Source organism: Streptomyces sp. NBC_00005, from assembly GCF_045160215.1.
In the GTDB taxonomy this organism is placed as follows: Bacteria; Actinomycetota; Actinomycetes; order Streptomycetales; family Streptomycetaceae; genus Streptomyces.
Window position 1 is genome coordinate 10,616,547 of the sequence record NZ_CP108316.1, and the last position, 56,537, is coordinate 10,673,083.

Annotated in this window: 52 protein-coding genes and 4 pseudogenes (1 of these 56 only partly in view); 40 read left to right on the forward strand and 16 right to left on the reverse strand. The window is 71.3% G+C overall.

Going from position 1 to position 56,537, the window contains the following annotated elements:
• A protein-coding gene (locus tag OG303_RS48535; RefSeq protein ID WP_405876445.1) for a sensor histidine kinase crosses the window boundary here: on the reverse strand, positions 1–690 show its 5' portion. The gene continues 477 nt to the left of window position 1, outside the view; only the first 690 of its 1,167 coding nucleotides appear in the window; it begins with the start codon at positions 688–690; its stop codon lies beyond the left edge, outside the window.
• Between the two features lie 251 nt (positions 691–941).
• Between OG303_RS48535 and OG303_RS48540 the strand changes: the two genes are divergently transcribed.
• From OG303_RS48540 to OG303_RS48580, 9 genes are all read left to right on the forward strand, one after another.
• On the forward strand, positions 942–1,139 hold the full coding sequence (locus OG303_RS48540; RefSeq protein ID WP_405876446.1) for a hypothetical protein: 198 nt from the start codon (positions 942–944) through the stop codon (positions 1,137–1,139).
• Between the two features lie 130 nt (positions 1,140–1,269).
• Complete coding sequence (locus OG303_RS48545; RefSeq protein ID WP_405876447.1) at positions 1,270–1,659, forward strand: hypothetical protein; 390 nt, start codon at positions 1,270–1,272, stop codon at positions 1,657–1,659.
• Positions 1,660–2,293: 634 nt separating this feature from the next.
• Positions 2,294–3,736 carry a peptidoglycan-binding protein gene (locus OG303_RS48550; protein ID WP_405876448.1) on the forward strand — a complete coding sequence of 481 codons (1,443 nt, stop codon included), beginning with the start codon at positions 2,294–2,296 and terminating at the stop codon, positions 3,734–3,736.
• A 621-nt stretch (positions 3,737–4,357) separates the two neighbouring features.
• Positions 4,358–5,566 carry a transposase gene (locus OG303_RS48555; protein WP_405876449.1) on the forward strand — a complete coding sequence of 403 codons (1,209 nt, stop codon included), beginning with the start codon at positions 4,358–4,360 and terminating at the stop codon, positions 5,564–5,566.
• A 56-nt stretch (positions 5,567–5,622) separates the two neighbouring features.
• Positions 5,623–5,979 (forward strand): hypothetical protein, encoded by a 357-nt coding sequence (locus tag OG303_RS48560; protein ID WP_405876450.1) that lies wholly within the window; start codon positions 5,623–5,625, stop codon positions 5,977–5,979.
• A 43-nt stretch (positions 5,980–6,022) separates the two neighbouring features.
• Positions 6,023–6,604 carry a V-type ATP synthase subunit D gene (locus OG303_RS48565; protein WP_405876451.1) on the forward strand — a complete coding sequence of 194 codons (582 nt, stop codon included), beginning with the start codon at positions 6,023–6,025 and terminating at the stop codon, positions 6,602–6,604.
• A 174-nt stretch (positions 6,605–6,778) separates the two neighbouring features.
• Positions 6,779–7,654 (forward strand): universal stress protein, encoded by an 876-nt coding sequence (locus tag OG303_RS48570; protein ID WP_405876452.1) that lies wholly within the window; start codon positions 6,779–6,781, stop codon positions 7,652–7,654.
• A 392-nt stretch (positions 7,655–8,046) separates the two neighbouring features.
• Complete coding sequence (locus OG303_RS48575) at positions 8,047–8,547, forward strand: universal stress protein (protein ID WP_405876453.1); 501 nt, start codon at positions 8,047–8,049, stop codon at positions 8,545–8,547.
• Positions 8,544–8,717 carry a CBS domain-containing protein gene (locus OG303_RS48580; protein WP_405876454.1) on the forward strand — a complete coding sequence of 58 codons (174 nt, stop codon included), beginning with the start codon at positions 8,544–8,546 and terminating at the stop codon, positions 8,715–8,717. The genes OG303_RS48575 and OG303_RS48580 overlap by 4 nt, the downstream gene beginning before the upstream one ends.
• Before the next feature lie 39 nt (positions 8,718–8,756).
• Here the strand turns inward: OG303_RS48580 and OG303_RS48585 are convergent, their stop codons facing one another.
• Both OG303_RS48585 and OG303_RS48590 read right to left on the reverse strand, forming a co-directional pair.
• Complete coding sequence (locus OG303_RS48585; RefSeq protein ID WP_405876455.1) at positions 8,757–9,389, reverse strand: hypothetical protein; 633 nt, start codon at positions 9,387–9,389, stop codon at positions 8,757–8,759.
• Between the two features lie 401 nt (positions 9,390–9,790).
• Entirely contained in the window at positions 9,791–10,159 is a 369-nt protein-coding gene (locus OG303_RS48590) for a universal stress protein (protein ID WP_405876456.1), read from the reverse strand.
• Here OG303_RS48590 and OG303_RS48595 point away from each other — a divergent pair.
• Positions 10,071–10,274, forward strand: coding sequence for a TrkA C-terminal domain-containing protein (locus tag OG303_RS48595; protein ID WP_405876457.1), 204 nt, complete (start codon positions 10,071–10,073; stop codon positions 10,272–10,274). The two genes, OG303_RS48590 and OG303_RS48595, sit on opposite strands and share 89 nt — an antisense overlap.
• Before the next feature lie 115 nt (positions 10,275–10,389).
• Here the strand turns inward: OG303_RS48595 and OG303_RS48600 are convergent, their stop codons facing one another.
• Together OG303_RS48600 and OG303_RS48605 are read right to left on the reverse strand one after the other, a co-directional pair.
• A complete protein-coding gene (locus tag OG303_RS48600; protein ID WP_405877853.1) occupies positions 10,390–11,286 on the reverse strand; it encodes a pyridoxamine 5'-phosphate oxidase family protein in 897 nt (298 codons plus the stop codon).
• Between the two features lie 139 nt (positions 11,287–11,425).
• A complete protein-coding gene (locus tag OG303_RS48605) occupies positions 11,426–11,995 on the reverse strand; it encodes a hypothetical protein (protein ID WP_405876458.1) in 570 nt (189 codons plus the stop codon).
• Between the two features lie 321 nt (positions 11,996–12,316).
• Between OG303_RS48605 and OG303_RS48610 the strand changes: the two genes are divergently transcribed.
• Positions 12,317–13,318, forward strand: coding sequence for an Acg family FMN-binding oxidoreductase (locus OG303_RS48610; RefSeq protein ID WP_405876459.1), 1,002 nt, complete (start codon positions 12,317–12,319; stop codon positions 13,316–13,318).
• 18 nt (positions 13,319–13,336) lie between these two features.
• On the opposite strand, the gene OG303_RS48615 is transcribed toward OG303_RS48610, so the two are convergent.
• The gene (locus OG303_RS48615) at positions 13,337–13,726 is read right to left on the reverse strand and encodes an STAS domain-containing protein (RefSeq protein WP_405876460.1); all 390 of its coding nucleotides are present in this window, start codon (positions 13,724–13,726) and stop codon (positions 13,337–13,339) included.
• Positions 13,727–13,962: 236 nt separating this feature from the next.
• Between OG303_RS48615 and OG303_RS48620 the strand changes: the two genes are divergently transcribed.
• From OG303_RS48620 to OG303_RS48635, 4 genes are all read left to right on the forward strand, one after another.
• Complete coding sequence (locus OG303_RS48620; RefSeq protein ID WP_405876461.1) at positions 13,963–14,793, forward strand: universal stress protein; 831 nt, start codon at positions 13,963–13,965, stop codon at positions 14,791–14,793.
• 153 nt (positions 14,794–14,946) lie between these two features.
• Entirely contained in the window at positions 14,947–15,573 is a 627-nt protein-coding gene (locus OG303_RS48625) for a hypothetical protein (protein WP_405876462.1), read from the forward strand.
• Positions 15,574–15,804: 231 nt separating this feature from the next.
• On the forward strand, positions 15,805–16,479 hold the full coding sequence (locus OG303_RS48630) for a helix-turn-helix domain-containing protein (RefSeq protein WP_405876463.1): 675 nt from the start codon (positions 15,805–15,807) through the stop codon (positions 16,477–16,479).
• A gap of 112 nt (positions 16,480–16,591) precedes the next feature.
• Complete coding sequence (locus tag OG303_RS48635) at positions 16,592–17,032, forward strand: pyridoxamine 5'-phosphate oxidase family protein (protein ID WP_405876464.1); 441 nt, start codon at positions 16,592–16,594, stop codon at positions 17,030–17,032.
• Between the two features lie 220 nt (positions 17,033–17,252).
• Here the strand turns inward: OG303_RS48635 and OG303_RS48640 are convergent, their stop codons facing one another.
• The 3 genes from OG303_RS48640 to OG303_RS48650 all read right to left on the reverse strand — a co-directional run bounded on the left by OG303_RS48640 (position 17,253) and on the right by OG303_RS48650 (position 20,633).
• Positions 17,253–18,872, reverse strand: coding sequence for an oleate hydratase (locus tag OG303_RS48640; RefSeq protein WP_405876465.1), 1,620 nt, complete (start codon positions 18,870–18,872; stop codon positions 17,253–17,255).
• Between the two features lie 136 nt (positions 18,873–19,008).
• Positions 19,009–19,386, reverse strand: coding sequence for a hypothetical protein (locus OG303_RS48645; RefSeq protein WP_405876466.1), 378 nt, complete (start codon positions 19,384–19,386; stop codon positions 19,009–19,011).
• A 32-nt stretch (positions 19,387–19,418) separates the two neighbouring features.
• A complete protein-coding gene (locus OG303_RS48650) occupies positions 19,419–20,633 on the reverse strand; it encodes a globin domain-containing protein (protein WP_405876467.1) in 1,215 nt (404 codons plus the stop codon).
• A 538-nt stretch (positions 20,634–21,171) separates the two neighbouring features.
• Between OG303_RS48650 and OG303_RS48655 the strand changes: the two genes are divergently transcribed.
• Entirely contained in the window at positions 21,172–22,167 is a 996-nt protein-coding gene (locus OG303_RS48655) for an Acg family FMN-binding oxidoreductase (protein WP_405876468.1), read from the forward strand.
• Positions 22,168–22,214: 47 nt separating this feature from the next.
• Here the strand turns inward: OG303_RS48655 and OG303_RS48660 are convergent, their stop codons facing one another.
• On the reverse strand, positions 22,215–22,502 hold the full coding sequence (locus OG303_RS48660; RefSeq protein ID WP_405877855.1) for an SHOCT domain-containing protein: 288 nt from the start codon (positions 22,500–22,502) through the stop codon (positions 22,215–22,217).
• 426 nt (positions 22,503–22,928) lie between these two features.
• On the opposite strand from OG303_RS48660, the pseudogene OG303_RS48665 reads away from it, so the two are divergent.
• The 13 genes and pseudogenes from OG303_RS48665 to OG303_RS48725 form a co-directional block, all read left to right on the forward strand.
• Positions 22,929–23,480: pseudogene (locus OG303_RS48665) on the forward strand (carbamate kinase); the annotation flags it as partial.
• 167 nt (positions 23,481–23,647) lie between these two features.
• On the forward strand, positions 23,648–25,906 hold the full coding sequence (gene pflB, locus OG303_RS48670; RefSeq protein WP_405876469.1) for a formate C-acetyltransferase: 2,259 nt from the start codon (positions 23,648–23,650) through the stop codon (positions 25,904–25,906).
• A gap of 5 nt (positions 25,907–25,911) precedes the next feature.
• The gene (pflA, locus tag OG303_RS48675) at positions 25,912–26,643 is read left to right on the forward strand and encodes a pyruvate formate-lyase-activating protein (RefSeq protein ID WP_405876470.1); all 732 of its coding nucleotides are present in this window, start codon (positions 25,912–25,914) and stop codon (positions 26,641–26,643) included.
• 214 nt (positions 26,644–26,857) lie between these two features.
• Positions 26,858–27,769, forward strand: a complete 912-nt coding sequence (locus tag OG303_RS48680; RefSeq protein ID WP_405876471.1) for a universal stress protein — start codon at positions 26,858–26,860, stop codon at positions 27,767–27,769.
• A gap of 391 nt (positions 27,770–28,160) precedes the next feature.
• Positions 28,161–28,709, forward strand: a pseudogene (locus tag OG303_RS48685) (LuxR C-terminal-related transcriptional regulator); the annotation flags it as partial.
• A 123-nt stretch (positions 28,710–28,832) separates the two neighbouring features.
• Complete coding sequence (gene gap, locus OG303_RS48690; protein ID WP_405876472.1) at positions 28,833–29,861, forward strand: type I glyceraldehyde-3-phosphate dehydrogenase; 1,029 nt, start codon at positions 28,833–28,835, stop codon at positions 29,859–29,861.
• 122 nt (positions 29,862–29,983) lie between these two features.
• Positions 29,984–31,711 carry a GAF domain-containing protein gene (locus OG303_RS48695; RefSeq protein ID WP_405876473.1) on the forward strand — a complete coding sequence of 576 codons (1,728 nt, stop codon included), beginning with the start codon at positions 29,984–29,986 and terminating at the stop codon, positions 31,709–31,711.
• A 280-nt stretch (positions 31,712–31,991) separates the two neighbouring features.
• Complete coding sequence (locus tag OG303_RS48700) at positions 31,992–32,183, forward strand: hypothetical protein (protein WP_405876474.1); 192 nt, start codon at positions 31,992–31,994, stop codon at positions 32,181–32,183.
• A 258-nt stretch (positions 32,184–32,441) separates the two neighbouring features.
• Complete coding sequence (locus tag OG303_RS48705; RefSeq protein ID WP_405876475.1) at positions 32,442–33,512, forward strand: zinc-dependent alcohol dehydrogenase family protein; 1,071 nt, start codon at positions 32,442–32,444, stop codon at positions 33,510–33,512.
• Positions 33,513–33,759: 247 nt separating this feature from the next.
• Positions 33,760–34,635, forward strand: coding sequence for a universal stress protein (locus OG303_RS48710; protein WP_405876476.1), 876 nt, complete (start codon positions 33,760–33,762; stop codon positions 34,633–34,635).
• Positions 34,636–34,637: 2 nt separating this feature from the next.
• Positions 34,638–35,411 carry an HAD family hydrolase gene (locus tag OG303_RS48715; RefSeq protein ID WP_405876477.1) on the forward strand — a complete coding sequence of 258 codons (774 nt, stop codon included), beginning with the start codon at positions 34,638–34,640 and terminating at the stop codon, positions 35,409–35,411.
• Entirely contained in the window at positions 35,408–37,777 is a 2,370-nt protein-coding gene (locus OG303_RS48720) for a glycoside hydrolase family 65 protein (protein WP_405876478.1), read from the forward strand. Before OG303_RS48715 ends, OG303_RS48720 begins: the two co-directional genes overlap by 4 nt.
• 128 nt (positions 37,778–37,905) lie before the next feature.
• Positions 37,906–38,706, forward strand: a complete 801-nt coding sequence (locus tag OG303_RS48725; protein ID WP_405876479.1) for a universal stress protein — start codon at positions 37,906–37,908, stop codon at positions 38,704–38,706.
• Positions 38,707–38,781: 75 nt separating this feature from the next.
• On the opposite strand, the gene OG303_RS48730 is transcribed toward OG303_RS48725, so the two are convergent.
• The 3 genes from OG303_RS48730 to OG303_RS48740 form a co-directional block, all read right to left on the reverse strand.
• Positions 38,782–39,483: a response regulator gene (locus OG303_RS48730; RefSeq protein ID WP_405876480.1), complete on the reverse strand. Its 702-nt coding sequence runs from the start codon at positions 39,481–39,483 to the stop codon at positions 38,782–38,784.
• Between the two features lie 411 nt (positions 39,484–39,894).
• A complete protein-coding gene (locus OG303_RS48735) occupies positions 39,895–40,554 on the reverse strand; it encodes a CBS domain-containing protein (protein ID WP_405876481.1) in 660 nt (219 codons plus the stop codon).
• Positions 40,551–41,015, reverse strand: a complete 465-nt coding sequence (locus tag OG303_RS48740) for a cyclic nucleotide-binding domain-containing protein (RefSeq protein WP_405876482.1) — start codon at positions 41,013–41,015, stop codon at positions 40,551–40,553. The genes OG303_RS48735 and OG303_RS48740 overlap by 4 nt, the downstream gene beginning before the upstream one ends.
• 223 nt (positions 41,016–41,238) lie before the next feature.
• Here OG303_RS48740 and OG303_RS48745 point away from each other — a divergent pair, with 223 nt between their 5' ends.
• The gene (locus OG303_RS48745) at positions 41,239–41,460 is read left to right on the forward strand and encodes a hypothetical protein (protein ID WP_405876483.1); all 222 of its coding nucleotides are present in this window, start codon (positions 41,239–41,241) and stop codon (positions 41,458–41,460) included.
• Positions 41,461–41,472: 12 nt separating this feature from the next.
• Here OG303_RS48745 and OG303_RS48750 read toward each other — a convergent pair.
• A pseudogene (locus tag OG303_RS48750) lies at positions 41,473–41,739 on the reverse strand (STAS domain-containing protein); the annotation flags it as partial.
• A gap of 123 nt (positions 41,740–41,862) precedes the next feature.
• On the opposite strand from OG303_RS48750, the gene OG303_RS48755 reads away from it, so the two are divergent.
• The 3 genes from OG303_RS48755 to OG303_RS48765 are packed head-to-tail and all read left to right on the forward strand — an operon-like array spanning position 41,863 to position 44,704.
• The gene (locus OG303_RS48755; RefSeq protein ID WP_405876484.1) at positions 41,863–42,768 is read left to right on the forward strand and encodes a universal stress protein; all 906 of its coding nucleotides are present in this window, start codon (positions 41,863–41,865) and stop codon (positions 42,766–42,768) included.
• 26 nt (positions 42,769–42,794) lie between these two features.
• A complete protein-coding gene (adhP, locus tag OG303_RS48760; RefSeq protein WP_405876485.1) occupies positions 42,795–43,817 on the forward strand; it encodes an alcohol dehydrogenase AdhP in 1,023 nt (340 codons plus the stop codon).
• A gap of 5 nt (positions 43,818–43,822) precedes the next feature.
• Positions 43,823–44,704 (forward strand): universal stress protein, encoded by an 882-nt coding sequence (locus tag OG303_RS48765; protein WP_405876486.1) that lies wholly within the window; start codon positions 43,823–43,825, stop codon positions 44,702–44,704.
• An 80-nt stretch (positions 44,705–44,784) separates the two neighbouring features.
• Here OG303_RS48765 and OG303_RS48770 read toward each other — a convergent pair.
• Positions 44,785–44,952, reverse strand: a pseudogene (locus OG303_RS48770) (polyphosphate kinase 2); the annotation flags it as partial.
• Positions 44,953–45,001: 49 nt separating this feature from the next.
• On the opposite strand from OG303_RS48770, the gene OG303_RS48775 reads away from it, so the two are divergent.
• The 5 genes from OG303_RS48775 to OG303_RS48795 all read left to right on the forward strand — a co-directional run bounded on the left by OG303_RS48775 (position 45,002) and on the right by OG303_RS48795 (position 51,885).
• Positions 45,002–47,383 carry a phosphoketolase gene (locus OG303_RS48775; RefSeq protein WP_405876487.1) on the forward strand — a complete coding sequence of 794 codons (2,382 nt, stop codon included), beginning with the start codon at positions 45,002–45,004 and terminating at the stop codon, positions 47,381–47,383.
• Positions 47,384–47,631: 248 nt separating this feature from the next.
• The gene (locus tag OG303_RS48780; RefSeq protein ID WP_405876488.1) at positions 47,632–50,322 is read left to right on the forward strand and encodes a GNAT family N-acetyltransferase; all 2,691 of its coding nucleotides are present in this window, start codon (positions 47,632–47,634) and stop codon (positions 50,320–50,322) included.
• Positions 50,323–50,335: 13 nt separating this feature from the next.
• A complete protein-coding gene (locus OG303_RS48785) occupies positions 50,336–51,067 on the forward strand; it encodes a CBS domain-containing protein (RefSeq protein WP_405876489.1) in 732 nt (243 codons plus the stop codon).
• Between the two features lie 21 nt (positions 51,068–51,088).
• A complete protein-coding gene (locus OG303_RS48790) occupies positions 51,089–51,604 on the forward strand; it encodes a flavodoxin domain-containing protein (RefSeq protein WP_405876490.1) in 516 nt (171 codons plus the stop codon).
• On the forward strand, positions 51,601–51,885 hold the full coding sequence (locus OG303_RS48795) for a hypothetical protein (protein WP_405876491.1): 285 nt from the start codon (positions 51,601–51,603) through the stop codon (positions 51,883–51,885). The genes OG303_RS48790 and OG303_RS48795 overlap by 4 nt, the downstream gene beginning before the upstream one ends.
• On the opposite strand, the gene OG303_RS48800 is transcribed toward OG303_RS48795, so the two are convergent.
• Positions 51,882–52,712 (reverse strand): universal stress protein, encoded by an 831-nt coding sequence (locus OG303_RS48800; protein WP_405876492.1) that lies wholly within the window; start codon positions 52,710–52,712, stop codon positions 51,882–51,884. The two genes, OG303_RS48795 and OG303_RS48800, sit on opposite strands and share 4 nt — an antisense overlap.
• Before the next feature lie 164 nt (positions 52,713–52,876).
• Here OG303_RS48800 and OG303_RS48805 point away from each other — a divergent pair, with 164 nt between their 5' ends.
• The gene (locus tag OG303_RS48805; RefSeq protein ID WP_405876493.1) at positions 52,877–53,815 is read left to right on the forward strand and encodes a universal stress protein; all 939 of its coding nucleotides are present in this window, start codon (positions 52,877–52,879) and stop codon (positions 53,813–53,815) included.
• A gap of 9 nt (positions 53,816–53,824) precedes the next feature.
• A complete protein-coding gene (ppdK, locus tag OG303_RS48810) occupies positions 53,825–56,527 on the forward strand; it encodes a pyruvate, phosphate dikinase (RefSeq protein WP_405876494.1) in 2,703 nt (900 codons plus the stop codon).
• The last annotated feature ends 10 nt before the right edge of the window (positions 56,528–56,537 follow it).

The following is a 56,537-nucleotide window of genomic DNA, read 5'->3' on the forward strand; positions in this document are numbered from 1 at the left end:
GCGCCGCAACTCCTCAAGCGCCTCCGTGCTGGTGTCCTCGATGGTGGTGAGCGCGTCCCGGGCCGTTGTGGCATCGGAGTCGAGGACGAACCGGGCCAGGCCCGCCTGAACGGAGATCACCGACATGTGGTGGGCGACGACGTCGTGCAGCTCGCGGGCTATGCGCCCGCGTTCGGCGGCGACCTCACGGCGGGCCCGTTCGGCCTGCTCGGCCCGCAGCTGCTGGCCGAGGGCGTGGGAGCGTCGCGCCAGCGTGCCGGACCACACCAGCACCGAGCAGTACAGCAGCGCCTGGCCCACGACCAGCCCCGTGGACAGGCTGTCGCTGATCACACCGGCGTACACCCACTTGGCCGTCATCACGGCCGCGCAACCGGCGGCGATCCGTGCCGGGTGCACCGACGCCACCGTGTACAGGGCGAGCATCGAGCCGAACGCGGACGCCACCGGCCAGTACCCCAGACCGATGTAGGCGATGCCGGCCACCTGCACGACAGCGAAGACCACCAGCGGTGCCCTGCGCCGCAGGGCGACGGGCAGATGCGCCAGGACGAGGAGCACGTAAGCGCTCGCGTCGAGTTCGGGCCAGCCCTGCGCCACCGACAACTGTCCCAGCCGGACAGCCGTCGCGGTCATGGCGAGCGCGATCAGCGTGTCGACGGTGACCGGCCGGGGCGTACGCATGCGCATCGCCGCAGCGTATGCCCAAGCCGCGCGCGGCAGCGTCAACCTTCCGTGGTACCGCGGAAGTTGCAGGTACCTCCACGGCTACCGCACACAGTGGAGCGGGAGTTCCACCCGCTGCCCGACGCGGAGGGTGCGCCGCCGACCTTACGGTCATGGCACAGTGGCGCCGCCCGACCAGCGGAGCCATACGGCTCGCCGGCTGCTCGGAGGAACCCAACGGGGCGTTGCGCGGCTCGCGGCCGGAAGGAGCCGGCATGACCATACGCACGCGCATTACCCGGGCGACGCTGCGGCCGATCATCACGGGGAAAACCATGGCACGTAGCGAGCGGGGTCTGGCGGCTGCGGCCGCCATGGCAGTCGGAGGCGTACTGGCTCTGGCTCCCACGCCCGCATCGGCGTCCGTCCCTCAGGGCACCGGCCCGGTGACCAACGACAGGGGGCTTGCGTGAGCTCGGGTACGAGGCGAGTCAAACCGGCTGCCTGCACGGGCGGCGCCGTGGCCGCCCCAACCGAGTCAACCTTGGGCCGCACTGCTTATCCCACCCCACCGTGACATCACTTCAACAGAAGGAGGCAGACATGCGCATTCCGCTCCTCAAGCGCACTTTCGCCATGGCGGTCGCCATGGTTGCCGGAACGGCGGTCTTCACCGCGACCCCCGCCTACGCCAGTTCTTACAAGGGATGCGTGTACCCCCGCGTCTGCTTCTACCTCACCGACGCCGACTGGGCAGCGAGCTCGCCCACCGCCGCGTACCAGGACGTCACCGACGTCATCCAGAACCTGGGCTCGAAGAGCAGGGGCGCCACCCACGTGATGAACACCCGGAACGACGACCGGGTGATTCTCAGGTACGTCAGCTACGGCGTGACGTACTACGAGTGCCTCGAGCCGAACACAGGGCGCTCATACCCCTCTTACCTCACGGTGACCGGCATCATGATCCAGACCGCCTCCAGCTGCAACTGACAAGGTCACACGCTCCGTGGCCCCCGCCCGCCGGGGAGGCGGGGGCCAGGTTCTGCTTGAACCGGCGTGGGAAGTCTCCCGCACTGCGACGACGATGCGGCAGCAGGAGGGCGGCGAAGGCACGGACGACGGGCGGGTGGTGTTCTCCGGTGCGTGCGTGGATCCAGGACATTGTGCGCAGGAGCGTGAACGGTCACCGTCGTGCGCGGAATGACAGCCCGATCATGACTGTCGAGGCCCTCAACTCTGTTGCCACGTAGGGGCATTGGTGCAACCGTGCCGGCCTGGCCAGAATTCCAATTTCTCGGCCATTTATCGACGGCAGGCATGAGGTAAGCGTCTGCCGGGGCGGGCGGCACCTTTCATGAACGACACGTCGCCGCAGTCCGGCCAGTCCGGCCAGATCCAGTAAAGGAGAAGTTTCGCAGTTATGAGAAAGAGTTCATTTCGCGTTCACACCGACAACGCGTCCATCCAGCATCGGGTCACCATGAGTGCGAGACCGGGTTGGAGGGTCAGAACCGGCGTTTTCGCCGCTACGGCGGCGCTCCTCTCGGCGGCCACACTACTCGGTGCCGGTCCGGCGTCGGCGGCGCCTGCGGCGATCAAGCTGACCTCCTCGTCCTGTCCCAACGTGATCCAGCAGGGCCAGGTGAGCGGCTGCGTCACGGAGTTGCAGAATCTGCTCAACGCCCACGGCGCCGGTCTGGTGGTGGACGGCAATTTCGGGGCGAACACGCGCTACGCGGTGCGCGAGTACCAGTCCTCCACCGCGATCGCCGTGGACGGACAGGTGGGCCCCCAGACCAAGGCCAAGCTGTACGCGACCGGCGGTTCGGCCCCGGCACCGATCAATCTCAGGTCCTCGTCGTGCCCGGCGAACATCGTCCAGGGCAACAAGGGCGGCTGCGTCACCGAACTGCAGCGGTTGCTCCGCCACTTCGGCTACTCGATCGACGTGGACGGCGATTTCGGAGCGGCGACGGACAGCGCGGTCCGAAACTTCCAGTCCGCGCACGGCCTTTCGGTCGACGGCCAGGTCGGCACGAACACCAAGCGGGAGCTCTACGACACCGACGAGTCGCCGTCCACCGCCCTGGACCTGCGATCGGCGTCCTGTCCGTCGGACATCGTGGAGGGGCAGAGCGGCGGTTGTGTCGCGACGCTGCAGGCCCTGCTCAATGGCAAGGGACAACACCTCGACGTGGACGGTGAGTTCGGTCCTCTGACCCTGGCAGCTGTGAAGTCGTTCCAGTCGGCGGCGGGGCTTTCCGTCGACGGCGAAGTCGGCCCGAACACCAAGTCCGCCCTGTACTCGAACATCAGCACGGGCGGCGGCAGCGGCGCACCGGCGCCGATCAACCTGAACTCCAGCTCGTGCCCGAGCAATATCGTGCAGGGCCAGCGCAGCGGCTGTGTCACCGAGCTACAGAGCCTGCTCAACCACCACGGAGCCGATCTCGCCGTTGACGGCGACTTCGGACCGTTGACGGACAGCGCGGTGCGGGACTTCCAGGCCGAGAAGGGTTTGTCGGTCGACGGCCAGGTGGGTCCGAACACCAAGGCCGCTCTGTACGGCGCGGTCACCCCGCCTTCATCGCCCCCGCCCGGCGGCGGGTACAGCAAGATCCTCGATGTGGCCGCGGCCGAGGTCGGCACGGTCGAGGGCAGCGCCCGGGCGAACAGCTACGGATCGGCTGTGGGCGTGTCGATGTCCACCAGCAACTACTCCTGGTGTGCGACCTTCGTGAGCTGGGTGGCCAAGCAGACCGGGGCCACCTCCTACCGCAGCACCTGGGTCGAGCACTGGGTCAACCAGGCGCGGGCCGGCAATTACCACCTCTCGGTGACGACGAACCCGCAGCCGGGCGACATCGTGGCCTTCGACTGGGATGGAGGAAACGACTACAAGGGCGGCCAGGAGCACATAGGCATCGTGAGAACAGTGAGCGGCGGCTCCAGCTTCACCACCGTCGAGGGCAACACCGGCAACCCCAATGGCGGGTCGGACGGTGTGTACGTCAAGACCCGCAGTACGAACAGCGGATACGACGTGCTGTTCATCCGAGTCCGCTGACCGGCTGACCGGGTGCTCAGGTGCTCGGATGAGAGTTTTCGTCCGGGCCTTTCATCCCGTCGCCGGAGTCCGGACCGGCGATACCGGGTGCCGCCGCGAGACCTGGCCTCGTCGGCAGGCGGCCCTCGGTGCATCCGGACCGGTCGTCGGTCACGCCGAGCCGGCCCCGGTGCCGACTCGGCGGACAGCAGGAACAGCCGGCGCGCGTGGTAGAGCGCCCACGGCACGTCGAGCTCGCGCTAGCCCCAATCCGTGACTCTGTTGGCGATCTTGCCGGGGATGCTGACAGGTCGTCTGTTGGGCGGTTTGCTGGAGTGAGGCGGGGTGGTTCCGGGGAGAGGGCCGGAGATGTCCTGCGGGCCAGGAGTTACCAACGGATCCCGACGCGAACGGTGTTGACGGCGTGGGCGGCGTGCCCGAAGGGCACGCCGGCGATGCTGATGCGGGACCGGCTGGATGTGGTGTTCAAGGACGAGGAGTTCGCGGACCTGTTCCCCAAGGACGGCCGGCCGGGCTTGGCGCCGGGGCAGTTGGCGCTGGTGTTGCTGCAGGTGATGCTGCACCGGCTGACCGAGGCCGGACGGCTCAAATTCCGCGGACGGCAGCACCGACGCGACCCACGTGCTCGCGGCGGTATGCACCCTCAGCCGACTGGAGCTGGTCGGCGAGAGTCTGCGGGCCGCCCTGGAACAGCTCACCCAGGCGGACCCGGACTGGCTGCTGCCGCTGGTCGAGCCGGAGTGGGACAAGCGCTACGGGCGCAAGGTGGAGATCGGCAGGGTCCCCGGCGGGAAGGCCGGGGTCACCGCCCTGGCAGAGGCCTTCGGCCGGGACGGGCAGAAGATCCTGGCCGCCGTGTGGGCGGCCGACGCCCCGACCAGGCTCCGGACGCTGACGCAGGTGGAGATCCTGCGCCGGGTCTGGGTGCACCACTATTACTGGGACGCCCGTGGGCTGCTGCGCTGGCGCGACGGGCACGCGCTGCCACCCGCGTCGCTGCGGTTCGATTCCCCGTACGACACCGATGCGCACTACTGCGTCAAACGCGACACCGTCTGGTCCGGCTACCGCACCCATTTCACCGAAACGTGCACGTCAGAACTGCCGGAGGTGGTCGTGCACGTGGCCACCACGATCGCCCCGGTCCAGGACGGCAAGCTCACCGCCCAGATCCACGACGACCTCGCGGCGATCGACCTCACTCCGGCCGAGCACGCGGTCGACGCCGCCTACGTCAGCCCCGTGCAGATCGAACGCGCCCGGCGGGTGCACGGCATCACCCTGCTGGGCCCGGTCGCACCCGACCACAGTCACCAGGCCAAAAGCGGGGCCGGGTTCGACAAGGCCGCCTTCTCGATCGACTGGGAGCACCGCCGGGCCACCTGCCCCCAGGGCAACCTCAGCCGCGAGTGGCGGACCCTGCGCATCAGCGGACACGACTACATCCAGGTCAAGTTCGACAAGGCCAATTGTCTGGCCTGCCCCGTGCGCCCGCAGTGCACCGACGCGGTCAGCGGTCCGCGCTCACTCGCGCTGCTGCCCACCCGCGAACTGCATGAGATCCAGCAGCACAACCGTCTCGACCAGCGCACCGAGGACTGGCAGCGCCGGTACGCGATCCGCGCCGGCATCGAAGCCACCCTCTCCCAGAACGTCCGCGCCCACGGCCTGCGCCGAACCCGCTACCGCGGCCTGCCGAAAACGCACATCGGGCACGTCCTGACCGAACTGGCCTGCAATGTCACCCGCGTCGCCGACTGGATCGCCGAACCGACCCGTCCCCGGCGGGCACCCAGCCACTTCCGCGCCCTCTGCACCGCCCCCAGCTGACCCCGGCAAGATCGCCAACAGAGTCACGGCATTGCGCCTAGGGCGTCTATCCGCCGGTGGACGCGCTGTCCTCGTTGTCCCGGCCGATGCGCAAGGGCGCGGGTCCGGGCCGTACCCGCGACGACCACCTCGACGTCGCCGCACAGCTGCTCGCCGCCCTGGCCCGGGCCCGGCAGATCAGGGAGCTGGCCGACCTCGTCGGGCAGGCGGCCCTCAGCCCCACCGACCGCCGCTACCTCGATTTCGACGAGGCGTTCGCCCGGGGGTTCATGGACCAGCGGCGCGACGAACTGCGCACGCCGGAGCAGACGCTGGAGCGTGCCTGGGAGGTGCTGTTCACCCTGCCCCGCAGCCAACTGTCCATGCTGCCCGCCGAGTTCCTCGACGCGCACGGCGCGACGGAGAGCGGGTGATCCCATGGCGGACCCGCGTATCCCACCTGGACGGGCCGGCAGGATGAGGCTGCGCCACAGTCTGGAGGTCGCGCGGCGCGGAGCGGACCTGCTCGACCAGAAACTGCGCATCCCGCGCACCCGGCACGAGGAGCTGCTGCGCGCCGAGCACACCGCGCGGGATCACTGGCACGAGCGACTGAGGGAGGCCGAGACCTGGCTGCGGCGCGGGCTGCTCCTCGGTGGCGAAGAGTCCCTGGACGCACCCGAGCGCACACGTCCCGCCGGGTTGGAGATCGTATGGACGTCCACCATGGGCGTGCGACACCCGCAGACCGCGTCCTGCACGGTGCCGGAACGGGAGCCGGAGGCCTTGTCCCCCGCGAACACCGCGCTGGTCCAAGCCGAGGCCGCCTACGCCGAAGCCGTGCCGGCTGCCGCCCAGTACGCAGTCGCCCGCACCGCGGCACGTGTCGTCGGGGCCGAGGTGCTCAGCACCCGGCAGCGCGTGCGCGCCCTGCAGCGCCACTGGATCCCTCGACTGGAGCAGGCGCTGGCCCGCGTCGATCTCGCCCTGGAACAGAGCGAGCACGAGGACGCGGTGCGCCGGCGCTGGGCCGCCCGTGCCCTGGCGGACGACACCTGACGCCAGTAGGCAGCAGGGCGAACCCACTGCCCGGACGCCGTACAGGAAGTGCGCCCCGGCCGGTCGCCCGCGCAAGTGCGCGGCTGCGCCGCAGGGGGATATGGAGTCATCCTCGAAGGAGAGGCCGTTCACGCTCACCGTCCTCCCAGCTTGCTACGAGACGGAGGAATCGACATGGAGTCAGTTGTCACCGTGGGCCTCGACGGCTCACCCGAGAGTCTTTCCGCGGCCCGCTGGGCCGCCGAGGAGGCGGAGCGGCGGGGGCTCACGCTGCGCCTGCTGCATGCGTGGCCCCTGCTGGTGCCGGAACCTACCGACGTACCCGCGGAGGTGGATCAGAACTACTGGGCGAGGCGGATCGTGCACAACGCGCGGGCGGAGCTCCAGGTGCGCCACCCGGGCCTCGTCATCGATGAGCGCCTGGTCGCCGACGATGCCCAGGACGCACTGCTGCACGCGGCGTCGGAGTCGGAGATGCTCGTGCTCGGCTCGCGGGGGCTGGAATCCGTCGAGAGCTATTTCCTGGGCGAAATCAGCTTGTCCGTCGTGGCGCGGGTCGAGCGGCCGGTGGTTCTGGTGCGTGCCACGACCGGCGAGGACGAGCCATCGCCCACTGCGCGTACATCGGACGGCGTAGTGGTGGCGCTGAAACTGCAGGGTCCCTGCGACGACCTGCTCGCATTCGCCTTCGGTACCGCCGTGGCGCGGGGCGTGCCCCTTCGAGCCGTCCACGGCCGAAGGGTGCCGGTGCATGCGCACGTTCCCTGGGGCGTGGACCACGATGTCAGAGAAGAGATCACGCGGGACGCGCAGCAGAGCATGAGCCAGGTTCTCCGCCCCTGGCGCGAGAAGTTTCCGGGCGTGGTGGTGGACGACAGCATCGGTCTCGAAAGCCCCGCCAAGGTTGTCGTACGGTCCGCCGTGGGCGCCGGGCTGCTGGTCGTCGGCCGACGCAAGCACCGTCCCGCCCTGGGACCCCGCATGGGCTCGGTGGCCCACGCCGCCGTCCACCACGCGCGCTGCCCCGTCGCTGTCGTCCCCCACGAGTGAGACGAGCGACCACAGCAAGCCGATGGCGCCCGAGCTCCGGCCCGGCACCGACGCTCGGCCTGCATCCCTTCGGCCTGCCGTCCCGCGACGGGGGATGGGTGGGATGGGCCGTTCGGCCCCACATCGGAACCGAGAAGCCCTCGCGACAACGCACGCGCCCCGGCCAGGTGAGGACCTCCATCCAGGTCCCTGGCCCCCGGACCACTGCCCCTGCTCGATCAGAGGAGTGTGTCCCTGCCCCGCCCCCGTCGCCGCAGGAATCGACGGCAGCGCCGCGGGCCTCGCGGCCGCTGCCTGTGCCGCACGCGAAGCCGAACTCTGCGGCACCTCACTCGGCCTGGTCGCCGCCTGGTCCCCGCCGGACGGCCCGTCCCTCGACGCGCCGAACGCGGATGCGCGCCGCCACGGGGCCCGTCGGCTCCCTCGACCTTGCCCTGGACCGGCTGCGCAGCCGACACCCCTGTCCGGACATCCATGCCCGGCTGCTGAAGGCCCCACCGTACGAAGCTCTGCTGACGTCCGGAGGCGACGCGGAACTGCTGGTGCTCGGCTCCCGCGGGGTGGGCGGTATGTCGGCACTCCTGCTGGGCTCGACTGGTGCGGAGACCGCCACGCGGGCCGACTTCCCGGTCACTCTCGTCCGCCCGGTGCCCCACTCCGGCGACATGCCCGCCGGACCGGTCCTGCTCGCCCTCGACACCGAGCGCCGCCCGCAGGACGCCGTCATCGGCTTCGCCTTCGAGGGGGCGGCGATGCGCAAGGCCTCGCTGCGTGCCCTGTACGTTCGTGACCTGGTGACCCGGATCCTTGCTCCGGGCACCCCACCCGAGCGGCGCGTCGATGCGGTGATGACCGGGAGCCCGCCGCGGTCGAGGCCGACGCCGGCGTCATGACCGCCTATCGGATCATGCGTGACCGGCAAGTGCTGCGTGTTCCGGTCGTCGACGCAGGACGTTTGGTGGGCGTCGTCACCTTCGACGACCTGTTCTGGCCGGCCGCACAGGAGTTGAACGACCTCGCGGACGTCGTCGGCAGGGCACGGGACCTTACTCAGCCTTTGTGATCCTGACCGCGCCGCCGTATGGCCCGGGGGAGGCCCCCGTCACTCCGACATGAGGACCGCGTCGGGCCGTCGCCGCGGAGTTGGGCGGCCGCGAGTGGCGTGGCCGGGACGCAGGATCATCTGGGGGAACTCTCCGCGGGCGATCGTCGTGCGCAACTGGGCGCGCAACCAGGGGATTTCGAGGGGTTGTGTGTGGAAGGCGGTCACGGTCCAGCGGGCCGTGGCATGCAGCAGCACGCGCTGCAGGGCCTGTCCGGCGCACAGCCAGTCCTGATGGGTGTCGTTCCGGGTGGTGAGAAGGACGACCAGTCCTGTACCGGCCGGCCAGACCTCGGATGCGGTGGGCAGGGTGTGGGTGGCGCGGAGGAGGAAGTCGCGCCCGGCCAGGCCGGTGCCGTCCGGGTCGCACGCGCAGGCAGCCAGGGGGACGCCGTCCTGACGGCCGTCCCGGGAGGCCCGGGTCCAGTGCACCAGTTCGGCGACGTGCCCGGGGTCGTCGCGGTTGATGGCTTCGGCGGTGCGGACCAGTTCCGCGAGGTGACGCTGTGCGCAGCGGGACTCCACCGTGTGCAGCTCGGCGCCCTCGGCCCGGGCGTGCTCGCGCAGTTCCCCGACCAGCGGCTGCGGGAGCGGCGACCACTGGAACGGGCCGCGGTGCGTGTGCCGTTGCATCAGGGCGCGGTACATCAGGTTCTCGCCGGTGCTCGGCGGGGCGTACGCCCCCCCACCCGACGTGGGCGAGATGCGCCGGGTTCGACGGGTCGGGGAACGGCTGCACGACGGGCCGGAAGCCCAGGTGCCGCATGGCCAGGCGGATGTTGAACAGGGCCGCGCCGCAGCTGATGACCTGTTCCCGTCCGTCCGGGTCGGAGAGCAGGAGCCGGCGCGTGGGGTCCGCGTACAGGTCGAGCTCTCCCTCCCGGTGGGTGAACAGCCAGGGCTGGGTGTTGTGGACCGAGGGCGCGGCGACGGCCGCGCGGACCAGGTGGTTGGCCGCGTGGTCGACCAGGGTGTGCGTTGTGTCCATGGCGGGTACCGCCGTTCCTCGCTGCCTTTTCTTCGTGCCGGGGGGCTCAGCCGTGCGCCACGACGGCGACGGGGCAGCTCGCGTGGTGGATCACGGAGTGGGTGACCGGGCCGGTGTGCGGGCCGAGGTGGGTCTCGCGCACGCGGCGGCCGACGACGAGCAGCCCGGCGCCCGATGCGGCGCGCACCAGCTGGGTTGCCGCCCTGTCCTTGACGACCGTCTCGGTGACCTCGACGTCGGGGTACTTGTCGCGCCAGTTCTGCAGCACCGGAGTGACGAAGGCGCGCCACTGCTCCTCGCGCCTTTCTGGACAAGGAACTGGGGACATGAAGACTCTCATCGCCGGCGCGGGCCGCCTGGGCACCACGCTCGCCGAGGTCACCCTTCCCGCGGGCGCCGTGATCGTCACCGTCATCCGTGACGGCCAACCCACCGTCCCCGCACCCGAGGTGCGACTCCAGTCCGGGGACGAACTCCTCGTCGTCTCGCACGCCGCCACCGAACAGGAGATCCACGCCGCCTTCCAGTGACGGCTGGCCCCGGCTCCCGTCCTGCGGCGATTGCCGTCTCCATCAGAGACCGCGTTGCCGACCTCGAAGGCCGCCTTCCCCTACGCCTCTTGCCGGGTGCGGAATCCGCGGCGACTCACTGATCGGCCGGACTGATGCGCCGCCCCGTCAGGCGCCTGGGACGGATCGACACCCACATCTCGCGCTCGCCCCCCGCCCACGGCTCGGTATGGGCCCGATCGGCCAGCTTTCGCACCTCGTCGGGGTCCGTGACAACCCGCGCGGGGCCGACGGCGAGCACACTCCAGCCCTGGCTCATGACCTGGTTCACATGGTCGACCTCGAAGGCGACATCCGCTCCCACGGCCGCCGCCGGCGCCGAGCCCGGTGCGGTCCGGAAGACGATGGCGTCGTCGACGACCTCGTAGTTCACCGGGATCACGGCTGGGCCGTCGGGCGTCGACACCGCGACGCGCCCCACGCCGTGGGTGGAAAGCCGGGCACGGCATTCGTCGGGCCCGAGATCCTGCAGCTGCGGGCGCAGAAGCGCATGGCCCTGTCCCGGTGGCAGATCTATGCCGCCCCCGCGCAGGGCCTCGGCGCTCGTGCCGAGCGCGTCGGCCAGCCTGATGAGGCTCGCCAGGCTCGGGTCGGCCGGGTGTTCTTCCAGGTATGCCAGGTAATCGGGCGCCATTCTGGCGCGCCGGGCAGTTTCTGCCCGCGCCATTCCCTGCCGCCTGCGCTCGGCGGCAACGCGTCGGCCGATGTCACCCGGGTTGGGCGCTGGGCCCGGCAGTGTCCTGCCGGACAGAGCACCGGCCTGCTCACCCGTTCTCCCGGGCTGGGGCTCGATGTGACGGATGTGCGCGTCCGGGCCGGGGAACACGAGCGTCACCTCGTCCGTGTCCGACCAGCGCACGTCGTAGGGAGGGGTTCCGTCCTCGTGGTGCAGTCCGACAATCTCGCCGTCGCGCCTGGTTGCGCCGGTGGCCGGGCTTTCGACAACGAGTTGATCGCCGAGTTGAGCTTGCATGATCGCCACCGCTTCCTCGGAATGGTGCTCTACCCAACGTGTCACGCGTGGCGGCTCACCGCACGGGATGAGAAGCACGCGTCCCGGGGACCAGGACCGGCCGGTCCTGGTCCGAGCGGCCCCCGGCGGGGGCGCGCCGTCAGCTGGTCTTGTGCCCCCACCGCGGACCGACCAGATCCCACTGCCTGCCCCACTGGTCAATGCGCCGCCGGTCGAGCCACCAGCGTGCGGCACCGCCGGCGCCGAAGGCCACGCCGGTCAGGGCGAGGGCTGACGCGGCTCCCAGGAATCCCGCTTCGACTGCCGCATTCGTGCGGCTCGGCGGTTGGGTGGTGGGGTCGCCCTGCGTATCTGTCCAGAGCACGATCGTGGATCCGGCCTTTCGTCCGCCGTCCACCAGGGTCATGCCGGTGTGGGTGGAGCCGTCCGAGAGGGTCCAGCGGACCTTCACGAGGGCCCGGTAGCTCGTCGCCGCCGCGCGTGGGGCGTCCGTGAGGAGCACGGCCTGTACGGGGGTGCGCTCGGCGCGCTGCTGCGCGAACACGTCGTCGGCGGCCCTCGCGGTGAACACACCGGCGAGGGTGCCGCCGACCGAGATGAGCGCCCAGACGGCCAGCACGAGCCACGCCTCGAGTACGTCGTCTTTTCGGCGCAGCGGGTTGGCCCGCCACCGCCACAGCCACTTCTTTGCTCGCCCGCCTGCGCGCATCGGTACGCACCTCCTCGTCGTCACTCTCAGGACCGTGACAGCCGGGAGCTCTCGGGGGCATGGGCCGGTCAGGGGGAGCGGTGGGGCCGACCGGGGCCAAGTCCGGGATGCCGACGGGCCGTTCAGCCTCGCTGCCGCCGGCGGGCAGGGAGGCCCCGTGTATGTGACCGTGAGCTCTTTGTTCCGTCTCTGCCTCGCCGGTCGTCGGTGGCCTGACCGGCCGGCGACGAGGGACCATCGGCCCCTCACGTCATGGCCGTCGCGCTCCCACCCTCGAAGGACAGCACCTGTTCCGAAAGCCGGGTGCGGGAGGAGGGCACCATGCGATCCGCGCCTCTCGACGCCGAGACCCTGGAAGCCTGCATTGGTGCGGCCGTGGCCGCACCCTCGTTCTTCAACACCCAGCCGTGGCGCTTCAGGCTGGATCCCGACACCGTCGCCTTCGAGGTGCGCGCGGCCCCGGAACGAAGCCTGCGCCACGCCGATCCCGCCGGCCGTGCCCTCCACCTCTCGGTGGGTGCCTCCGTCTTCAACCTCCGCGTGGCGGTGTCCCACTTCGGCTGGTCCCCCGTCGTACGCCTGCTGCCGCGCCCCGAAGATCCCGGACTGCTCGCCATCGTCCGGCCGACGGGATCCCGGGGTCGGCACGCCACGGAACACCGCGCCGACCTCTACCCGGCGATCTGGCGCCGGCACAGCAGCCGCTTCCCGTTCACAGGCAAGCCGCTGCCGTCGCAGGCACGCGCCGAACTCGCCGAGGCAGCTCACACGGAAGGCGCCTCACTTGTCTTCCCCGAGGTCGCCGAGACGGCACGGCTGCTCCGCGTGACCGCGGAGGCCGAGCACCGCAACCACCTCGACGCCGACCGCGGCATGGAGAGCCGCCGCTGGGTGCACAGGGACCCGGACGACCAGGCCGGCGCCGGGCTGCCGCGGACGGCGCTGGGCCCGCAGGATGCGCGCGAACGCGTTCCCATGCGGGACTTCACCGCCGAGCGGCACCTCGAGCGGCTGCCGGCCCAGGATTTCGAGACCGCTCCGGTCATCGCCCTGCTCAGGACCGAGCACGACCGTCGTACCGACTGGCTGCGCGCCGGAGAGGCGCTCGAACACGTCCTGCTGGTCGCTACGGCCCTCGGTCTGCGGGCGTCCCTGCTGCACCAGCCGATGGAATGGAGCGACCTGCGGCGCTCCCTCAGCCCGGATCCCGATCACACCGGGCACGCTCAGATGCTGATCCGCATGGGCTACGGCCCGGAGGGTCCCGCCACCCCGCGGCGCGCCCCGCACTCGGTGTCCGACACCGGGGTGCCGAACCGGTGACTTGCTCGGCGGCTTCGGTCAGCCCGAGGTGGAGGCGGTGTTCTCGCGGGGGACCGTGGTGAGCGCGCCCGACAGGTCGGGGTGGATCTCGAAGACGCCTGCCAGCTGGACACCGCGCAGGATGCGCAGGAAGCAACTGCTGTCGGTGACCAGTCGCAACCGACCCTGCCGGGCCAGCACCCGGTTCCGCGTCCGGCACAGCAGGCGAAGTCCGCTGCAGTCGATGAAGGACACGGGGCGCAGGTCCAGCACCAGGTCGGGGTGCGGGTCGGCGGACAGGGCGTCGAGGCGTGCCGCGAGAGGCGGCGCAGCGAGGATGTCGATCTCGCCGCGCACCTCCACCACGGTCGTGCCGTCGACGACTCGTTCCGTGTGGCAAGGCGCGGGCCCGGTGAGGTTCTCGGCCATATAGAGAGAAAAGCTGCATACCGGTCATGGCGGTAGGGCCGGTCGGCCCCCGAGGACCGGAGATGGGGGCCAGGGTCGCTCTCCGGCCGGGGCGGGACCGATGGCCCCACCCCACGGTCGACCGCCCGCCGGACGATGGGATCCGCACCCCCCAAGGGGTGAAAGACGGGCGTCCGTAGGCCGCTTCGTCCGCACGTGTCAGGCGTGGAAGCACCGGAACAGAAGGGAACAGACCCATGACTCCCCAGTACGTGGTCGCCGGAGTGGACGGCTCGCTGATCGCCGTGCGTGCGCTGGACTGGGCGGCCGAAGAAGCCGTACGCCGCGGCGTCACCCTGCGCATCGTCTATGCGGCCCCCGAAAGGGACGAGGCCGAGCCGATACTGGCCTCGGCGGTCTCCCGGATCCGCGCGCACCACCGCGACCTGCCGGTCGAGAGCGTGTCGGCCGAGGGCGGCGCGGTGGCGGCGCTGGTGCATGAGAGCAAAGGAGCAGCCGTCACCGTCGTGGGCAGCCGCGGCCTGGGCGGGCTCACCGGAGTGCTGTTCGGCTCGGTGAGCCTGCGCCTGGCCGCGCACACCCACGGCCCGCTGGTGGTCGTACGCGGCGACCATCGTTGCGACGAAGGCCGCGAGGTGGTGCTGGGTCTGGGGAGCGACGCGGACGCGGACGCGGCGGCCTACGCCTTCCAGGAAGCGGAACGGCGCGATGCCCGGCTGCGCGTCCTGCACTCCTGGTCCCACCGGCACGTCACGCCCGAACTGCCGTCGCTGGTGCCCGCAACGAGCCCGGGACAGCGGGAACTCGCCCTGCGTGACGCCGGCGAGGCAGCGGTACCCCGCCTCACCATGGCCGAGTTGCGGGAGAAACATCCCGAAGTCGGCGTCGAGACCAGCACAGTTCGTACGGGGCCGGCGCACGCCCTGCTGGAGGCCACCCGCGATGCCGGCGTCGTGGTCATCGGAGCCCACCGCCGTCCCGACCGGCTCGGCCCGCGCCTGGGCCCGGTCGCCCACACCTTGCTGCACCGTTCCCACTGCCCCGTGGTCGTCGTGCCGGCCCGATGACCTGTCGGCGGCTGAACAGGCCCGCACAGCAGGGACGTTCGGCCCTGAGTGCGGGCCGCGCAGCCCCTGCGAGGCCGGTTGACGAAGCGGGACATTAAAAGCGCAACGAGCGATCAATATCCAGCGCGGCACCCCTTGAAAGGGATGAACATCATGGCAGTTCACGAACAGCCCCACCGGCACGTGCGCTTCCACATGCCGTCCGTGCGCAAGGCCGGGGCGGCCCAGCGGCCCGCCGACGGAACCGCCGCCCTCGTCATGACGGCGACCAGCGCACACGTCCTCGCCGGGCTCCGGGTCCTGACCGGGTTCGTCTTCCTGTGGGCCTTCCTCGACAAGACCTTCGGCTTCGGCTATGCCACCCCGTCCGGCAAGGGCTGGATCGACGGCGGCTCGCCGACCAAGGGCTTCCTCGGCTCGGTCGCCGCAGGGCCGATGGAGTCCACCTTCCACGACTGGGCCGGGGCCGGCTGGGCGGACTGGCTGTTCATGCTCGGACTGCTCGGCATCGGCGTCGCCCTGATCGCGGGCATCGGTCTGCGGTTCGCGGCCGTGGCCGGCACCGCGATGATGGCGCTGATGTGGGTGGCCGAGTGGCCGCCCGCCAAGCACCTGTCCGACGGGTCGCCGAGCATGTCGACCAACCCGTTCGCCGACTACCACCTCATCTACGCCGTCGTCCTCATCGCCCTCGCGGCCGCGGGCGCCGGCGCCGTCTGGGGACTGGGCAGGATCTGGGCACGCCTGCCCTTCGTCAGCCGCAACCGCTGGCTGCTCTGACCTCACAGTGCCGACCGTCCCGGACCGGGGCACCGCCGCAGCGCTGCGGCGGTGCCCCGGCCTTCTTCCTGTGTGGGAGCAGGGCGGAGTCCCGGACCCGCTGGTGCCGTCCGGCCGTGCTCCGGGGGCCGACCGGCCCAAGCGCACCCAGCCCAAGCCGGACACGCTGGATCCGAGGTGCAATCCGGGCGCCGAGTCGGCGACCGACCAAACGGGAGGAAGTGACGGGCCATGAGGAAACAGGCACCGTCCCAGGCAGCGGAGGGACCTCCGCTCGGCGATCTCGGGCGCCGTATCGCCACCCGCCGCACAGAACTCGGCCTGACCCGGAGGGAGACGGCCACCCGGGCAGGCATGGCACCGGGCTACCTCCAGTACCTCGAGGAGCGCCCCGGTGCCGCACCGGGGCGAGGCGTCCTCCTCAGACTTGCCGCGGTCCTGGGCACCACCCTGCGGGACCTCACCGGCGGCGACACCGAGCTGCCGCGCGGACTGGGACAGGCCGCCCGCAGCCCCGGCATCGGAGAGCTGAGCGTCCCGGAGTGCCGGGCCCTGCTCTCGACGCACGGCGTGGGGCGGATCGCGGTGCCCACCGCCTCCGGGCCCGTCGTCGTGCCCGTCAACTACAGCGTCGTCGACGGCGCGATCGTCTTCCGGACCGAGTCCGGCTCCACCCCTGCGCAGGCGTCCGGCTGCCAGGTCGCCTTCGAGGTCGACCACATCGACGACGCGTTCAGCCGGGGCTGGAGCGTGCTGGTGCGGGGCCACGCCCGGACCGTGACGGACCCCGAAGACATACGCCGCCTCGCCGATCGGGCGCGCAGCGCACCGTGGGCGGGCGGGCACCGCGACCAGTGGGTGCGCATCGATCCCCTCGTTGTCACCGGACGCCGCATCATGGTGTGACCCGGGACGTTCTCCGGCCCGTCCGGGACCCTTGGCCCTCATCGCAGGCCCTCGCCCGGCGGAAGATGGAGACAACGCTCCAGCTGTACCCAGGTGAGAGACGGGCAGGCCCATGTACCCGAACGACGGTTTCCGCGAACTCGAACGGCAGGAATGCCTGCGTCTGCTGGCGAAGGCGCCCGTCGGCCGTATCGTGCACACCCGTCACGCACTGCCCGCGGTGCTGCCCGTCAACTACTGCGTGGACGCCGACGGCGCTGTCGTGTTGCGCACCTCGGCGGCCTCGGAGCTGGTCCGCGCGGTCGACGGCGTGGTGGTCGCCTTCGAGGTCGACGAGGTCGATGCGGTCGCCCACTCCGGCTGGAGCGTAGTCGTCACCGGATCGGCGACAGTGGTGACCGATCCGGACGAGCACCAGCGCCTGCTCCGGACCGGCCCGCGCTCGTGGGCACCCTCGCCCGAGGAGGTCTTCGTCAGCATCGAGCCCGAACTGGTCACCGGCCGCGAACTCGTGGGCGGACACAGTCTCTACGGGGTGGACCTGTCGTCCTGACATCATCACTGGTCCGTGCCCGGCGGCACCCTCGGTTCCACGAGGGTGGCGCCGGGCTGACGGGGTGTCAGAGTGAGGGTGCCGCCGAGGTTCTCGACGCGAGTGCACATGTTGGCCAGGCCGCTTCGGCGAGTGACGGAGGGGTAGATGCCGCGGCCGTTTTCTGCCAGGCGCAACCGCCGAGCAGCATCACCGCGTCGCGGTTGGTCGTTTCGTCCGGCTACCGGCGGTGCATGGTCTCCAGTGCCGCGGCCAGCACGTGGGGGTCGTGATGGCCCTTGTAGACCGCCGGAGGCTGCCGGTCGAGACGGAGCAGCCGGGCGACCGCCGTCCAGGCGGTGCGCACCGAGTACTCGACGGTGAAGACCACGTCGTCGGGCACCTCCGCGAACTGGCCGATGAAGGCCAGGTTGACCGACCCCTCCGGCACCACATGGGGCCGGTCCTCGCGGCGCCGGACCAGGAACTGGCTCGTGATGTACGGCATCACACAGGGCACGACGGTGGAGGTCCGCAGGACACGCGCCGTGAGCGCCTCGTCGAACCGCAGATGGTGCAGGACCTCTTCGAGGATCTCCCGGCCGGAGCACATCGTCATCGGCTTGGGCGTCTGGTTGCCCGCACGGCCGGGGAACAGGCCGTAGCCCCACCAGACCGCGACGCCCTCGGGCTGGTCGCGGTAGACGGGCTGGCGGTTGGCTACGACGGTGAGCAGCCAGTTCGACTCGGTGAAGGTCATCAGCCCGCCCTTGCCGGTCTCGCGGCCGCTGAACTCGGCCAGCGCGTCGAGGAAGGCAGGATCCTTGGTGGTGACCGTGAACGACTCCCAGCGGGACTCTTTGACGTGCTTGTCGAAGGCGGCCGGGTTGCCGAACTCCTCGCGCCCACGGGCGATTCGGTGCCACAGCAGCCACGCGTCCGAGCGGTGTGAGGGCGGGGGCGGCGCGGCGGTGTGTGAGCCGAGGCTGGAGGCGTCGGTCATGGAGCCGTTCGTGACGAGGACCAGGTCTTCGGGGGCCACGGCGATCTTCTCGTCGCGGCCGCTCCGCGTCACGTACAGGGTCTCGACCGTGCCGCTGTGGGGCCCGGGCGTGAACTTCAGGTCGGTGACGCGGCAGCCGGTGTGCACGGTGACGCCGCGTGCGCGCAGCCAGGCCGTCAGGGGCCGCACGATCGAGTCGTACTGGTTGTAGCGGGTCCGGTGGATGCCCGACATCGAGGCGAACTCGGGGAAGAGGTGGATGAACCGTCGCAGGTAGCGGTGGAACTCGATCGCGCTGTGCCAGGGCTGGAAGGCGAACGTGGTGCACCACATGAACCAGAAGCTCGTGGTGAAGAAGTGCTCGCCGAAACAGTCCGTGATCCGCTTGCCGTCCAGGTGTCCCTCCGGTGTTGCCAGACACCGGACCAGTTCCAGCCGGTCCCGCTCGGAGAATCCCATTGACGTCGTGTCGACGATCTTGCCGTCCCCGTCGACGAGGCGTGCGATGTCGTTCCAGGCGAAGTCCTCGTGCCCGGCCAGGATTTCCTCCGTCACGGACACCGACGGGTCGTCGAGTGAGGGGATGCCGGAAAGCAGGTCGTAGGTGCAGCGGAACTCGGCCTCGAACATCCGCCCGCCCCGCATGGTGTAGCCGGCGCCCGCCGTGCCACCCGCGTCCAGGCTGCCGCCGATCTGCCGCTGTTCCTCGAAGAGGTGGATGTCCGCTCCGTCGAACCCACCGTCACGGATCAGGAACGTGGCCGCAGCCAGCGCCGCGATCCCGCTGCCCACCAGATAGGCCTTCGCCATCACACAACTCCTCGTCTTCGTCCGTCGATCGGGAACCGCACGGCCCACGGTTTCCTGCGGGCGCGGACGCCGTCAGTGGGCCGTTGGTCACCTGCATGGTCCGAACGGCCCGGGCGGCACGGTGGGTTGGGGGCAAGACGGAGGCCCGGTCCCGTCACCGACCGGGCCTGTGCGCACTTGGGTTTCAGACCGATCGCCGATCGCCGCCTCGCCACGGCGGGGCCGCCGTCCGGTGGCCGTCGTCCCAGGCGTGGGCGGCCTTCTCGATCTGGCGGCGCAGGCGGTCCTGGAGCTGGTCGACGACCGCCCGGCCGGAGGCCTCCTCGGCGACGACGACCACCTGCCGAGTGCCGACGTGCAGGTCGGCCACAGCCGACCAGGGGCGTTCTGCGTGGTGAGCGGCTGCTCGCACGATGCGCACCTCGCCGGAGACGGTGGGCAGTCCCGGCCGGCCCACGACGGCGTCGATCTTCGTGCGGGCGTACGCCAGGGTCTCCTGGTCCACCGCGCCGTCGGAGCGTAGCCGCACCGTGGGGGTGGCCTCCGTGTTGTCTCTGGTCATCGTGGTCCCTTTCGTTGAAGGTGCGATGGCGTTCAGGCCGCCGTGCCGGGCCGCCACAGGTCGGGTCCGAAGACCTCGTACCGGATGTGCCGTGCCGGAACCCCGGCGCCCAGCAGCTGTCCGCGGACATCCCGCATGAAGGGCAGTGGTCCGCACAGGAACACCGTGGTGGCGTCCGGCAGTTCGACCTCGTTGAGGTCCATCAGGCCTTTGTGGGCACGCGGTTCCTCGGGCCCGGGGTGCTCGTACCAGAACTCGGCGCGGGCGCCGGGGAGTTGCTCGATCAGTTCGCGCGTCTCGATGCGCAGTGCGTGGTCGGCGGGGGAGCGGTCGGCGTGCAGGACCAGCACCGGGCGGGTCGAGCCGATGGCTTCGAGGTGGGCCAGGATGCCCGTCATGGGGGTGCTGCCGATGCCCGCCGAGACCAGCACCAGGGGGTCGGTGGTGCCTGCCGGGTCGTCGAGGAAGACGTCGCCGAACGGCGCGGAGAGGGTCAGTTCGTGTCCTTCGCGGACCTGGTCGTGCAGCAGCTCGGAGACCTCGCCGTCCGGTGCGCCGTCCGTGCCGGCGACCCGCTTCACGGTGATGCGCCGCAGGTCCCTGCCCGGGTCCGAGGACAGGCTGTACTGACGCAGCTGGCGCACTCCGTCGGCCATGCGCACCCGCACGCTCACGTACTGGCCCGCCCGTGCCCGCGGCGCCGGCCGGCCGTCCGCCGGGCGGAGCACGAAGGACACCGTGTCCGGGGTCTCGGTACGGCGCTCGACCACTGTCCATTGCCGCCAGATCTCGCCCGGCTCGACGCCCGCGTCCTGGTACAGGCGGGCCTCCCGGCCGATCAGGGCGCCGGCCATCAGCCAGTACACCTCGTCCCAGGCGGCCGCCACCTCCGGGGTCACCGCGTCACCGAGCACCTCTGCTATCGCGCCGAACAGGTACTTGTGCACGATCGTGTACTGGTCGTCGGTGACCCCGACAGCCGTGTGCTTGTTCGCGATCCGGTCCAGCAGCGTGTCCGGGCGGCTGTCCGGATCCGCCAGCAGCGCGCTCGCGAACCCCGCGATCGATCCGGCCAGGGCGCGCCGTTGGGCGCCGCTTGCCTGGTTGCCGCGGTTGAACATTCCGTCGAGCAGTTCCGGCCGGTCCCGGAACATCGCGCCGTAGAAGCGCGTCGTGATCTCGTCGAGCGCTGCGGCCACGGCGGGCAGGGTGGCACGCACCACGGCGGCGGATTCTGCGGACAGCATGGAACCTCCCGGAAAGGGGGTGGGTGGGAAAGGACGCCGCGTCGAATGCAGGCGTCGGCGTTCTGTGTAGCAGTCATCCGCTCGTGTTCCGGGTCCGTTCGGGGCCGTGGGCCGAAGAGGGGCCGGACGGCCCACGTTCTCGGGAGCATCGGCCCAACTGCCTGCTCGGACCCCGGGGCCGTACGGCATCGCGATGATCTCCTCTCGGCCCTGTCCTGTCGGGCTGCCGCCCCGCGAGGCGCCGGGCGGGGGAGCGGGGGACGTGCTCGCGCGGGTGCGCATCGTGCGAGCACGCGGCCGACGACCCGTACGGCCGCGGCCCCGCATGAGGCCGTCCCCCAAGCGCGGGCGCCGTTTTCCGGTGGGGACGGGGGAGCCCCTTGCGGATCCGTGCCCGGCGTCCGCGCCCAACTCAATGATCACGCGTCGGGACGGCGCGGGAGAGGGGCGACCGGCCCCGACCGGGGGCCGGTCGGCGCCTTGCACCGAGGGCGCCGGCATGTTGAGCTCGGCAGGTGTCCGGAGTGAGGAGGACGCGATGCAACAGCCACAGCTCGACGAGAGCACGGTGATCGCGCTGGTCGCCGAGGCCACGGCAGCCCCGTCCATGCACAACGCGCAGCCCTGGCGCTTCCGCTTCGAAACCGCCGAGCGCCTCCTCCTGCTGCGCGCCGACCTGGAGCGGGCCATGCCCGCCTCCGACCCCGACAACCGGGCGCTGCACATCGGCTGCGGTGCGGCCCTGTTCAATCTGCGCGTGGCCGCCGCCCACGCGGGTCTGGGCGCGCAGACGCGGCTCCTGCCCGAGCCGGGGGACCCGTTGCTGATGGCCGCCGTCCAGCTGGCCGGCCCCGCCGGAAAGCCGGGCGTGGAGGACGATCTCGTTCGGCTGCACCCCGCGATCAGGGAGCGGCACACCAGCCGTCACCCCTTCGCGGAGAAGGACGTCCCGGAAGACGTACAGGCCGGGCTGCAGCGAGCCGCGGCCGCGGAGGGCGGCGTGCTGCTCTTCGCCCGTCCCTGGCACGTCGAGACGTTGCTCGACCTCGCCCACGACGCGGAGAGCCGTGACGCGCTGGACGCCGATATGCGCAAGGACCTCGAGCGCTGGACGCGGCTGGGACCGGAGGCGGACACCGCCGTCGACGGCGTCCCCGAGTACGCGTTCGGGCCGCGCAAACGGGACGGCAAGGCTCCCCTGCGGGACTTCGCGGCCCGCCGGGCGGTGGCCGACCGCGGCAGCACCGTCTTCGAGCACACGCCTCACCTGGCCCTGCTGAGCACCTCCGGCGACGGGCCCGTCGACTGGCTGCGCGCCGGACAGGCTCTGGAGCGCGTCCTGCTCGAAGCGACCCGGGCCGACCTGGCCACCTCCCTGACCTCCCACCCGCTGGAAAGCATCGACCTGCGCCGACTGGCCCGCGACCCGGTGCAGGGCACCGGCCAGGTGCAGATGGTGCTGCGCCTCGGCTACGGTCCCCGCGGTCCGGCCACACCCCGCCGGCCCGTGGCCGACGTCCTCGACATCGTGTGACCGCGCCGCGGTGGATCCCGCGGCGCGGTCGGTGTCAGGTGATGGGCTCAGTGTTTGGTGAGGTTGGCGCCCTCGGCGCGGAGCACCTGCAGACGGCGCCGGTACTCCTCCTCGTCGATCTCGCCGCGCGCGAAGCGTTCCGCGAGCAACTGCTCGGGCGAGGCCTGCGTGGGCGGTGCCCAGGGCGCGCGGTGCGGCCCTGTCGGCTGCGGGCGGTCGAAGGCGCGCAGGAGCAGCACGAAGGCGGTGATGATCAGCCCCCAGAAGACGATCATGCCGAGGGATGCCCCGAACCACCCCCAGCCGCTCATGTGGTGGTCGTACCAGAACATCATGGTGATCACTTCCTGACGACGAGGACCATTGGGGACCGGAGTCGGGATACGGCTGCACCGGGGTGCCCGGTCACTACCACGCTCCCGCTGCCGGGCAGGCATGTGTAGGGGCCGGGTTGCCCATGGCGACGGACAGTGGTCCCGGTCGTGTCATCGGGACCACGGTTGTGGCCGTCGCGACCGTCGAGGTCGTTGCCCGTCCGCGAGGCACCGCATCCTCGCCCGGTATGAGGCCGCGTCGATCCGGCCGCACAGGCGTTGCTCCACCAGTCGGCGCTCGGCCGCCTCGAGTGCCGAGCGACGCGGGCGGAGCCCGGGCCACGTCGAGCGGTGGTCTTCGGACGGCACGAGCAGGCGGCCCGTGTCGTACAACGAACCTGAGAGAATCAGCAGTTGAAGCAATGCGGCTATGGCAACCATGGCACCGGCCAGGTCTACCCCCGGGCCACCGCCTGCTCCCTCGCCCGCGAGCGCGGCTGGCGCATCGCCGAGGACACCACCGGATGGCGGCGCGTCGTCGCTTCGCCCGTGCCCGAGCGGATCCTGGAGACCGACACCATCCACGAACTGCTCAACGCCGGCACGCTGGTGATCTGCGCCGGCGGCGGGGGCGTCCCCGTCACCGCGGACAAGGACACCGGAGCGCTGAGCGGGGTCGAGGCCGTCATCGACAAGGACCTGACCGCCGCGCTGCTCGCCGAGGACCTCAAGGCCGACTTCCTCCTCATTCTCACCGACGTCCCGAACATCTACGCCGACTACGGCACCCCCAGGCAGCGGCCCGTCCTCGACGCCACCCCCGCCGACCTGCGCCGCGGCGGCTTCCCCGCCGGCTCGATGGGCCCCAAGGCCGACGCGGCCGCCCGGTTCGTCGAACGCACCGGCGGCCTGGCCGCGATCGGCGCCCTCGACGCGGCGTACGAGATCGTGCACGGCAGGTCGGGCACGCTCGTCCGCCCGGAGATCACGGCAGCCTGAGCAGTACCGGGCTTCATGGCCCAGGGCCCGCCGGGGCCGAACGGCCCGGCCAGGAGGGACGGGTGGCACCGATCGTCACTCCGAGGGGCCCCTCCCCGGGGCCCTCGCGAGCAGCGAGCATCGACAGCGCAGAACAAACCCCATGCGGAGTGAGGGAGAAACCGGCGATGACGGCAACGGTGGCGGCTGGACCCCGGACGGCCGAGACATGGCGTGGCTTCGCCGGGACCCGGTGGCGCGAGCACGTCGACGTGCGCGACTTCATTCAGGCCAACTACACCCCCTACGAAGGCGACTCGGCCTTCCTGACCGGGGCGACGGACCGCACCCGCGCCGTCTGGGAGAACGTCAGCGCGCTGTTCCCGGAGGAACGGCGCCGCGGCATCCTGGATGTGGACACGGCGATTCCGTCGACGATCACCTCGCACGCGCCCGGCTACATCGATCGCGGACGGGAGCTGATCGTCGGCCTGCAGACCGACGCCCCGCTCAGGCGCGCCATCATGCCGAACGGCGGGCTGCGGATGGTGGAGAACGGACTCAAGGCGTACGGCTACGAACCCGACCCCTTCGTCACGAAGGTCTTCGGCACCTATCGCAAGACCCACAACGCCGGCGTCTTCGACGCGTACACCCCCGAGATGCGGGCCGCCCGCAGGGCCGGCATCATCACCGGACTGCCGGACGCCTACGGCCGAGGCCGGATCATCGGCGACTACCGGCGAGTGGCCCTCTACGGCACCGACCGGCTGATCGAGGCCAAGCGCGCCGAACGGGCCCTGCTGGACGCCGAGCCGTCGACCGAGCACGTCATCCGCGACCGCGAGGAACTCGCCGAACAGACACGGGCGTTGGGCGAACTGACGGAGATGGCGGCCGGGTACGGCTGTGACGTCTCCCGTCCCGCCGCCACCGCGCAGGAGGCCGTGCAGTGGCTCTACCTCGGTTATCTCGCCGCCGTGAAGGAACAGAACGGCGCCGCGATGTCGCTGGGCCGCACCTCCACCTTCCTCGACGTCTACCTCCAGCGCGACCTGGACGAGGGGACCCTCGACGAGACCGGCGCTCAGGAGCTGATCGACGACTTCGTGATCAAGCTGCGGATCGTACGGTTCCTGCGGACCCCCGAGTACGACGCCCTGTTCTCCGGTGACCCGACCTGGGTGACGGAGTCGATCGGCGGCATCGGCGATGACGGCCGCCCGCTGGTCACCCGCACCTCCTTCCGCTTCCTGCAGACCCTCTACAACCTCGGCCCCGCGCCCGAGCCCAACCTGACCGTCCTGTGGTCGCCCCGACTCCCGTACGGCTTCAAGGAGTTCTGCGCCCAGGCCTCCATCGACACGAGCGCCGTCCAGTACGAGTCCGACGAGCTGCTGCGCCCGCGCACCGGCGACGACACCGCGATCGCCTGCTGCGTCTCGGCCATGACGGTCGGCAGGCAGATGCAGTTCTTCGGGGCACGCGTCAACCTGGCCAAGGCCCTGCTGTACGCGATCAACGGCGGCCGGGACGAGATGACGGGCGAGCAGATCGCACCCGTGGCGGCCGCGCTGACGGGGGAGTACCTCGCCTATGACGAGCTGTCCGAAGCGTACGACCGGATGCTGGACTGGCTCGCCCGGACGTATGTCGACGCCCTCGACGTCATCCACTACATGCACGACAAGTACGCCTACGAGCGCATCGAGATGGCACTCCACGACCACCCCGTACACCGGTTCATGGCCTGCGGCATCGCGGGTCTTTCGGTCGCGGTGGACAGCCTGTCGGCGGTGAAGCACGCGCGGGTGAAGGTGATCCGCGACGAGTCGGGCCTCGCCGTCGACTATGTCATCGAGGGCGACTACCCGGCTTACGGCAACAACGACTCCCGCGCCGACACCCTCGCCGTCGGACTCGTCGAGTCCTTCATGGCGAAGGTGCGCAGGCACCCCACGTACCGGGACGCCGAACACACCCAGTCGGTGCTGACGATCACCTCGAACGTCGTGTACGGCAAGCACACCGGCAACACCCCCGACGGCCGGCGGGCCGGACAGCCCTTCGCGCCCGGCGCGAACCCGATGAACGGCCGCGACCGGCACGGGGTGGCAGCCTCGGCGCTCTCGGTCGCCAAGCTGCCCTACGAGCAGGCCCGGGACGGCATCTCGCTGACTACAACGATCACGCCCGAGGGGCTGGGGCACTGCGCCGATGAGCGCGCGGGCAACCTCGTCGGCATCCTCGACGCGTACACGGCGGCCGGCGGCTTCCACATGAACGTGAACGTCCTGGACCGGGCGACCCTTCAGGACGCCATGGAGCACCCGGAGAACTACCCGGACCTGACGATCCGGGTCTCGGGGTACGCGGTCAACTTCGTCCGCCTCACCCGCGAACAGCAGCTCGACGTGATCAGCCGCACCTTCCACGGATCGCTGTGACGGCGATGTCGGCGACCGGACGCATCCACTCCTGGGACCTGTCCACCGGCGTGGACGGTCCCGGGACACGGTTCGTGCTCTTCGTCAGTGGCTGCCCGCTGCGCTGCCTGTACTGCGCCAACCCCGACACCTGGCACATGCGGGACGGACAGGAGACCACGGCCGACGCCGTAATGGCGGAGATCGAGAAGTACCGGGGCTTCGTCACCACGGCCGGGGGAGGGGTCACCCTCACGGGCGGTGAACCACTGCTCCAGCCCGCCTTCACCGCCGCCGTGCTGCGCCGCTGCAAGGAGGCCGGACTGCACACTGCCCTGGACACCTCCGGCTTCCTCGGTGCCCGCGCCACCGACGAACTCCTCGGCGACACCGATCTGGTGCTGCTCGACATCAAGTCCTTCAACATCACCACCTACAAGAAGCTGACCGGCGGCGCACTCGCTCCCACCCTCAGCTTCGCCACCCGCCTCAGCCGGCTCGGCATCCCCGTGTGGATCCGCTATGTCCTGGTGCCCGGCTGGACCGATGACGAGACCGCCGTCGACGGGCTCGGTACCTTCCTGTCCGCCCTGCCCAACATCGAACGCGTCGACGTCCTGCCGTTCCACAAACTCGGCGCCCACAAGTACGACGCGCTCGGCCTCGACTTCCCGCTGCGCAACGCACCCGTACCGGACCGGAACCTCACCGAACGGGTGCGCCGGCAGTTCCGGGAGCACGGCCTGCGGGCCGTGTGACGTGCCGCGCACTCCAGGCGGGCGTCCTGGAGACGTCCGCTGCGGGCCCTGACACCGGGCCAGGGCCCGCAACCACACCTGTCCCAGGCAACTGATGGAGCGTCAGAAACTCTCGTCCTGTGGGCCGTTCGGTCCCCGGCAGGGACGTCAGGCCCCTCCTGCCCCACGTACCAGGCCCGGAGACTGAGAGCGCATCCCTGAAGGAGGTCCGCACATGCCCACCATCATCGTCGGTCTCGACGGCTCACCCCAGAGTCTTGCCGCGGCCGACTGGGCCGCCCGCGAAGCACGGCAGCGCGAGGCGTCCCTGCGTCTGGTGCACGCCTGGGAACCGCAGCCCCACGCCTACGTGCCACTGGCCGGCAGCTTCACGCCGGCCGCGATCGAAGAGGAGCACGAATGGGCCGGGCAGATGCTGCGCGAGGCCGAGTCCCGGCTCGCCAAGAGCCACGCCGGTCTGCGGATCACCACCGTGCAGACCGCTGGACCGCCCGCCGCCGTCCTGTTGACCGCGGCAGAGGACGCCGACCTGCTGGTCCTCGGGTCCCGGGGCCTCGGCGGAGTGGCCGGATTCCTGGTCGGCTCAGTCGCGCTCGCCGCAGTGGCCCGCAGCCGGCGGCCCGTGGTCCTCGTACGCGCCGGTGAGCATGCCGCCGACGAACACCTGCCGGACGGCACGGGGGCCGCGTCCACCGACACGCCCTACCGTGATGTCGTGCTGGGCCTGGACCTGGAGAACCCCGGCGAGGTCGTCATCAGGTTCGCGTTCGAGGCGGCCCAGCGCCGCGCGGCGGACTTGCGGGTGCTCCACGGCTGGAGTCCGCCGCCTTCCCACGGCTATGGCGCGGCTTTCGATTCCGGGCCCGACGCCGAACCGGCCGAGCAGGTGCGCCACCGGCTGGCCGAGGTGCTGCAGCCCTGGAGGGACAAGTTCCCCGACGTCCAGGTGCACGAGCAGGCCGTGGTCGGCAGCGCCGGCCGGCACCTCGTGCACGCCTCCCGGGACGCGGCCCTGGTCGTCGTCGGGCGACGAAACCGCCGGGCGCTCGGAGGGCACATCGGACCGGTGACGCACGCGGCACTGCAGCACGCCTCCGCGCCGGTTGCGGTGGTCCCGCGCGATTGACGTACGCGCTCAAGAAGCCTGCTGAAGAACGCGATCACGTTCACCACCGTGAAGGCGATCCAGAGGAAGAACAGCACTACGTAGTGAGGGATGACCAGGATCCACTTCGCCAGCCACAGCCACCGGTACAGATGCGTGTCGAGCACCGCGTTCACGCGCACAGGACGGTCCAGTGTGCCCGCCGGGGTTGTCATGACGATCAACTCCTTCGGTCCGTGGCGCTGAACGCGCAGACTTGGGCCCAGGCCCAGCGTGGCCGTCGAACTGCAGCTCGGGCGAGGGCCGGTGGGGGTCGTTCCGGGGCCGTTGGTTCCTGCCGGAGGGGGCCCTCGGAGTGCGGGCGAGGTCCGGCGCGAGTGGAACCGGCGTGTGCGCGAGGCGGACGGGTACTGGAAGGCTGGTGCGTGTTCCGGCGCTGCGCCCGCAGGCGGCGGTGCTCGACGTGCGCCTGCCCGACGGCGACGGGGTGAGCGTCTGCCGGGAACTGCGCTCGCGCATGCCCGACCTGGCCTGCCTGATGCTGACCTCGTTCGACGAAGAGGAGGCCCTGCTGGACTCGATCATGGCGGGAGCGCCCCGGTACGTCCTCCAGCAGATCCAGAAGTCCGACCTGGTGTCGGCCGTGCGCACGGTGGCTGCGGGCCAGTCGCTGCTCGACCTGAGCGCCACCACGAGACTGATGGCCCGTCTGCGCAGCGGTCAGCAGCAGGACGAGGAACCGGACGTACTGCCCGGCCTGACCGACCGGGAGCGGGACATCCTGGCCCTGATCGGCGAAGGCCTGACCAACCGCCAGATCGGCCGGCGGCTCTTCCTCGCGGAGAAGACGGTGACGAACTACATCTCCCGTCTGCTGGCCAAGCTCGGTGTGGAGCGGCGCATCCAGGCCGCCGTCATCGCCACCCAGGCCCAGGACCGGCTTCGGCGGGAAGGGCCCTGAAACCCGGGCCGAACGTCCCCCGGGCTCGCCCCCGTACGGCCCAAGCCCCGCCCGCTCCGCCGCCCGCAGGCTGGCTTGCGGACCCCCGGACACTGCCGGGGCCGGGATCGGGAGGACGACGACATGAGTGTGCGCGTGGGCATCAATGGCTTCGGCCGTATCGGACGCAACTACCTGCGCTGTGTGCTGGAGCGCGCGGAGAACGGCACCGGCACACCGGTCGAGGTCGTGGCTCTCAACGACATCACCTCGCCTGCGGCCCTGGCCCATCTGCTGGAGTACGACTCGACGTACGGCCGCATCGGCCGCACTGTCGAGCACGACGACGAATCGATCACCGTAGACGGTCACCGCATCGTCGTGACCGCCGAACGCGACCCGGCTGCGCTGGCCTGGGGCGAGACGGGTGTGGACGTCGTCATCGAGTCGACCGGCCGCTTCCGCACCCGTGAGCAGGCCGGCCTGCACCTGAAGGCCGGCGCCCGCAAGGTGCTGCTGTCCGTGCCGGGCAAGGGTGTCGACGCCACCATCGTGATGGGCGTCAACGAAGGCGCGTACGACCCGGCGAAGGACCACGTCGTCTCCAACGCCTCCTGCACCACCAACTGCGTGGCGCCCATGGTGAAGGTGCTCGACGAGCACTTCGGCCTCGTCAAGGGTCTGATGACCACCATTCACGGTTACACCAACGACCAGGTGGTCCTGGACGGCCCGCACAAGGACCTGCGCCGCGGCCGCAGCGCCGCTGTCAACATCATCCCCACCAGCACCGGGGCAGCCCGGGCCGTCGGCCTGGTCCTGCCGGAGCTTGCAGGCACCCTGGACGGCATCGCCGTACGGGTGCCCGTGGAGGACGGTTCACTGACCGACCTGTGCGTGGTTCTCGAACGGGACGTGACCGCGGACGAGGTCAACGCCGCCTTCCGGGAGGCCGCGGACGGGCCGCTGAAGGGCGTCCTGCGAGTCTCCGACGCACCGATCGTCTCCCGCGACGTGGTCGGCGACCCGGCCTCGTGCGTCCTGGACGCGCCGCTGACCCAGGCGCACGGCAACCTGGTCAAGGTCTTCGGCTGGTACGACAACGAGTGGGGCTACACCAACCGCCTGCTCGACCTCACCGAGTACGTCGCCGCCCGGCTGCCGCGCGGCTGACCGGCGACCGACGCCCGCGGACCCGCCGGATCCCATACCGTCCTCTGCGCTGGACCGTTACCGTGGCACATGACCGACGTGCTCGGCCGTCGGCGCAGCACGGGGGACCTGGAGGATCACCGGTGGGAAGCCCTGAGCAGCCCTGGGAAGCCCGAGTCCGGCTGCCGCAGCTGAGGTTGGACGAGCTGCTGGAAGAACTGCAGGCGCGTCTGGACGCGGCCCGAAGCACGCGCGACCGGGTGCACAGCCTCCTGGAGGCGGTGCTCTCGGTCGGCCGGGATCTGAACCTGGAACAGGCGTTGTACAGCATCGTGGAGGCCGCGGCCACCCTGGTGGACGCGGAGTATGCGGCCCTCGGTGTGATCGGCCCCGACGGCAAGCGGCTGTCGGCCTTCCACACCATCGGAGTCAGCCAGGACCAGATCGACCGGATCGGCCCCTTCCCGGAGGGACACGGCATCCTCGGGGAACTGATCAACCACCCCGAGCCCCTGAGGCTGGTAAAACTCTCCGAACACCCCTCCTCGTACGGCTTTCCGCCCCACCACCCGCCGATGAACACCTTTCTCGGTGTCCCCATCCGAGTGCGCGACCAGGTGTTCGGCAATCTGTACCTGACCGAGAAGCGGGGCGGGCTGCAGTTCGACGAGGAGGACGAGTCGGTGCTGGCAACCCTGGCCGTGGCGGCCGGTGTCGCGATCGACAACGCCCGCCTGTACGAGGACTCGCGGCTGCGCGAGCGCTGGCTGCAGGCCAATGCGGAGATCACCCACAGCCTGATGTCCGGCCGTGCGCACACCGAGGTCCTCGGCCTGATCGCGGAGCGGGCCGGCGAGATCACCGGGGCAGCCCTGGCGGCGGTCGCGCTGCCCATGGAGGACACCGGTTCACTCGCCGTGGAGATCGCCGTCGGCATGGACGCCGAGGCGCACCGGGGGCTCGTACTGTCCATGGACCGGAGCCTGATGGGGCTGGCCTTCTCCGGCGCCACCCCGGTCACCAGCGCGGACGTCGCCCACGACGAACGGATCTCCCTGGAGCCGCCGCGCTTCGGGGGACTCGGACCCACCGTGGCCGTGCCCATCGGCACGGCCGAGGCGGGTGTACGAGGCGTGGTACTGCTGGCGAGAGAAGCCGGTGGGCAGGCGTTCTCGGCGACGGAGACCGAGACCTTGCAGGCCTTCGCCGCGCAGGCCGCCATCGCGATGGAACTGGCCGACCGCCGCCAGGACGCCGAGCAGGTCGCGGTGCTCAAGGACCGCGACCGGATCGCCCGCGACCTGCACGACCTGGCGATCCAGCGGCTGTTCGCCACCGGTATGACGCTGCAGAGCGCCGGCCGCTTCATCGAGCACGAGGAGGCCGCCGAGCGCGTCGTGCGGGCCGTCGACGACCTGGACGAGACCATCAAGATCATCAGGACCACGATCTTCGGCCTGCGTGCGCGCGAGGGCGCCGCCGGAACCGGACTGCGGGCGCGTGTGGTGCGGGTGGTCGGCGAGGCGGCGCCGGTACTGGGCTTCGCGCCCAGCGTGCGGATGGAAGGCCTGCTGGACACCGACGTGCCGCGGGACATCGCCGACCACGTCGTCGCCGTCCTCTCCGAGGCCCTGACCAACATCGCCCGCCACGCCCGGGCCGGTCGCGCCGACGTGGTCATGGTGACCGACGGCAGGGAGGTCCGGCTGACCGTCTCCGACAATGGCGTGGGCATACCGCCCGGGGGGCGCCGCAGCGGCCTGAACAACATGGCTGAACGGGCGCGGCAACTGGGTGGAGCACTCGAGCTCGGCAGCCCGTCCGAAGGCGGCACCGTGCTCGTGTGGCACGTACCGGTGTCACCGAAATAGGAGGCGAAGCACCTCCCCGGAGCGGGGCCCGTCTTCCCCTCCTGCTGTCCTGTCTGAAGCCCAGGAGGCCGTGCCACAGGGGCCGTTCGGCCTCTGCAGCCGGACCCGGTGCCTGGGTGAGGCTGGTGGGACGGGACCAGGAGGACGGCATGCGGGCGTGCCATGGACGCTTCCACCGCCGCCTCGACATACGCGCTGCGCACCGCACACGAGTGATTCGCGGCCTCGCCCGAAGCACGTCAGGGTGTGCGCAGCCTGGTGGCCGAGTCATGGCGGCGCTGTGCGGCGTCGGGGGTACGCCTCGACGCCGACCGCGCTGCTGCGCCCGGTGCGCTCCGACTTCGGCGAGGTCGCTTCCCTGCTCGCGGAGGGACGGGTGGCTCAGGCGCTGGCCCACTACGCCGGTCCACTGCTGCCGCTCATCGGTCCGCCCTCCTCGGCCCTCCTTGTCCTCGCCACCCTCCGAAGGTGACCCGGGGCAGCGAGGTGGGACAGGGGCCGACCGAGTGGGATCCGGGGCCGGTCGGCCTGTGCTCGCCCATCCCCACCCGGGGAAGGCGCCGGTCGGTCACCCGACGGGGCCGACCGGCCCATGCGGATCCCGCGGACCCAGGACAAGCTGGATGTGCGGGGCAATCCCGGTGGCGTGTCGGATGCTCGTTCGTTCTTGCGGGCCGAGGGCGGCTCACCAGGTCAGACCCCGTAGGCGATGAGGAGGGTGAGGCGCGACATGAAAGGCTACGTGTTCCACGGCCCAGGGCAGGCCGCCTGGGAAGAGGTCTCCGACCCCGGCATCCAGGAACCCACCGACGCGATCGTGCGGGTCGGCGTCGTCACCATCTGCGGAACGGACCTGCACATCCTCAAGGGCGACGTACCCGAGGTACGGCCCGGCACAGTACTGGGGCACGAGGCGGTCGGCGAGATCGTCGAGGTCGGCAGCGACGTGCGCACCGTTCGGCCCGGAGACCGGGTCCTGGTCTCCTGCATCAGTGCCTGCGGGCGGTGCCGTTTCTGCCGTGAGGCCACGTACGGCCAGTGCCGAGGCGGCGGGGGCTGGGTCCTCGGCCACCTCATCGACGGCACGCAGGCCGAGTACGTGCGCGTCCCGTACGCCGACCTCTCCGTCCATCCGTTGCCCAGTGCGGTGGACAACGAAGACGCCGTGCTGCTGGCCGACATCTTCCCGACGGCCTACGAGGTGGGGGTGCTCAACGGGCACGTACGTCCCGGAGACACCGTCGCCGTCGTAGGGGCCGGGCCCATCGGCCTGGCCGCGATCGCCACGGCCCGGCTGTTCTCGCCCGAGCGCATCATCGCCGTGGATCTGGCGGCCGCCCGCCTGGATGCAGCCGGCAAGCTCGGCGCCGACGCCGTGGCCGACGCCCACGAGGCCCCCGAGCAACTGGTCGCCGACCTCACTGAGGGACTTGGTGCCGACGTGGTCATCGAGGCGGTCGGTGTGCCGGAGAGCTTCGAACTGTGCACGCGCATGGTGCGGCCCGGTGGGCACGTGGCCAACGTCGGAGTGCACGGCAAGCCCGCGACCCTGCACCTGGAAGACCTGTGGATCAAGAACGTGACCATCACCACGGGGCTGGTCGACACCCACTCCACGCCCACCCTGCTGCGGATGGCGGCTGCCGGGCGGCTGCCGACCTCGCAACTGATCACCCACACTTTCCCCCTCGACCGCATGGAGGAGGCGTACGAGGTCTTCGCTCACGCGGCCGACACCGGCGCGCTCAAGGTCGTCCTCGGCGGACCGCAGCGCGAGGTCGTCGCCGTGCACGCGGCCTGACCGGAGGGCGAGACACATCCTTGCGTCGCTGACGCGCGTCGGCCGGCCGAGCGATCGCCGGTCCCCCTGCGCACGGTCCTGTGTCGCGCCTGCCGAATGCCGGGTTTCCCCGGTGCCACGGCGCCATGGGCCGAACGTCCCCGGCCGGGGCCGAGTCACCCCTGCTGCCGCCCGGCCGCGGGTGCGACGGTGAAGGTGGAGCCCTGTGCGGGGCTCCCGTACAGACCGACGAAAGGCGGTGGGGAAGATGGAGCTGCCCCTGGTCGTGGGCGTCGACGGATCGGACGGGAGCCTCGCGGCAGTCGACTGGGCCGTGGACGAGGCGGCCCGGCACGGTCTGCCCTTGCGGCTGGTGTACGCCTCGAAATGGGAACGCTACGAGCGTGCCGTTCCGTCCGACAGCCTCGAACGCCCCTCTGAGCGGGTGATGGCAGAGCATGTGGTCGCCTCCGCCGCGGAGCGCGCCCGGCTGCGCAACCCGGAAGGGAAGGTCACCGCCGAGGTGATCGCCGAGGAAGCGGCGTCCGCCCTGCTCCGTGAAGGCCGCAACGCCTCCGTGCTGGTGACGGGTTCACGCGGCCGAGGCGAACTGACGGGTCTGCTCCTCGGCTCCGTCGGACTGGCTGTCGCGGCCCGTGCGCACGGGCCCGTGGTCGTGGTACGCGGCGACAAGGCCGGCCTGGAGGCCACTCACGAGCGGATCGTGCTGGGTGCGGGCGAGCCGGCGACCGGCGGTGAGGCGGTGCGGTTCGCCTTCCGCGAGGCCGAGGCACGCGGATGCACGCTGGACGTCGTGCGCGCCTGGCGCTGCCCCGCGCACGAAGGCGCCGACCACCCCAAGCTGGCCGAGGACCCGGCGCATCGCCACGAGGAGCGGGCGGCCGCCCTGCTCGACACCCTGGTGGAGGAGGCGGTCGCGGACCATCCGGGGGTCCGGGTGCGTCACAGCACGGTCGAAGGACCGGCGCGCAAGGTGCTGCTTGCCCGGTCGGCCGCCGCCGACCTGCTGATCGTCGGAGCACAGCGCCGGACCGGTCACGTCGGCCTCCAGCTCGGCCGGGTGGCGCACACGCTGCTGCACCACTCCGACTGCCCGGTGGCGATCGTGCCGCAACAGGCGTGACCGTGCATCGACCTCCAACCCCCGACACGTCCCGCAACACGCTCGCACCGGTGCTGCGGGACGTGCGCGCCGTCGTCTTCGACACCGACGGAGTGATCACCGACTCGGCCCGGGTACACGCGGCGGCGTGGAAGGAGGCGTTCGACGCCTTCCTGCGGGCCGGCCCGCCCCAGGACCCCGGCCGGCGCCGCCCGTTCGACGTACGGGACGACTATCTGCGATACGTCGACGGCAAGTCCCGCCTGGACGGCGCCGCGGCCTTCCTGCACTCACGCGGCCTCGACGCGTCGGCCGAGACGGTGAGCGCCGTGGCGGCGGACAAGGAACGCCTGTTCACCGAGCGGCTGCGTGCGCAGGGGGTCGACGCGTACCCCGGAACGGTCCGGCTGGTGCGTGCCCTGCGCCGGGCCGGGATACCACGGGCGGCGGCTTCCGCGTCCCGCCACGCGGGCGAACTGCTTGCCCACGCGGGGGTACTCGACCTGTTCGACGTCCTCGTGGACGGCGGTGAGGCGGCCCGCCTGGGCCTGCCGGGCAAGCCGCGGCCCGACCTCTTCCTTGAGGCCGTCCGCCGCCTCGGCGTCCCCGCCGGTCGCGCCGCGGTCGTCGAGGACGCCCTGGCGGGAGTGGAGGCGGGACGTCGCGGCGGATTCGCCCTGGTGATCGGCGTGGACCGCGCGGCCGGTCCGGACATGGGGGAGGGACTGCTGCAGCATGGAGCCGACATCGTCGTATCCGACCTCGGAGAACTGGTCGCCCAAGGAGCGTCGAAGTGACGGGCTGGACCTGGGAGTACGAGGGCTACGAGCCCGCCGACGAACGCCTGAGAGAGTCGCTGTGCACGCTGGGCAACGGCTACTTCGCCACACGAGGGGCGTTGCCCGAGTGCGCCGCGGACGAGGTGCATTACCCGGGGGCGTATGTGGCCGGCTGCTACAACCGGCTCACCTCCGGCGTGGCGGGCCACCAGGTCGAGAACGAGGACATGGTCAACGTGCCGAACTGGCTGCCGCTGCGCTTCCGCCTTCCCGGGCAGTCGTGGGTCACCCCCGACACCGTGACCGTGCTCGAGCACCGCATGACCCTGCACCTGTCCGCCGGGCTGCTGGAGCGACGTACGCGCTACGACCTCGACGAGGGACGGCTGCTGACGATCCGTCAGCAGCGTCTCCTGCACATGGCCGACGCTCATCTGGCCGCGCTTCGAACCGAGTTCACGGCAGAGGGCTTCTCCGGCGGGCTCGAGGTCGAGGCGGCACTCGACGGCGGCGTCACCAACGGCGGTGTGTCGCGCTACCGAGATCTGGACGGCCGCCACCTCACCCATGTGCACACGGGCACGGCCGCTCCGGACACCGTGTGGCTGCGCTGCCGTACCCGGACGTCGGACATCCGGATCGGTATGGCGGCCCGCCTGAGCGCCGACGCAACCGTCACGGTCCGCCACGAAGTCCCGCGCGCCGTACAGTCGTTGCGCCTGGACCTGGCCGACGGCCGCACCGCGACTGTCGACAAGACCGTCGCCCTGCACACCTCGCGCGACCCGGCGATCAGCGACCCGCTGTACGCCGCAATCGATCGAGTGACCCGGGCCCCGGGCTTCGACGAACTGGTCGAGTCCCACCTCACGGCCTGGGACCAGCTCTGGCGCCGCGCGGACCTCGATGTCGCCGGAGAGGCCGGCCCCATCCTGCGGCTGCACCTCTTCCACGTCCTGCAGACGCTCTCGCCGCACACCGCCGACCTCGACGTCGGAGTGCCCGCCCGGGGACTGCACGGCGAGGCCTACCGTGGTCACGTCTTCTGGGACGAGCTGTTCGTCCTGCCCTATCTCAACCTGCACTTCCCGGAGGTCTCGCGCGCTCTGCTCCGCTACCGTCACCGGCGACTCGAACAGGCCTGTACCGCCGCCCGGGAGATGGGCCGCCGCGGTGCGCTGTATCCCTGGCAGAGCGGGAGCGACGGGCGCGAGGAGACCCAGCGACTGCACCTGAACCCGCGCTCGGGACGCTGGCTGCCCGACAACTCCCGGCTCCAGCACCACGTCGGCTCGGCCATCGCGTACAACGTGTGGCAGTACTGCGAGGCGAGCGGCGACACCGAGTTCCGGCACACCAAGGGCGCCGAGATGCTGCTGCAGATCGCCCGCTTCTGGGCGGACTCGGCCGTCTACGACGCGGCCCTCGGACGGCATCGCATCAAGGGCGTGGTCGGCCCCGACGAGTATCACGACGCATACCCCGGCGCGCAGGAGCCCGGCCTCGACGACAACGCGTACACGAATGTCACGGCTGCCTGGGTACTGACCCGCACGCTGGAGTTGGTGGGCTCCCTTCCCGAGCCCCGGCGGCGCGAACTCGTCGAGCGCGCAGGGCTGGACGGCGGTGAACTCGAACAGTGGGAGGCCGTCTCGCGCACCCTCCACGTACCCTTCCACGACGACGTCATCAGCCAGTTCGAGGGCTACGGCGACCTCGCCGAACTCGACTGGGACGGCTACCGCGCGCGGTACGGCGACATCAGGCGCCTCGACCGGATCCTGGAGGCGGAGGGCGACACCGTCAACCGTTACCGGGCCTCCAAGCAGGCCGACGTACTGATGCTGGGATACCTCTTCGCACCGGCCGAACTGCAAGGCGTGTTCCGGCGGTTGGGGCTGCGGCTCGACGAGGACACCTGGCGGCGCACCGTCGACCACTACCTGCAGCGCACCAGCCACGGCTCCACGCTCAGCGGCCTCGTCCACGGCTGGGTCCTGGCCCGTGACCGGCGCGCGGAGGCGTGGACGTTCTGCCAGGAGGCCCTCCGGGGTGACATCGCGGATGTGCAAGGCGGCACCACCGGCGAGGGAATCCATCTGGGCGCCATGGCCGGCACGCTCGACCTCGTCCAGCGTGGGCTGACCGGCCTGGAGACAAGGGGTGGGGCGTTGTGGCTCGACCCCGTGCCGCTGCCGGAACTGTCCTCGTACGGGTTCACCCTGCGCTACCAGGGGCACTGGGGAGTGCAACTCAGGCTGGAGCGCGGTCTGCTGGAGATCGCGGTGCCCTCCTCGGACGGCTCACCGATCGACGTACGACTGCCGGACCGGGCGGTCTGCCTGCAGCCGGGCGAGACGGGGCGACTGACGCTCGGAGGCTGACGGTGAACTGCGGCCGAGCCCGGCTGGGCATGCCGAAGGGCCGGTCGGTGGGCCCTCGGGGACCGTACGGCCCAGTGCGGCAGGGGACCGGCGGGAGAAGGCTGGGACCACCTGAAGGGAGGGCTGCCATGAACGGTCCGGTTGTGGTGGGAGTTGACGGCTCGCCGTCGAGTCTGGCGGCTGTGGAAACTGCCGCGCGGGAGGCAGAACGGCGAGGGGTGGGCCTGGAGTTGGTGCATGCCCTGGCGTGGTCCTCGGGTCCGGTGCCGCCCGGTGTGGCGCCTTGGGATCCGGACGGCGCAGGGTTGCGGGACCGGGTGAACGAGGTGTTGACCGATGCCGAATTCCGGGCCCGCAAGGTGGCGCCGCAGCTGGCCGTCACACGGGAAGTCCTCATGGGCGAACCGGTGTCGGTGCTGGACTCCGAGGCGCGTGCCGCGTCGCTCGCGGTGGTGGGGAGCCATCACGTGAGCGGGTTGCGCGGTCTGCTGCACGGCTCGATCGCCGGCCATCTGACCGCCCACGGGTCCTGCCCGGTGCTGGTCGTGCGTGGCAGGCAGAACCAAACCGGTCCTGTCGTACTGGCGGACGTGTCGACGGCGGCCCGGGAAGCGGCCGGATTCGCCTTCGCCGAGGCCTCCGAGCGCGGCGTGGATCTGGTGGTCCTGCACCACCGCCATGACCGGCGTTCGTCCGCCGGCTCCCTGTTCGGCCTGTGTGAGAAGTACCCGGAGGTCACCGTGCGCCCTCGGGCGGCCCGGGGCCGCCGTCACCGCGCCCTCGCCGAGGCCAGCGTCGGTGCCCAGCTCGTCGTGGCGGGAGTGCGGCGGTGGCGCGGCACGGCGGCCGCGCTGTCGGCCCCGGACGGCCGTGCGATCGTGCGGCACGCACACTGCTCTGTCGCTCTGGTCCCCTCCGGGAAGCGGTGACCGCTGAGGTCGTGGCGGCGGTGGCCGCGAAACAGACCCGGCGGTACACACCGCCGGGCCGCCGAACGTCGTGAATCACCGCGCGGGACGGTCTCCCGGTTCGGACTGTTCCAGGTGCGTGGCGAGAACGGCGGCCTGCACGCGGCGCTGGACGCCGAGCTTGGCCAGCAGCCGCGAGATGTGGTTCTTGACGGTCTTCTCCGACAGGTAGAGCCGTTTGCCGATCTCGCGGTTGGTGAGTCCGCCGCCGATCAGCGCGAGGATCTCCCGCTCGCGCGGGGACAGGCCCGCCAGTTCGGGGGCGAGAGCCGGCTCCTCGGTGGGCTCGGCGCGCAGGGACCGCATCAAGCGGGCCGTCGTCGCGGGGTCCAGCATGGACTGGCCCGAGGCGACCGTGCGTACCGCCGAGACCAGGTCCGAACCCTTGATCTGCTTGAGTACGTAGCCCGAGGCCCCGGCCATGATCGCGTCGAGCAGTGCCTCCTCGTCGTCGAACGACGTCAGCATCAGCACGGCAAGTTCCGGCATACGGCTGCGCAGCTCGCGGCAGACGGAGATGCCGTCCCCGTCCGGCAGGCGTACGTCCAGGACGGCCACGTGGGGTCGCACCGCCGGAGCCCGGACGAGCGCGTGCTCGACGTTCTCGGCGTCGCCGACGACGGAGATGTCCGGCTCTGTCTCCAGCAGGTCGGCGATGCCCCGTCGGACGACTTCATGGTCGTCGAGGAGGAAGACGCGGATCGGGTCCTGCGCCGTGAACGTGTGTACCTCGGTCATGTCGACCCCTTGTTCCCCGGAGGTGTGGCGCACGGACTGCGGACCGTGCGCCACGACGAGCATCACTCGCCGGGGCCGGACGCACTAGGGCCGACCGGACCCACTCCTGTCCGCGGCGCGCCCTGACCGGTACCTGCCCGCTCAGGGCCGGTTGCCCCTCCCATGGGCGACGTCGTGGTGAGACTTTTCTCAGTTTGTCCGTCCTCATTGCGCCCGTAAGGGGGTGTGACCGATGCGGAAGGCCAGACGCGCGAAGGTCCTGGGCTGGCGCTGGCGGAGCAATCCGCTGCGGAGGCACAGCGACGTGGTGCAGGCGTGGATCGTGCTGGCCGCCTGGACGGCCGCGACGGTAGGGGCGGTTGTTCGTCGGGGTCGTCGGGGCGCAGGCCGTCGAGCAGGCGGTTGCGCGTCTCAGGCTGTGGTCGCGTCCGGTCCGTCAAGTGCGAACTCCACGTCCACGACCCCCTCGACCGCCCGGACCAGGCGCGCGGCGACGGGCACGAGGGAGGTGTCGCGGACCCGGCCGCCGAGCGTCACGACGCCGTCCCGGACCTCGACCCGTACCGCGGACGAAGGTGCGGGGAAAAGGTACGACACAACTTCCCGCCGGACCTCCTCGGCGATCTCCTCGTCATCCCGCAGGAACACCTTGAGCAGGTCCGCCCGGCTGACGATGCCCTCCAGGCACCCCGTCTCGTCGACGACGGGCAGACGCTTGACCCGGGCCCGCGCCATGGTTCGCGCGGCCTGCGCGAGTGTGGCGTCCGCGCGGACGGTGAGGGCGGGGGAGGTCATCAGCTCACCGGCGGTGACCGAGCCGGCCTTGGCGAGGTCGGACAGCCGCCGCAACTGCGTGTACCGGTCGGGATCGCTGTCGCGGAACTCCTCCTTGGGCAGCAGATCCGCCTCGGAGACGATGCCCACGACCTGGTTCCCGGTGTCCACGACGGGCACCGCGCTGACCTTCCGGTCCTGCATGGTCCGCACGATGTCCTTGAATGCGGCCCCGCGGCGGACGACGGCGACGGTGCGGGTCATCACGTCACTCACGATGTGCGGGGACGCGTTCACTGCAGGCTCCCGCTGCCGTAAGGGGCGTACAGGTCCAGCAGTCGGATGCGGGCCGCCTGCAGGCGGTGGGCCACGACCTCGCCCACCCATCGGGCGACGCTCCGGCCGAACTCGGGATCCTCCCGGCACAGGTCCCGCACGGCGGTGGCGTCGAACTCGTACGTCCGCAGCGGCGTAGCCGCCTCTGCGCCGAGGTGCCAGGTGTGCGGGGTGAACAGCCAGGACCAGCCGATGAGTTCGTTGTGTCCGAGGGACTCGATGACGGCGGCCCGGCGGCCGGGCACGCGCATGTCGAGGTCGACGGTGCCGGTGCGGATGATCCAGAACCGGTCGGCGTGACCGCCTTCCTCGAAGAGCCGGGTGCTCTGGGGGAACGACACTTCCCGGGCGATGCGCATCAGCTGCTGCCGGTGCTCGGCAGGCAGCGCCCGCGGCATGCTCGTGGTTGCGGGAGCGTTCATGGCGTGCCTCCAGTAAGGCGTACGGACCTACCAGTTCCAGCGTGTGCGTGAGGCCCGGAACAGGCCATGGGCCACCCGACCCCAAGAACGGGCCACCCGGCGGCCTGCTCCACCCCGGTGGCACCCTGTGCCACCCGCCGGCCTGCGGTTCGATGGTGGTGAGAGCCACTGGGCAGAGCAGAAACCCAGAGCAGAAACCCAGAGCAGAAAGGGGTGGAAAACCATGGGTACGAGCCTGACTCCCGAGTTCTGGCGGCAGTTGGCCGTTCTCTTGGTGATCACCATGGCCGTCACCTTCGTGCTCAGTGCAGCGCTCGACGCGCTGTACTTGCGGTCACGGCAGCGCCGGGCCGCGCGGCGGACGTCGGGCACCGGGACGGCCGGGACGGCCGGGGCGCCGCGCCGGCCGGAGCGGCCTGTCGTGCGCACCCCCGTGGGGCGCTGAGACGGCCGGCCCTTACGGCACCACGGCCGGGTACGCGGCCATGGCGGTCGGCAGGGTGGGAAAGATCAGCTCCCTGCCCACTGCCTCGGCGAGCCCGTACGCCTCCAGGTCGTCCAGGAGGTCCTGCTTCACCCGGGCGAGGGCGAACACGATCCCGCGGCGGTCGAGTTCGCGGCGCAGGTCGTCGACCGCGTCCAGGGCGGTGATATCCACCTCTACGTTCGCCTCGGTGTTGAGGACGAACCAGTGGACCGTGCCCATCTGTTCGTAGACGGCGGCGGACGGACCCCGCCCACCACCTCGTTGGGCCGGTCGGCACCCCGTCGGGGACCTGCGGCCCCTGCAGCATCGACCCCTGTGGCGCCGACTCTGGAGACACATCCCCGATGAGGAGGCAGAACCATGGTGCGCACCGTTGTCGCAGGGCTGGACGGCTCGTCCGAAAGCCGCGCCGCGGCGGAGTGGGCGGCTCGCGAGGCGAAGCTGTGCGGTCTGCCGTTGAAGATCGTCCACGTGTGGGAGCCCGTGCCGGACCCCATGGCCCAGGCTCCGCTGCTTGGCGCCGAGACCCAGCAGCACTGGAGCGAACGCATTCCCCGCGAAACCCTCGAGGGCATCCGCCTGCGTCATCCCGGCGTCGAGGTGACCATGGACCGGTCGAGCGGCCGGCCTGCCGACGTCCTGGTCAAGGCGGCCGAGGACGCCGAACTGCTCGCCCTCGGCTCCCGCGGCTTCAGCGGCATCGGTGGGTTCATGGTCGGCTCCGTAGGCCTGGCCGTCGTGGCCCACGCCGAGCGCCCAGTGGTCCTGGTCCGCGCCGGTGAGCAGGCCGCGGACGAGCACCAGGTGGACCCGGTGGGCATCCCGTCGGCGGCCGCCCCGTACCGGCCCGTCGTGCTCGGCCTGGATCCCGACGGCCCGGACGACTCGGTGATCGAGTTCGCGTTCGACGCGGCCATCCGGCGCTCCGCGGTCCTGCGGGTCGTCCACGGCTGGAACCTGCCGCCCTACTACACCTACGGCCTGTCCGTCGACCCGGAGTTCCATGACGAGATCGTCCGTCAGCAGTCCGCGGCCCTGGCCGCGGTCGTGCGTCCTTGGCGCCAGAAGTACCCGGACGTCGAGGTCGTGGAGGAGTCCCGCGCCGGAAGCGGGGCCAACCACCTGGTCGACGCCTCGCGAGAGGCCAGTCTGGTCGTCGTCGGCCGGCGCATCCGCCGCAGCCCGCTCGGCGCCCACATCGGCCCCGTCACACACGCCGTACTGCACCACGCCACCGCCCCCGTTGCGGTCGTCGCCCACAACTGACGCCCGTCCCTGAAGGAGTTGAACCAATGAAGGCAGCGGTCGTACGAGCCTTCGGTGAGCCCCTGGTCATCGAGGAGCGCCCCGATCCCGAGCCCGGCCCCGGCCAGGTCAGGATCCGCCTCGAGGCCTCCGGCCTGTGTCACACCGACATCCACGCCGCCCACGGCGACTGGCCCGTCAAGCCGAACCCCCCGTTCGTGCCCGGCCACGAAGGGGTCGGCCTCGTCGAGAAGGTCGGCGACGGCGTCACCCACCTGAGCGTCGGGCAGCGGGTCGCCGTGCCGTGGCTCGGCCGGGCCTGTGGGCGGTGCGAGCACTGCCTGTCCGGCTGGGAGACGCTGTGCGAGCAGCAGATCAACACCGGATACGGCTGCGACGGCGGGTACGCCGAGAAGATGCTGGCCTGGGCCGACTTCGCCCAGCCGGTGCCCGAGGGTGTCAGCGCCGTCGACGCCGCCCCGCTGACCTGCGCCGGCGTCACCACGTACAAGGCACTGAAGGTCGCAGGCGTCAAGCCCGCCCAGCTCGTCGCGATCTCCGGCATCGGCGGACTGGGCCATCTGGCGGTGCAGTACGCCAAGATCGCCGGAGCGACCGTCGCGGCGATCGACGTCACCGACGAGAAGCTCGAACTCGCCGCGGAACTCGGCGCCGACATCGTCATCGATGCCCGCAAGCAGGACGTCGGCCAGGTGCTCAAGCAGCACGGTGGCGCCCACGCGGCAATCGCCCTGGCGGTGAACGAGGCCGCGTTCAGCGCGGTCAACTCCGGGTTGCGGCGCGGCGGCAAGCTCGTCATGGTGGCATTGCCGGCCCACGGCACGATCCAGGTCCCGATTTTCGACACCGTCCTGAACGGCACCTCGGTGATCGGCTCCATCGTGGGCACCCGGCAGGACCTCGCCGAGGTGTTCCAACTGCACGCGGCCGGCCGCACCAGGGTCATTCACGAGACCCGTCCGCTCACCGCCGTCAACGAGTCCATCGACGAGGTGCTGCGCGGCCAGGTCAAGGCCCGCATCGTGTTCGACTTCGCAGCGGAAGGGTGACGACGATGGAACAGCCCATGGTCGTGGGCACGGACGGCTCCGAGCCGAGCCTGCGTGCCGTCGACTGGGCGGCCGACGAGGCCGCGCTGCGCGGGGTGCCGCTGCGGGTGGTGTACGCCTCGCTGTGGGAGCGCTACGAGGGCACCGCGCTCGCCGAGGATCTCGGGAGGCCGTCCGAGGAGGTGCTGGCCGACGACATCGTCGACAGCGCGGCCGGGAGGGCGCGCCGGCGCCATCCGGACCTGAAAATCACCGCCGAGGTGCTGCCGGAGGAGCCCGAGTACGCCCTGGTGCGGGAGGGGCGTTACGCCTCCGCGCTGGTGATGGGCTCCCGCGGCCGCAGCGGTCTCACCGAGCTGCTGCTGGGCTCCGTCAGCCTGTCCGTGGCCGCCTACGCCGAGTGCCCGGTGATCGTGCTGCGCGGCAGCCACGACAACCGGGCGACGCCCGGGAGGCGCGGTCGCGTCGTCGTGGGCGTCGGCGAGGACGGGAAGGAGTCCCCGGCCGTGCGTTTCGCGGTCGAGGAGGCGCGACGCCGCGGAGTGCCTCTGGAGGCGGTACGGGCCTGGCGGTGCCCCGCGCACGAGAGCACCGATCACCCGTTGATGGCCGGCGAGCCCGCTCGGCTGCACAAGGAGCGGGCTGTGGAGGCGTTGGAGGGCGCGTTGCAGGACGTCCCGGGCGACGTCGAGGTGCAGCGCCGTATCGTCGAGGGCCATGCCCGCCGGGTGCTGGTGGACGCCTCGTCCCAGGCCGACCTCCTGGTCGTCGGCGCCAAGCGCCGCGGCGGGCACTTCGGGCTCCAACTCGGCCGCGTCGCTCACGCGGTGCTGCACCACTCCGCCTGCCCGGTGGCCGTCGTACCGGAGCGGGAGTCGGCGCCGTGACGTGCTTACAGGCCCGCCGCGTGATCGGAGACGTAGGTCTGCAGATCGCGCGGCGGGCGCTCGTAGCCCGTCGACGGCGGCTTGACGGTGCCGCCCTCGCCCGCCGCGTCCCGCCCCTCGAACACGACGCCCACCCGGGCGCCCTCCGCGCGCACCCACTCCTGCAGTTTCGCCAACTCGGTCTGCAGGCGCAGCAGTTCCATCTCGTACGTCTTGCGCGGCAGTGTCGCCGCGTTTTTGCCGGCCAGGCCCTCTCCACCGCCCGTTGACCCACGTCGATGACTTCCGGAGTCCCTCATGCCCAAGGTCGAACACCTGGACGCCACCGCACTCTCCGACGACGAGCTGCGCACCCTGGACGCCCACTGGAGGGCCGCCAACTACCTGGCCGCCGGACAGATCTACCTGATGGCCAACCCGCTGCTGCGCGAGACCCTCCGGCCTGAGCACATCAAGCCGCGACTGCTCGGCCACTGGGGCACCTCGCCCGGCCTGAACCTCGTGTACACCCACCTCAACCGCGTGATCAAGGCGCGCGGGCTGGACGCGCTGTGCGTGTGGGGACCCGGCCACGGCGGCCCCTCCGTACTCGCCAACTCCTGGCTGGAGGGCACCTACAGCGAGACGTACCCGAACGTCGGCCGGGACGCGGCGGGCATGGAACGGCTGTTCCACCAGTTCTCCTTCCCCGGTGGTGTGCCCAGCCATGTGGCACCGGAGACGCCCGGATCGATCCACGAGGGCGGCGAACTGGGGTACTCGCTGTCGCACGCCTACGGTGCGGCCCTCGACAATCCGAACCTGCTGGTCGCCTGCGTGATCGGCGACGGCGAGGCGGAGACCGGGCCGCTGGCCGCCTCCTGGCACTCCAACAAGTTCCTCGACCCGGTGCACGACGGAGCCGTCCTGCCGATCCTGCACCTGAACGGCTACAAGATCGCCAACCCGACCGTGCTGTCCCGGATCCCCGAGGCCGAACTCGACGAGCTGCTGCGCGGATACGGCCACTCCCCGATTCACGTCACCGGCGACGACCCGGTCACCGTCCACCGGGCGATGGCACTCGCGATGGACGACGCACTGGACCGCATCGCCGCGCTGCAGCAGTCCGCCCGCGAGGACGGCGTCGCCGAGCGCTCGCACTGGCCCGTGATCGTCCTGCGCACCCCGAAGGGCTGGACCGGCCCCGCCGAGGTCGACGGTGTCCCGGTCGAGGGCACCTGGCGCGCCCACCAGGTCCCCCTGGCAGGCGTACGCGAAAACCCCGAGCACCTACGGCAGTTGGAGGCATGGCTGCGCTCGTACCGTCCCGAGGAACTGTTCGACGCCGACGGCCGGCCCGTCACCGACGTCCTCGCCTGCGTCCCCGACGGGGCCCTACGCCTGGGCGCGACCCCGCACGCCAACGGCGGCCTGCTCGTGCGCGACCTGCCGGTCCCCTCCCTCGACCGGTTCGCCGTGCCGGTGGACAAGCCGGGTACCACCCTCCACGAGCCCACCCGGATCCTCGGCGACCTCCTGGAACAGGTCATGCACGACACCTCGGCCGGCCGCGACTTCCGGGTCGTGGGGCCCGACGAGACCGCCTCCAACCGCCTCCAGGCGGTCTTCGACGCCAGCGGCAAGGCCTGGCAGGCCGAGCACCTTCCGGTGGACGAGCACCTGGACCGACACGGCCGGGTGATGGAGATCCTCTCCGAACACACCTGCCAGGGCTGGCTGGAGGGCTATCTGCTGACCGGACGGCACGGATTGTTCTCCTGCTACGAGGCCTTCGTGCACATCGTCGACTCGATGGTCAACCAGCACATCAAGTGGCTGAAGACATCGAGGCAGTTGCCGTGGCGTGCCCCCATCGCCTCCCTCAACTACCTGCTCACCTCGCACGTGTGGCGCCAGGACCACAACGGCTTCTCCCACCAGGACCCCGGCTTCGTCGACCACGTCCTCAACAAGAGCCCCGAGGTCGTACGGGTCTACCTGCCGCCGGACGCCAACACGCTGCTGTCGGTCGCGGACCACGCGCTGCGCAGCCGCGACTACGTCAACGTGATCGTGGCCGGCAAGCAGCCCTGCTTCGACTGGCTCTCCATGGACCAGGCCCGCGCCCACTGCGCCCGTGGTGCCGGCATCTGGGAGTGGGCCGGCACGGAGAACGGCGGGGATCCGGACGTCGTCCTGGCCTGCGCCGGCGACGTGCCCACCCTGGAGGTGCTGGCCGCCGCCCAGCTGCTGCGCCGGCACCTGCCCGAACTCGCGGTCCGCGTGGTGAACGTCGTCGACATGGCCCGGCTGATGCCGCGCGAGGAACACCCGCACGGCATGAGCGACTTCGAGTACGACGGGCTGTTCACCCAGGACAAGCCGGTGATCTTCGCCTACCACGGCTACCCGTGGCTGATCCACCGCCTCGCCTACCGGCGCACGGGCCACAAGAACCTGCACGTGCGCGGCTACAAAGAATCCGGCACCACGACCACACCGTTCGACATGGTCGTCCGCAACGACCTGGACCGCTACCGGCTGGTCATGGACGTCATCGACCGCGTCCCGGGGCTCGCCGTGCGCGCCGCCGCCGTACGCCAGACGATGGCCGACGCCCGCACCCGCCACCAGGCCTGGATCCGCGAGTACGGCACCGACCTGCCCGAGGTCGCGGACTGGACCTGGAACGCCTGAGCGCTCCGCCGGGGATGCCGCGACGGGCAGTGCCGCGACAGGTCGTCTGTCGGCCGCGGGCTTCGGCGGGGCTGATAGCGACCACGTGGCGGAGCCGCACATCGATGCAGCCCCGCGCCCCTTTCACGGGCGCTGCCGTCCCGGACTTGAGGGCCGACCGGCCCACCGGCAACGCCCGGTCAGCCCCTGTGGCCGCCGTCCGTTCCGTTGGACGCTCGAAGTGTCGAGAGACCTGGAGGAGATCCGTGATGACGGACGACGCGCTCACCCGGCCCATGACCCACGCCCTGCTCGCGGACGGCACGACCGTGTGCATCCGCCCGGTGACAAAGGCCGACCACGAGCAGGTGCAGGGGCTCTACGAGGAGATGTCCGCGGAGAACCTGCGCCTGCGGTTCTTCTCGTCGAGCCGGCGGTCCGCCGCCCTGGCTGCCGACCGGGCCTGCGCCGCGCCGCACCCCGGCTACCGGGCCCTGCTGGCCGAGGCGACGAACGGGATCATCGGCCTCGCCGAGTACGACACCGGCGGGGCCGGAACCACGGCCGAGATCTCGATCGCGGTCGCCGACGGACTGCACCACCGCGGAGTCGGCACGCTTCTCATCGAGCACCTCGTCTCCGCCGCCCGCGCCGAAGGCGTCACTGCCTTCACGGCCGACGCGCTCAGCGAGAACCGCGAGGTGCTGCGGCTCTTCGCGGACCTCGGCCTGCGCACTGCCCGCCGATTCGAGGGACCCGAGGTGCGCTGCACCATCGCCCTCGACACGAGCGACACCTACTTCACGGCCGTGGAGGAACGCGGCCGGGCAGCCGACGTGGCGAGCCTTGTGCCGCTGCTGCGACCCAAGGTGGTCGCCGTCGTCGGCGCCGGGCGCAAACCGGGCTCCGTGGGCCGGGCGATCCTGCACCACCTGCACACGGGTGGCTTCGCCGGGCGCCTGTTCGCGGTCAACCCCGCGGCCACGGCGATTCTCGGTGTGCCGTCCCACCCGTCGGTGGACGCCCTGCCCAGGACGCCGGACCTCGCGGTCCTGGCCGTGCCCGCCGGCGCGGTCCCGGACACTGCCGAGGAGTGCGGCAAGGCAGGCGTACGCGCTCTCCTCGTCGTCACCGCCGGAGTGGACGCCGATCGGGCCCGGGCGCTGATGGCAGCCTGCCGCAGCTACGGGATGCGGCTCGTCGGCCCCAACTGCCTGGGCGTCATCAACACCGACCCGGCACTGCGCCTCGACGCCACCTTCGCCGCCGGCCATCCGCGCCCTGGCACTGCGGGCGTCGCCGTCCAGTCCGGCGGAGTCGGAATCGCCCTGCTCGACGGGCTGTCCCGGCTCGGCATCGGCGTCTCCTCGTTCGCGTCCCTCGGCGACAAGTTCGACGTCAGCGGCAACGACATGCTCCAGTGGTGGGAGAGCGACGGCCACACCGACCTCGCCCTGCTGCACCTGGAGTCCTTCGGTAATCCGCGTGCGTTCTCCCGCACCGCCCGGCGCGTCACCCGCCGCATGCCGGTGCTCACCGTCGACGCCGGCCGCACCGATGCCGGCCGACGCGCGGCCGCCTCGCACACCGCGGCCGCCGCCACGCGCACCATGACCCGAGGCGCGCTGTTCACGCAGGCCGGCATCACCGCCACCCGGTCGGTCGGCGAACTCCTGGAAACGGCCTCTCTGTTGCACGCCCAGCCGCTGCCCGCCGGCTCCCGCGTCGCGATCGTCACCAACGCGGGCGGAGCGGGCGTACTCGCCGCCGACGCCTGCGCCGAGGCCGGGCTGAGCCTGCCGCCGCCCACCCCGGAACTGATCGACGACCTGCTCGCCGTACTGCCCGACGGCGCCGCCGTCGGCAACCCCGTCGACGCGACCGCCGCCGTCACCGAGGAACAACTCACCGGCTGCGTGGACCGGATCATGCGGCACAACGGCGTCGACGCCGTGCTGGTCGCCCTCGTCCCCACGGCGGTCGCCGAGGCGACCGGCGACGATCTCGTCCGTGCCCTCACCCGCGCCCCGGCCCGGCGGACCAAACCGATCGCGGCCATACGGCTCGAACAGGCCCTGCCCATCGAGCTGTTGCCCGCCGACGGCGGCACCGTCCCGTCCTACGCCGAACCCCAGGCGGCGGCGCGGGCCCTGGCCCACGCTGCCCGTCGCGCGGCCTGGCTGGCACGGCCCGCCGGGACCGTCCCCGACCTCGAAGGCGTCGAAACGGCGCGCGCTCACGCCGTCGTGGAGACCTACCTCGACGCCCACCCGGACGGCGGCTGGCTCGACCCGCGCGCGTGTGCCGAACTCCTGGACTGCTACGGCATTCCCCAGTCGCCGTGGGCCTGGGCCGAGACCGAGGACGACGCCGTCCTCGCGGCCGACGGGCTGCGCGGCGCCGACGGCCGGGTGGTCATGAAGGGCCACTGGCCGGGCCTGCTGCACAAGACCGCGGAGCACGCCGTCCACCTCGACCTGCGCGGCGACTCCCAGGTGCGGGCCGCCTTCCGGGACCTGGAGACGCGCTTCGCCGGCCTGTTGACGGGCGTGCTGCTGCAGCCGCTCGCCGACCGCGGCACCGAACTGTTCGCGGGCGTCGTCCAGGACGAGGTGTTCGGGCCGCTGGTCCTGTTCGGACTCGGCGGGACCGCGACCGAGGTGCTCGCCGACCACGCGGCCCGCCTCGCCCCGCTCACCGACCACGACGTGCACGACCTGATCACGGCCCCGCGCTGCGCCCCGCTGCTGTTCGGCGCGAACGGCGCGCGGCCGGTCGACCTCGAAGGCCTGGAACAACTGCTGCTGCGGCTGTCCCGGATGGCGAGCGACCTGCCGCAGCTGGCCGAGGCCGACTTCAACCCGGTTCTCGCGACACCGAGCGGAGTCCGTGTGCTCGATGCGCGTGTGCGCCTGCTGCCCCGCATGCCCCAGGACCCCTACCTGCGCCGACTCCGCTGAGAAGGGAACAGCCATGAAGCACAACAAGGTCGGCTCCGTGATGACCACCGAGGTCGTCCGTGCCGAGTACGGCACCCCGTTCAAGGAGGTGGCGCGACTGCTCGGCGAGCACCGTATCAGCGGACTGCCGGTGGTCGACGAGGACGAGAAGGTCATCGGCGTCATCTCCGAGACGGACCTCATGATCCGGCAGGCCGAGACGCCGGACCCGTACGAGCCGAAGAAGCACCACCGTCTCGCCGTTCTCAGCCGCGACGCCAGGACGCGGGCCGTGAAGACCCGGGCCCGCACCGCCGGCCAGCTGATGACCGAGCCGCCCGTCACGGTGCACGCAGACAACAGCATCGTCGAGGCCGCCCGGACCATGGCCCAGCACCACGTCGAGCGGCTGCCCGTCCTCGACGAGGAGAACCGGCTCGTCGGCATCGTCACCCGCCGTGACCTGCTGAGTGTCTTCCTGCGGCCCGACGAGGAGATGCGCAGGGAAATCGTCGAAGAGGTGCTGGTGCGCGCACTGTGGCTGGCGCCCCGCAGCGTCGACGTCTCCGTGGTGGAGGGCGTGGTCACCCTCTCCGGCCACATGGAACGCAAGAGCGAGACGGAGATCGCCGCCTCGATGACCCGTCAGATCGACGGGGTGGTCGCCGTCGTCGACAAGCTCACGTACCGGCTGGACGACGCGCGCATCCGGCCCGACGAGCAGGCACTCCATGGTGTCGCCGACGACTGGCTGCGCCGGCTGTGAGCTGAAAGGAGGCGGACCGCCATGCCCATCAACGTGCTGGTCGCCTACGGGACGACCAATGGATCGACCGCGCAGATCGCCGAGGCCGTGGCCGAGGTCCTGCGCAAGGAAGGCCTCATGGCCGAGACCATCTCGGCCGGGTCCGACGCGGACGTGACGCGCTACGACGCCGTCGTGGTCGGCGGCGGACTGTACGCCGGACGCTGGCACAAGGACGCCCGCCGCTTCGTGCGCCGCAACCGCCGCGCACTGGCCGAACGCCCGCTGTGGTTCTTCAGCAGCGGCCCCCTCGACGCCACCGCGTCGGAGCGGGACATCCCGCCCGTGCCCGGCGTACGCCGCGCCATGACCCGGCTCGACGCCAGGGGCCACGTCACCTTCGGAGGCCGCCTGGAAGAGGGCGCCAAGGGGCGCATCGCCCGGATGATCGTGCGCAACGGAAAGGGCGGCGACTTCCGGAACTTCCCCGAGATCGAGGCGTGGGCGGCACGTGTCGCCGGCGAACTGGTGAAGGAACGGACGGCGGGCGACGGATGATCCTTACCGACCCGGGCGGCAGGGAGACCGTGATCGCCTGCGGTGCCGCCCTGTTCAACGTGCGGATCGGCGTACGCCGCCTCGGCTTCCGGCCCGCCGTTGACCTTCTGCCGGAACCCGGGAACCCCGCGCACCTGGCCCACGTGGGATTCGCCGCCCACGCCCCGAGCACGCCCGACGAGACGCTGATGGCACGCGCGATCGCTCACCGGCACATCCACCGGAGACCGTTCGGACCCGAACGACCCAACCGCCGGCCCGACCCTCCCCACCGGGTCTAGGACGGCACGACGGCGACCGGGCACCGGCAGTGCTCCAGCAGCTCCCGGACGGTGGCGGCCGAGCCGGAACGCCGTCCGACCACCATCAGTTCGGCGCCTTCCGAGGCGTGGGCGAGTGCCTCCACCGGAGTGAACAGCACGACGTCCTCGAGAACGTCGACGTCCGGGTACTTCGCGCGCCACGGCCGCAGCGCGTCGGACAGCAACTGCACCTCGTCGTCCTCCCAGGTGGCGCGGTCCTCCTCCAGAACGGGCAAGGGCGAGGCCGCGGCGTGCGCGGGCAGCTCCCAGGCGTACACCGCGTGCAGCCGCGCGCCGCGCAGCCGTGCCGCCTCGAAGGCGAAGTCGAGCGCGCTGCCCGCCGGGGTCCGGACGTCGACACCGACGGTCACGCCGGCGGAGGGGCGCGGGGGACCGTTGTCGGCGAGCGTGCCGGGGACCAGGACCACCGGCCCGGCGGAGTCCGTGGCCAGGGCCGCCGCGGTCGAACCCACGGTGACTCCGGCGTGCCCGCCCTCGCCGCGCAGGCCGACCACAAGCAGCTGTGCGCCGTCGCCCGCGGTGCGCAGGACCGGACCCGGCGTCCCGGCCAGGATCTTCCCCCGGACCGTCAACGCCGGGTGCCGGTCGACGAGTTCCGCCACCACGTGGTCCGCCACATCCTCGCCACGGTACGGCCAGCGGTGCACCGGATCCGGGGCGTCCGGCGACACCACGTGCACCACTCGCAGGGGCACTGCACGCAGCATCGCCTCACGCGTGGCCCAGTCGGCCGCGGCACGGCTGCGAGCCGACCGGTCGACACCGGCGATGATCATTCGTTCCATGGTGTGCCGCCTTCCTGGCCGTGGGCCTTCCACGTTGGCTCCATACCCCCGGCCTGCGCAGGGGCCGAACGGACCAGCTTGGTGACCTGGCGGCCCATACCTGCCGGTAGGCCACGGGACGACGCTGGTAGCGAGGAGCAGACCGAGCGCAGGAGGTGCGCACCATGCTGGCGCCCGTCATCGCCGGAGTCGACGGTTCAACCGAGAGCCTGGCCGCCGCTGAGTGGGCCGCCCGCGAGGCGGTACGCCGTGACCGGCCGCTGCGGCTCGTGCACGCCTGGAACTGGCACCCGCGCCAGCAGGACGGCGAGATCGCTACGGCCGCCCAGCGGCACCTCGCCCGGCGCGCCCTGCGTCAGGCGGAGGACCGCATCCGCCGCAGCTGCCCCGACACCCGCATCGAGGACGAACAGGTCGAAGGCCCCGCGACGGCCGCCCTGCTGAAGGCATCCGAGCAGGCCGACCTGCTCGTGCTGGGCTCGCGCGGTCTCAGCGGTCTCAGCGGTCTCAGCGGTCTCAGCGGTTTCACCGGTTTCACCGGTTTCCTGGTCGGCTCGGTCGCGCTGGGCGTGGTGGCGCGGGCGCCCCGGCCCGTCGTCCTCGTCCGGGCCGGCGAGGAGGCCGCCGACGAGCACCTTCCGGACGGCCACGGCAACGCCTCGATCCGCACCGGATACCGGGACGTGGTCCTCGGCATCGACCTGGCCGACCCGTGCGACGAGGTGATCCGGTTCGCCTTCGAGGAGGCCCGGCTGCGTGGAGCGCGCCTGAAGGCCGTGCACGCCTGGCAGCAGCCCTCCTTGATCGGGCTTGGCCCCGGCGACCTCGGCCTCGTGAGTGGCCCGGAGCGAGCCGAGGAGTGGTTCGGCTTCCTGAGCGCCGTCCTGCAGGTATGGCGGGACAAGTACCCCGGCATCGAGGTCGCCGAGACCGTCACCGAGGGCCGGCCCCAGTCCGTCCTTGTCCGAGCCGCCTCCGGCGCGAGCCTGCTCGTTGTCGGCCGCCGTACCACCGACCGGCCCGCCGGCCCGCGCACCGGCCCCGTCGCCCACGCCGCCATCCACCACGTCGGCTGCCCCGTGGCCGTCGTACCCCACGACTGAGAGGCCATGATGAGCAAGCCGACGAAGTACGTGTACGAATTCGCCGAGGGCGGCCGGGACATGGCCGCCCTGCTCGGCGGCAAGGGAGCCGGACTCGCCGAGATGACGAGGATCGGCCTGCCTGTCCCGCCCGGATTCACCGTCACCACCGACGCCTGCAAGGTCTACCTGGAGACCGGCGCGGAGCCGCCCGAGCTGGGCGTCGAGGCGGCCCAGGCCCTGGCCGGTCTGGAGCGGGCCATGGGCCGCACGCTCGGCGCACCCGACGACCCCCTGCTGGTGTCCGTGCGCTCGGGCGCCCGCTTCTCCATGCCCGGAATGATGGAGACCATCCTCGACATCGGGCTCAACGACCAGTCGGTGACCGGCCTCGCCAAAATCTCCGGGCAGGAGCGCTTCGCCTGGGACTCCTACCGGCGCCTCATCCAGATGTTCGGCCACACCGTGATGGGTGTGGACGGCGACCTGTTCGAGCAGGCCATCGCCGCACACAAGGCCGGCCGGGCGGTCGCCGACGACCACGAACTCGACACCCACGAACTCGCCCTGCTCACCGAGGAGTTCAAGGCCATCATCCGCAAGGAGACCGGCGAGGACTTCCCCCAGGACCCCGCCGACCAGCTCTCTCGCGCCATCCGCGCGGTCTTCGACTCCTGGAACACCGAGCGCGCCCACGTCTACCGCCGCCGCGAACACATCCCCGAGGACCTCGGCACCGCCGTCAACGTCCAGGCGATGGTCTTCGGCAACCTCGGCACCACTGTGACATGGGGAAGCAGCGGCACCGGCGTCGCCTTCACCCGCGACCCTGCCACCGGCGAACGCGGCATGTACGGCGACTATCTGCCCGACGCGCAGGGCGAGGACGTCGTCGCCGGCGTGCGCGACGCGCTGCCCCTGAGCGAGCTCAAGTCGCTCGACCCCCGCGCCTTCGTCGAACTCGGTGACCACCTGCGCACCCTGGAGAGCCACTACCGCGACCTGTGCGACGTCGAGTTCACGGTCGAACGCGGCAAGCTGTGGATCCTGCAGACCCGGGTCGGCAAGCGCACCGCCGAGGCAGCCTTCCGCATCGCCCACGACCTGCGCGAGGAACAGACGATCAGTGAAGACGAGGCACTGGTCCGCGTCGACGGCGCCGAACTGACCCGGCTGATGTTCCCCCGCTTCGAGGTGAGGCCCACCGACGTGCCCCTCGCCCATGGCGTGCCCGCCTCGCCGGGCGCCGCGGTGGGAGCTGTCGTCTTCGACTCGGCGGAGGCGGTACGACGTGCCGCGGCCGGCGAACAGGTGGTCCTCGTCCGCCGCGAGACCACCCCCGACGACCTCCCCGGCATGATCGCCGCCCAGGCGGTCCTGACCAGCCGGGGCGGCAAGACCAGCCACGCCGCCGTCGTCGCGCGCGGCATGGGCAAGGTGTGCGTGTGCGGCGCGGAGTCACTCGGTGTCGATGTGGCCGCCCGCGAATTCGCCACGGAATCAGGAGTGGTCGTACACGAGGGCGACACCGTCTCCGTCGATGGCACCGCCGGCACCGTCCACCTCGGCGCACTCCCGCTCACTGCGTCCGACGTCGGCCGCGCGCTGGAGACCGGCATCGCTGAGGGCCCGCTCACCGAAGCGGTCCTGGGCGCGCTGGCCCACGCCGACTCCGTACGCCGCCTCGAGGTGCGCGCAAACGCCGACACTCCCGAGGACGCAGTGCGCGCCCGCAGCCTGGGCGCCCAGGGCATCGGCCTGTGCCGCACCGAGCACATGTTCCTCGGCGACCGCAGGAGGCTGGTCGAGGCGATGATCCTGGCCCGCGACGACACCGCTCGTGAACAGGCCCTCGCCGCCCTGCTGCCCCTGCAGCGCGAGGACTTCACGGGCATCCTGGAGGCGATGGACGGACTGCCGGTGACGATCCGGCTGCTGGACCCGCCGCTGCACGAGTTCCTGCCCGACCGCACGGAGTTGGCAGTCCGTCTGGCTTCCGCCGCGCACCCGGATCCGCACGATCGTGAACTGCTCACCGCCGTCGAGCGTATGCACGAGCAGAACCCTATGCTCGGCCTGCGCGGTGTCCGCCTGGGTCTGGCCGTGCCCGGCCTGATGGCCATGCAGGTACGGGCCGTCGCCGAAGCAGTGACCCGCCGCCTCCGCGACGGAGGCCGACCACGCGCCGAGATCATGATCCCGCTGGTCGGTACGGTCGAGGAACTGCGCCTGGCCCGCACGGAGACGGAACGCGTCCTCGCCGAGGTCATGGGCGAGACCGGCATGTCCTTCGACTGCCCGATCGGCACGATGATCGAGCTGCCGCGTGCCGCCCTCACCGCCGCCAGGATCGCCGGGGCCGCCGACTTCTTCTCCTTTGGCACCAACGACCTCACCCAGACGACCTGGGGACTGTCCCGCGACGACGCGGAGGCCTCCTTCTTCCCGCTGTACCTGGAGAAGGGCGTCTTCACGGTGTCGCCGTTCGACTCGATCGACCAGGAAGGCGTCGGACGGCTGGTGGAGTTGGGCGTCGAGGCCGGACGGTCGGTCAATCCCCGCCTGGAGACGGGCGTGTGCGGCGAGCACGGCGGTGACCCGGACTCCATCCACTTCTTCCACCGAGTGGGCCTGGACTACGTCTCCTGCTCGCCGTTCCGGATCCCGGCGGCCCGACTGGAGGCGGGACGCGCCGCGCTCGAGGACGGCACTGGGACCAGCGACAGCCGCTGACGGTCCTGCG

Bases quoted from the DNA above. Each gene is read 5' to 3' on its own strand.
- OG303_RS48540 (WP_405876446.1), top strand. From the start codon at position 942: ATGACCATACGCACGCGCATTACCCGGGCGACGCTGCGGCCGATCATC.
- OG303_RS48545 (WP_405876447.1), top strand. From the start codon at position 1,270: ATGCGCATTCCGCTCCTCAAGCGCACTTTCGCCATGGCGGTCGCCATG.
- OG303_RS48565 (WP_405876451.1), top strand. From the start codon at position 6,023: ATGAGGCTGCGCCACAGTCTGGAGGTCGCGCGGCGCGGAGCGGACCTG.
- OG303_RS48570 (WP_405876452.1), top strand. From the start codon at position 6,779: ATGGAGTCAGTTGTCACCGTGGGCCTCGACGGCTCACCCGAGAGTCTT.
- OG303_RS48575 (WP_405876453.1), top strand. From the start codon at position 8,047: ATGCGCGCCGCCACGGGGCCCGTCGGCTCCCTCGACCTTGCCCTGGAC.
- OG303_RS48580 (WP_405876454.1), top strand. From the start codon at position 8,544: ATGACCGCCTATCGGATCATGCGTGACCGGCAAGTGCTGCGTGTTCCG.
- OG303_RS48585 (WP_405876455.1), bottom strand. From the start codon at position 9,389: ATGCAACGGCACACGCACCGCGGCCCGTTCCAGTGGTCGCCGCTCCCG.
- OG303_RS48595 (WP_405876457.1), top strand. From the start codon at position 10,071: ATGAAGACTCTCATCGCCGGCGCGGGCCGCCTGGGCACCACGCTCGCC.
- OG303_RS48590 (WP_405876456.1), bottom strand. From the start codon at position 10,159: ATGACGGTGACGATCACGGCGCCCGCGGGAAGGGTGACCTCGGCGAGC.
- OG303_RS48600 (WP_405877853.1), bottom strand. From the start codon at position 11,286: ATGCAAGCTCAACTCGGCGATCAACTCGTTGTCGAAAGCCCGGCCACC.
- OG303_RS48605 (WP_405876458.1), bottom strand. From the start codon at position 11,995: ATGCGCGCAGGCGGGCGAGCAAAGAAGTGGCTGTGGCGGTGGCGGGCC.
- OG303_RS48610 (WP_405876459.1), top strand. From the start codon at position 12,317: ATGCGATCCGCGCCTCTCGACGCCGAGACCCTGGAAGCCTGCATTGGT.
- OG303_RS48615 (WP_405876460.1), bottom strand. From the start codon at position 13,726: ATGGCCGAGAACCTCACCGGGCCCGCGCCTTGCCACACGGAACGAGTC.
- OG303_RS48620 (WP_405876461.1), top strand. From the start codon at position 13,963: ATGACTCCCCAGTACGTGGTCGCCGGAGTGGACGGCTCGCTGATCGCC.
- OG303_RS48625 (WP_405876462.1), top strand. From the start codon at position 14,947: ATGGCAGTTCACGAACAGCCCCACCGGCACGTGCGCTTCCACATGCCG.
- OG303_RS48630 (WP_405876463.1), top strand. From the start codon at position 15,805: ATGAGGAAACAGGCACCGTCCCAGGCAGCGGAGGGACCTCCGCTCGGC.
- OG303_RS48635 (WP_405876464.1), top strand. From the start codon at position 16,592: ATGTACCCGAACGACGGTTTCCGCGAACTCGAACGGCAGGAATGCCTG.
- OG303_RS48645 (WP_405876466.1), bottom strand. From the start codon at position 19,386: ATGACCAGAGACAACACGGAGGCCACCCCCACGGTGCGGCTACGCTCC.
- OG303_RS48650 (WP_405876467.1), bottom strand. From the start codon at position 20,633: ATGCTGTCCGCAGAATCCGCCGCCGTGGTGCGTGCCACCCTGCCCGCC.
- OG303_RS48655 (WP_405876468.1), top strand. From the start codon at position 21,172: ATGCAACAGCCACAGCTCGACGAGAGCACGGTGATCGCGCTGGTCGCC.
- OG303_RS48660 (WP_405877855.1), bottom strand. From the start codon at position 22,502: ATGATGTTCTGGTACGACCACCACATGAGCGGCTGGGGGTGGTTCGGG.
- pflB (WP_405876469.1), top strand. From the start codon at position 23,648: ATGACGGCAACGGTGGCGGCTGGACCCCGGACGGCCGAGACATGGCGT.
- pflA (WP_405876470.1), top strand. From the start codon at position 25,912: ATGTCGGCGACCGGACGCATCCACTCCTGGGACCTGTCCACCGGCGTG.
- OG303_RS48680 (WP_405876471.1), top strand. From the start codon at position 26,858: ATGCCCACCATCATCGTCGGTCTCGACGGCTCACCCCAGAGTCTTGCC.
- gap (WP_405876472.1), top strand. From the start codon at position 28,833: ATGAGTGTGCGCGTGGGCATCAATGGCTTCGGCCGTATCGGACGCAAC.
- OG303_RS48705 (WP_405876475.1), top strand. From the start codon at position 32,442: ATGAAAGGCTACGTGTTCCACGGCCCAGGGCAGGCCGCCTGGGAAGAG.
- OG303_RS48710 (WP_405876476.1), top strand. From the start codon at position 33,760: ATGGAGCTGCCCCTGGTCGTGGGCGTCGACGGATCGGACGGGAGCCTC.
- OG303_RS48725 (WP_405876479.1), top strand. From the start codon at position 37,906: ATGAACGGTCCGGTTGTGGTGGGAGTTGACGGCTCGCCGTCGAGTCTG.
- OG303_RS48730 (WP_405876480.1), bottom strand. From the start codon at position 39,483: ATGACCGAGGTACACACGTTCACGGCGCAGGACCCGATCCGCGTCTTC.
- OG303_RS48740 (WP_405876482.1), bottom strand. From the start codon at position 41,015: ATGAACGCTCCCGCAACCACGAGCATGCCGCGGGCGCTGCCTGCCGAG.
- OG303_RS48745 (WP_405876483.1), top strand. From the start codon at position 41,239: ATGGGTACGAGCCTGACTCCCGAGTTCTGGCGGCAGTTGGCCGTTCTC.
- OG303_RS48755 (WP_405876484.1), top strand. From the start codon at position 41,863: ATGGTGCGCACCGTTGTCGCAGGGCTGGACGGCTCGTCCGAAAGCCGC.
- adhP (WP_405876485.1), top strand. From the start codon at position 42,795: ATGAAGGCAGCGGTCGTACGAGCCTTCGGTGAGCCCCTGGTCATCGAG.
- OG303_RS48765 (WP_405876486.1), top strand. From the start codon at position 43,823: ATGGAACAGCCCATGGTCGTGGGCACGGACGGCTCCGAGCCGAGCCTG.
- OG303_RS48775 (WP_405876487.1), top strand. From the start codon at position 45,002: ATGCCCAAGGTCGAACACCTGGACGCCACCGCACTCTCCGACGACGAG.
- OG303_RS48780 (WP_405876488.1), top strand. From the start codon at position 47,632: ATGACGGACGACGCGCTCACCCGGCCCATGACCCACGCCCTGCTCGCG.
- OG303_RS48785 (WP_405876489.1), top strand. From the start codon at position 50,336: ATGAAGCACAACAAGGTCGGCTCCGTGATGACCACCGAGGTCGTCCGT.
- OG303_RS48790 (WP_405876490.1), top strand. From the start codon at position 51,089: ATGCCCATCAACGTGCTGGTCGCCTACGGGACGACCAATGGATCGACC.
- OG303_RS48795 (WP_405876491.1), top strand. From the start codon at position 51,601: ATGATCCTTACCGACCCGGGCGGCAGGGAGACCGTGATCGCCTGCGGT.
- OG303_RS48800 (WP_405876492.1), bottom strand. From the start codon at position 52,712: ATGGAACGAATGATCATCGCCGGTGTCGACCGGTCGGCTCGCAGCCGT.
- OG303_RS48805 (WP_405876493.1), top strand. From the start codon at position 52,877: ATGCTGGCGCCCGTCATCGCCGGAGTCGACGGTTCAACCGAGAGCCTG.
- ppdK (WP_405876494.1), top strand. From the start codon at position 53,825: ATGAGCAAGCCGACGAAGTACGTGTACGAATTCGCCGAGGGCGGCCGG.